Origin of the sequence: uncultured Sulfitobacter sp., assembly GCF_964021855.1 — a bacterium.
Lineage (GTDB): Bacteria > Pseudomonadota > Alphaproteobacteria > Rhodobacterales > Rhodobacteraceae > Sulfitobacter.
In genome coordinates this window covers 1-57,162 of record NZ_CAXHZD010000007.1, presented here as the reverse complement: position 1 = coordinate 57,162, position 57,162 = coordinate 1, and the positions used below count along the sequence as shown (strand labels likewise).

The following is a 57,162-nucleotide window of genomic DNA, read 5'->3' as shown; positions in this document are numbered from 1 at the left end:
GGGCGCGTGATGCGAAAGCGGAACAGGCTGTCCGTGTAATGTTCCACTTGGGTCACTGTTTGCGCAAAGACGCCCGTAGGTATCGGGAACGGGGTGTCGAGTGTTGCTGCTATCTGCATCGGGGCGTCCTTTTTGCGATTTCTCATATTGTTTGTATACATATGATTATCTGTCAAGCGTTTCATCTTGATCGGACTGATTTTTCTGTTAGCGTTCAAATGAAACCCAGCTGATTGAAAGGCGACCCCATGTCAGACACCCCCGCAAAGCTTGTGATCCGCAACATCGGCATGATCCTGTCTGGCAAGATGGAGGAACCCATTCTAGACGGGGATTGCCTGATCGCGATTGATGGCAAGATCACTGAATGGGGCAAGGAAAAGAATTTGGATTGCGAGGGGGCCACGACCGACGTCGACGCCCATGGTGCCACGCTTTCCCCCGGTTTGATCGACAGCCATGTGCATCCGGTCGTTGGTGACTACACCCCGCGCCAGCAGCAATTGGGCTGGATCGATTCGACCCTGCACGGCGGCGTGACGACGCTGATTTCAGCCGGCGAAGTCCACATGCCCGGGCGGCCCAACGACCCTGTTGGCACCGTTGCAATGGCGATTGCCGCGCAGCGCTGGTACGAAAATTTCCGCCCGTCCGGCGTCAAGGTGCACGCGGGGGCACCGTTGCTGCAACAGGGGCTGGAGGAGCATCATTTTAAACAAATGGGCGAGGCTGGCGTTACGCTGATTGGCGAGGTTGGCCTGGGGACCGTCAAGGACGGCAAGACCGCGAACGAAATGGTTGGCTGGGCGCGTAAATACGGGATGCAAAGCACGATCCACACCGGCGGTCCGTCGATCCCCGGATCGGGGTTGATCGATGCGGATATGGTGTTGGAAACCGGTACCGATGTCGTGGGTCACATCAATGGCGGGCATACTGCCCTGCCCGATGATCAGATCATTTGCATCTGCGAAGGCTGCCAAGCCGCGCTTGAGATTGTGCATAACGGCAACGAACGCGCGGCATTGTTGACGCTGAATACGGCGCGGGAATTGGGTAAGCTGGACCAGTTGATATTGGGCACGGACGGGCCTGCAGGCTCTGGCGTGCAGCCGTTGGGAATCATGCGGATGGTGGCGTTGTTGTCGTCACTGGGCGACGTTCCTGCCGAGATCGCGTTTTGCTTTGCCAACGGTAACACGGCGCGGCAGCGCAAGCTGGATACCGGCCTGATTGAGGTTGGCAAATGCGCCGATTTTGTGGTGATGGATCAGGCGCAACACGCACCGGGTAAGAACCTGCTGGAATCGGTGCAACTGGGTAACTTGCCCGGCGTTGGCATGACCGTGATTGACGGTGTCGTGCGCAGCTTGCGCAGCCGGAACACCCCGCCTGCGACACGTCTGCCGGAGTTGGTGAAAGGAACAGTAGGGGCGTAAGCGCCCCTAGCTGACCCCCAGCAACCGCATCGCGTTTTCTTTGAGGATCAGCGGGCGCACCTCGTCCTTAATCGCGATCTTCTCGAAATCATTCAGCCAGCGTTCGGGGGAGATCATTGGCCAGTCCGACCCGAACAGCATCTTTTTCTTGAGGATCGAATTGGCGTAGCGCACCAGAATGTCGGGGAAGTATTTCGGCGACCAACCGGACATATCGATATAGACGTTGGGTTTGTGCTGCGCGACCGAAAGCGCCTCTTCCTGCCAAGGAAAGCTGGGATGCGCGAGGATGATTTTTAGGTCGGGAAAATCAACCGCGACATCGTCCATATACATTGGGTTGGAATATTTCAGCCGCATACCGTTACCGCCCGGCATGCCTGACCCGACACCGGTTTGCCCGGTGTGAAACAGCGCGATGCCGCCCTCTTCGGCGATCGCTTCGTACAATGGGTATGCGATGCGGTCATTCGGGAAAAACCCTTGCATCGTGGGGTGGAACTTGAACCCTTTGATGCCGAAATCTTTGATCAGGCGCCGTGCCTCGCGCACGCCCATCTTGCCCTTCCACGGGTCGATTGACGCAAAGGGGATCAGCACGTCGTCGTTTTCGGCGGCTATCGCTGCGACCTCTTCGTTTTTATAACGGCGGTATCCGGTTTCACGCTCTGCATCGACGGGAAAGATCACAGCCGCGATGTTTTGTTCGCGGTAATGTGCAGCGGTTTCCTGAACCGTCGGGGGGTGCTGCCAAGGGGCACCGAAGTAACTGGCCATGGTGGACTGCAAATCGTCATAGCCGTCGTCAGAATGGCAACCGCAGGGTTCTTCGGCATGCGTGTGAAAATCGATGGCACGGATTTTGTCAAAGTCGATCATTAAGGTCGCTCCCCTGCTTAGGCTTTGTGCAACTTTGGTACAAAATATATTGCTATTCAATAGAACAATTGTTCTATTCACCTAAATTAAATGTCCCAAGGATGATGCCGCCATGACCCACGCCGTTGCCAACCCCGATGTTCTGAATGTTGATCTGCAAGGCAACATTGCGGTGCTGACCATGACGCGCCCGGACAAGCGTAATGCAATGAACGATGATTTGCTTGGTGCGCTTAAGGCATTTTTCATGGATCCACCCAAGGACGCGCGCGCCGTCGTGCTGACCGGAACCGCCGGGCATTATTGTTCCGGTCTGGACCTAAGCGAGCACGTCAAACGGTCAACCGAGGAAACGCTGTATCATTCGCGTAGCTGGCACGCAGTGATGGACATGATCCAGTTTGGCGGGCTGCCGGTTGTGTCAGCAATCTTTGGGGCGGCCATCGGCGGCGGGCTGGAACTGGCAACATCCACTCATGTCCGCATTGCAGAGCCTTCAACGATCTTTCAGCTTCCCGAGGGGCGTCGCGGGATTTTTGTGGGGGGCGGTGCCACCGTTCGTGTGGGCCGTATCCTTGGTGCCGACCGGATGACCGAAATGATGCTGACAGGCCGCAAGTTTAACTCGGAGGAAGGGGTGCAGCTGGCGCTGGCGCATTACGCGGTGGGCGACGGCGAAGCACTGGCGCTGGCCATGGAATTGGCCGGCAAGATCGCGCGTAACGCACCCATGTCCAACTACATGATGATCAACTCGATCAGCCGGATTGACGATATGTCAAAGGCGGATGGTCTGTATGTCGAAAGCCTGAGTGCGGCGGTGTCGCAATCGGGCCCCGATGCAGACGAAGGTTTGCGCGCATTTCTGGAAAAGCGGGCACCTAAGTTTCGCTAGGAAATCACCAAAATGTCGCGCACCATGCGGCAGTTCATAAGCAGCACAAAGCTGTATCATCAACTCTGGGAGGAAACGATGGATAGACGTTCTTTGATTAAAACCGTGGCGGCGGGGGTTTTCGCAAGCGGCATGTTTGCGGGTACGACTGCGTCGGCCGAAACAACAACACTGCGCCTGCACCAGTTCTTGCCCCCTGTGGCGACCGTGCCAAAACATATTCTAAAGCCATGGGCCGAACGCGTCGAAGCGGCGTCGAATGGAACCCTGAAAATCGAACATTTCGATGGCATGTCCCTTGGTGGCCGCCCGCCGGAGCTGATGGACCAAGCGATTGACGGCGTCGTTGATATGTCGATGACCGTTGTGGGCTATACCCCCGGCCGCTATCCCAAGACCGAAGTGTTCGAACTGCCGTTTATGATGACCGATCCCATCGCGACATCAGAGGCCTTTTGGCAGCTGGTCGAAGATGACCTGCAAGCCGGTGAATACAAAGACCTGAAAGTTCTTGGCGCATGGGTGCACGGCCCCGGTGTGATCCACACCAAGGAACCGGTGATCAAGTTGGAAGACCTTGCTGGCAAAAAACTGCGCGGCCCGACACGTGTGATCAACGACATGCTTTCCGAGCTGGGTGCGACGCCCGTGGGTCTGCCCCTGCCCGGCATCCCCGAGGCGTTGTCCAAAGGTGTGGTCGAGGGCACCGTGATCCCGTGGGAGGTGACCCCGTCGATCCGCCTGACCGAACTGGTGACCAACCACACTGAATTCACGGGTCCAGAAGCGCTTTATACGGCGACAATTGTATTGGTGATGAACAAGGATAAATACGAATCCCTGTCCGACGAACAGCGTGCGGCGATTGATCAGGAATCGGGTGCCGTGCTTAGCAAATTCGCGGCACAGGTGATGTTTGATTATGACGCGCCGGGTCGCGAGATTGCTGTGAAGAACGGCAATAACATCATCGAACTTGACGCCGCCGAAGTTGCCCGTTTCAAGGAAGCGGCCCAGCCCGTGATCCAGCGTTGGGTGGCAGAGGCTGAAGGCAAAGGCTTTGACGGTCAGGCACTGATTGATCAGGCCAAGGCGTTGATCAAAGACAAGTCAGACATGTGATATAGCAGAGGTGGCCCATATCGGGTCGCCTCTCATTCGCGTGGCGCGATCAGTCTTCGACCAGCTTTAACAGTATTGCATGCAGGTTTTCGCGTTCAGCTGCGCTGATGTTGGCAAAAACGCGATCTTCGTGGGCAATGATCGCCGCGCGCACCCGGTCATGAAGCTGATGCCCTTTCAACGTGGCCCGCAGCGCATAGGCACGACGATCCGTAGGCGCACGTTCGCGGCGGATCAAATCCAAGCCTTCCAATTCGTCGACGATTACCACCATGCCAGACCGTTCAATGGACAATGCTGCGGCGACGTCACTTTGGTTGATGTCCGGGTTCCCAATGACAACGGAGAGCACGGACATGCTGCGCTGACTTAGGCCAAAACCCAGCAGTAATTCACGCAAATCCCTTTGGATGGTGACCCAACTGCGTTTAATCAGGTAGCCGGTAAAATCAGGAAGGGCACTGTTACAGATGGGGGACAGTAATTCGCTGTTTTGGCGCGCGCCCGTCGAAGTGTCCGCTTGTTTGCTCATTACGTGCCCCAGTATGTTCTGATACCGAACAGTATTCCGAACCAATGATTTTTTGCAAGGCCGATGCGAGGGCTTGTTCGTGTCGGCCCCGTCATTGCATGATCGGATCAACCCATATGCCGCTTAGGAAATATATGTCTATTTTGCCTGCCCCTCCCCTTCGCCATGTGACCGACCTTACCGTCACCTTGGACCCGATCCGGCACATGAACCAAGGTCGTGCCGGGGTGCGCCGGATTATTCCCATCATTGGCGGCAGTGCAAAAGGGCCCGCGATCAACGGCAGAATCCTGAATGTCGGGGCGGATTGGCAAACCCAATTTGCCAGTGGGCTGACTGAGCTTGATACGCGCTACGCCATCGAAACCGATGATGGGGCAACCATTGAGATCAAGAATTATGGCTATAGGCACGGTCCAGCCGATGTGCTGGATGCGTTGGTACGTGGCGAAGATGTGCGGCCGGATGCGTATTACATGCGTACCCACGCCCGGCTCGAGACGGGCGATACCCGCTATGATTGGGTGAACCATACCTTGTTTGTCGGAAACGGCGCACGGCTAAACGGGTTGGTGCAAATGTCCCTGTTTGCGATTGACTGACATCGGGCACCGAAATTCCCCCGTGACGTAAAGAAGTGCTTTCTTTCTGGGGGCAGGCATGTTCAGTTTTCGCTAGTATTGCGCAGATCAAGCCATGGCATAGGGGTAAGACCCGCCAAATCCTGCCAAATGTCAGTTTGCGGAACTTCGTTCCGTTATGCGGTATTGGCAGATGGGATTTTACGGCTTAGGCTACGCAAATCAGAGTCGCGAACAATCGTGGAGGAGTGTTCGCAAAGGCTCGTTTAGGGAGGGGGATATATGGCCGAGAAATCGGAAGGACTGCCAATGCGGGGTGGCCGTGTATGACGGGCATGACGATGGAAGAAGCCATTCGCCACACCGTTGCCACCAACCCGACCTTTGAGGTTGTTGAGGCAGATGTACGCGGTGTTACGTATCGCACGTTTAAGAACATTCCCGGTACTGTTGCCGCATTGATGCTGGCCAGCCGCGAACAGCATGCCAACGGTGCCGCTGAATTTCTGGTCTATCAGGATGAACGTTGGACCTATGATGAATTTTGCGCGCAGGTGCACCGCATATCTCACGCGCTGCGCGATAGTTTGGGCGTCCAGAAAGGCGACCGTATCGGCATCGCCATGCGCAATTACCCAGAACTTTTGATGCTCACACTCGCCATTGCATCTGCGGGCGCTGTGGTGGTGTTCGTCAACGCGTGGTGGACGACAGAAGAGCTGGATTACGCCCTGCAAGACAGCGGCGCGAAAACGATCTTTGCCGATGGCCCGCGGTTGGAGCGTATGTTGCCGCTGCAAGGCAGCCTTGGCCTGCGTTTGATTGGTGTGCGCGATGGCGAGGGGATGACGGATCATTCGCTCACCGCACTTGCTGCTGACATGCCTGATACGCCGATTGCCGGTATCACGTTGGACACCGATGACGACTTTGCCGTCATGTATTCCTCCGGCAGTACCGGTAAACCCAAGGGCGTCGTACAGACGCATCGCAGCGCCGTAAGTGCCGTGTTTAGCTGGCTTATTCAGGCGGTCGCCGCCCCCTTGGTGAACCCGCCGCAGCCCGGCGATCCTGAACCGCCGCGCCCGTCCGGGCTGGTGGTGACCCCGCTATTCCACGTTACAGCAACGCACCCGTTGTTCCTGCTTAGCTTGCCAGCGGGGGCCAAGATATCGCTGTTGCATAAATGGGATGCAGAGGAAGCCGTGCGGGTGATCAACCGCGAAAAAGTCACGCGGTTTCTGGGGGTTCCCACACAGTCCGCCGATCTGCTGGAGGCGGCAAAACGGATGGGAGAGGAACTGCCCACGCTCACATGGCTGGGTGCCGGTGGTGCAAAACGCCCCGCCGCCCAAGTCGCACAATTGCAAGACCAGTTTCCCGCCGCCGAGATTGCCACCGGCTGGGGTATGACGGAAACCAACGCCCTTGGTATCGGCATGGTCGGCGAGGAATATAACAAACGCCCCAACGCCGCCGGTAAACTGCACCCACCGCTGCAAGACGTGCGGTTTCTGGATGATAACGGCAATGACGTGCCAGTTGGCCAATTGGGCGAAATCACCGTCAAAAGCCCCGCCAACATGCGCTGTTACCTCAACAAACCCGACGCCACCGCCGAGACGATGCAAGACGGCTGGCTGCGCACCGGGGATCTGGGTGTGATCGACGAAGAAGGGTTCATTACCATTCTGGATCGCAAGAAAAACATCATCATCCGGGGCGGCGAAAACATCGCCTGTCTGGATGTCGAAGGGGCGCTGCATACGCATCCCGACGTGATCGAGGCCTGTGCCTTTTCCGTACCAGATGAACGTCTGGGCGAAGTCGTCGGTGCCGCAGTGCAAACCCGCAGCGGCAAGGTGATGACCCCTGCCGAGATGGCCGCACATCTGGATGGCCATATTGCGAAATTCAAAATCCCCGAACAATTGTGGTGCCAAGACGGGCCTTTAATCCGTGGTGCCACCGACAAAATTGACCGCCGTGCGATCCGCGCCGCGTGTCTGGAACTTTAGGCCCTTGAGCCTTTGCTGAAAGGAAGACAGATGAACCACCCCACAGACGAAGAAATCGGTGCCTATATCGGCGCCGCCGGTAAAGCCGCGTGGGAGGTTCCTGACCTGCCCGCGGGTACCAAATTGCGCGATATCAAATCCGTCGGCATCATCGGTGCTGGCACCATGGGCGGCGGCATCGCGATGAACTTTGCCACGGCTGGCATTCCCGTGACCATCGTTGAGACCACGCAAGAGGCGCTGGATCGTGGTCTAAAAGTTGTGCGCGGCAACTATCAGCGCAGCAGTGATAAGGGTCGTTTCCCACAAGACGAAGTCGAAGCGCGGATGGACCGGTTTAACGGCCAGCTTGAGATTTCTGCCCTTGCTGATTGCGATTTGGTGATCGAAGCGGTGTTCGAAAACATGGAGCTGAAGCGCAAGATTTTCACCGAGCTTGACCGCGTGATGAAGCCGGGTGCCATTCTGGCCACCAACACATCGGCCCTGAACATCGACGAAATCGCGGCGATGACAAAACGCCCCGAAGACGTGATCGGGTTGCACTTCTTCTCTCCCGCCAACGTGATGAAGCTGCTGGAAATCGTGCGGGCGAAACACACGGCAAATGATGTGGTCGCGACGTCGATGGACCTTGCGAAAAAGATCAATAAGATCGCGGCACTGGTTGGTGTATGCCCCGGCTTCGTTGGCAACCGCATCCTGTTCGCCCGCCAAATTCAAGCGAACAAACTGTTGGCTAAGGGGCTGATGCCTTGGGATGTTGATGCTGCGCTGAACGCGTTCGGGTTTAAAATGGGCCCGTTTCAGATGTCCGACCTTGCGGGTTTGGATATCGGTTGGTCCAAAGGGGCCAAGACCGATAACCCGATCCGTGACGCGCTGTGCGAAATGGACCGTCGTGGCCAGAAAACAAAAGCTGGGTTCTATGACTATGACGAAGCACGCCGCCCGATCCCGTCGGATGTGGTTGCAGGCGTGATCAAAGACATCACAGGTGCTGAATCTTCGTCGATGTCAGCCGATGAAATCATCGAAATCTGCATCTATCCAATGATCAACGAGGCCGTCAAAATCCTTGAGGAAAATAAGGCGCAGCGCCCGTCGGACATCGATGTGGTCTGGCTGAACGGCTATGGCTGGCCCGCCGATAAGGGTGGTCCGATGTTCTATGGCGACATGGTTGGCGCGCAGGCCGTGCTGGATGTGATGGAACGTTTGGGCGCAGAAGACCCCGCCTTTGCCCCCGCGCAATTGCTGCGGGATCTGGCGAAAAACGGCGGAAAATTTACCGAGATTGATACCGGAGGGCTGAAAACATGAGCTATGAATTCATCAAGACGGAGAAAAAGGGTCACATCCTAATCGTCACCATGAACCGGCCCGAAGTGTACAATGCCGTTCATGCCGAAATGCATCAGGAAATGAGCGATTGTTGGGATGCATTTGCCGCCGATCAAGATCTTTGGGTCGCGGTGCTGACAGGTGCGGGCGACAAGGCGTTTACGGCGGGCAATGACCTCAAGGCCACCGCATCGGGCGGGTCCAAGAAAACGCTGGCACCCACGGGCTTTGCCGGTCTGTCGTCGCGCTTTGATCTGGAAAAACCGATCATCGCCGCCGTGAACGGGTTCGCCATGGGCGGCGGTTTTGAAACCGCGCTGTCCTGCGACATTATCCTTGCCGCTGATACCGCGAAATTCGCCCTGCCCGAAGTTAAAGTCGGGTTTTTCGCCTCGGCCTCGGGCGTGCAGCGTTTGTCACGCTACATCGGGCGCCTTGCCGCGCAGGAACTGATGCTGACAGGCCGTACGATTGATGCCGCCGAAGCGCTCAAACTTGGTTGCTGCAACGAAGTGATGCCAGCCGACCAGCTGATGGCGCGCGCGATGGAACTGGCGGAACAGCTGTGCTCTGTCTCGCCGTCGTCGGTCAAAGCGACCAAGCGGATTCTGAACAGCATGAACGTGGCCGAAGGCCTGCCCGAAAGCCTTGAATACAGCCGTGTTGTTCAGGGCGATCTGGCCCAAACGGAAGACTTTAAAGAAGGCGTGCAAGCCTTTGTCGAGAAACGCAAACCCAATTGGGTCAACAAATAATAGCCGAAATTAACAGCCGGGAGGCACCGAATGTCACATAACGAAGCAATGGCCGGAATGAACAATCTGGAAATGTCTGAAAAGGCCAAGCCGCTTTTGGCTGCCGTGATCAAACATATCCGCGAAAACGTCGATCCGATTACAGATGAATATTTCCGCCTTGGTGAAGGGCGCGCCGATCGTTGGTCCCATGCGCCGGGCCAGTTGGAACTGCTGGAAACCGCGAAAAAGAAGGCGCGCGAAAGCGGGCTGTGGAACTTCTTTTTGCCTAATGCAGAAACCGGCGAAGGCCTGTCGAACCTTGATTACGCCTACATCGCCGCCGAGCTTGGCAAAAGCCCGCTGGCGTCTGAATCGCTGAACTGTTCCGCGCCTGATACTGGCAACATGGAAGTGTTGGAACGGATCGGCACGCAGGAGCAAAAAGACACATGGCTCAAGCCGCTGCTGGCGGGTGAAATCCGGTCGGCGTTTGCGATGACCGAACCTGATATGGCGTCCTCGGATGCGAAAAACATCTCGACCTCGGCGGTGCTTGAAAATGGCGAATGGGTCATCAACGGCGAGAAATATTATATCTCGGGTGCCGGCGATCCACGTTGTAAGATCATGATTACAATGGTGAAAACATCGCCCGATGCTGAACCTTTCCGCCAGCAGTCGCAGATCCTCGTGCCCATCGACACCCCTGGTGTTGAAATCATTGGCCCCATGCATGTGTTTGGTCACGACGACGCGCCGCATGGCCATATGCACATCAAATTCACCAACGTGCGCGTACCAGAAAGCAACATCCTGTGGGGTGAGGGCAAAGGTTTTGAAATCTCTCAAGTGCGTCTTGGACCTGGCCGTATTCACCACTGCATGCGCTCCATTGGCGCGGCGGAAAAGGCGTTGGATCTGATGATCGAACGCGGTCTGAGCCGTGAAGCCTTTGGTAAAAAGATCATCGATCTGGGCAAAAACATGGAAACCATTTCTCGTGCCAAGATCGAGATTGAAGCCATGCGCTTGATGGTTCTTAAAGCAGCCAAGGCGATGGACGTTCTGGGCAACAAAGAGGCCCGCATCTGGGTCAGCATGATCAAAGCGATGGTGCCAGAAAAAGTCTGCAACATCATCGACCAAGCCATGCAGGTGCATGGCGCGACCGGTATTTCGCAATGGTCGCCGCTGTCCGGCATGTACACGTCGCAGCGCACCTTGCGCTATGCGGATGGCCCCGATGAAGTACACCACCACGTTATCGCCCGCGCCGAGGTCAAGGATTATCAAGAATCCAACCTGCGCACATCCCGGGCCCGCGAGGAAATCGCGACAGGTCGGACACGGGGGGGCGTATGACCCTTTTTGATCTCACCGGAAAGGTGGCGCTGTTAACCGGCGCCTCCAAAGGTATGGGGTTGGCGATGGCCACCGCCCTTGCCGAACATGGCGCAACCGTGGTGATCTCCGCACGCAAGCAGGATCAGCTTGATGCTGCTGCGGCTGAGATTAACGCGCTTGGCAAAGGCAAGGCATATGGCGTCGCCTGCAACGTCGGCTACAAGGATCAGCTGCAAGCGTTGGTCGATAAGACACATGAGCTGGCGGGTAAAATCGACATCGTGATCGGCAATGCGGGCGTAAACCCGTATTACGGCCCCACGTCAGAAATTCCCGACGATGCCTATCAAAAAACCATGAACGCCAATGTGCAGTCGAACCTGTGGTTGGCGCAGATGGTCGCCCCTGACATGGTCGAAAAGGGCGCAGGCTCCATGGCGTTCACGTCGTCTATCGGTGCGTTCAAACCATCGGTCATGCTGGGCACCTATGGCATGTCCAAGCTGGCGTTGATCGGCCTTGTGCGGAACCTCGCAGCGGAATTTGGCCCCAAAGGTATTCGTTTTAATGCGATCTGTCCGGGTTTGGTGAAAACCGAATTCGCACGCGAGCTCTGGGATAATCCCGAGGTCGAGAACCGCATCAAAAACGAGATCCCGCTGCGCCGCTTGGGCGAGGCCGAAGATTTCGCGGGTCTTGCTGTTTTTCTGGCCTCTGATGCCAGCCGCTACATGACCGGTCAGGCGCTGACCGTGTGTGGCGGATCAAACATGTGGACGTGAGGGGCTGATATGGAACTGAAGGATAAAATTGTCGTCGTCACCGGTGCCGCAAGCGGTATTGGCAAGGCGATGGCCATTCGTTTCGCCGCTGAAGGTGCCAAGAAAGTTGTCTGCGTCGATCTGAACAAGGACGGCGCGCAAGAGGTGGCAGACAGCATCGGTGGCGTCGCGTTTGGCGTGAACGTCGGTGTCGAGCAAGAGATCGCGGACATGATCGAAGCCGTCGAGGCTGATATCGGTCCGATCGATTTGTTCTGCTCGAACGCTGGCATTCTGACGGCGGGTGGCGTGGATGTCTCAAACGATGATTGGCAGCGTATTTGGGATATCAACGTGATGTCCCATGTCTGGGCTGCACGTCATCTGGTGCCACGTATGACCGAACGGGGCGGCGGCTATCTGCTGAACACCGCGTCGGCAGCGGGTCTGCTGAACCAGGTCGGCTGCGCACCATATGGCGTGACGAAACATGCAGCGGTTGCCTTGGCCGAATGGTTGGCGATGACCCATGGTGATGACGGGATCAAGGTTTCGGTCCTGTGCCCACAAGCCGTGCGCAGCGAAATGACCCGCGGTCACGAGGAATCTGTGGCGGCACTGGACGGCATGTTAGAGCCTGAACCCGTTGCAGAAGCCTGCGTCGAGACGATCAGGAATGAGACGTTCCTTGTTCTGCCGCACCCGCAGGTGTTGGATTACATGCGTAAGAAGACCGACAACTATGATCGTTGGATTGGCGGGATGCGCAAGCTGAACCGTCAGTTTGGCGACGTTCGCAACCCCAAGAAAGCATCGTCATGATTGGGTATACAACCGTCGGCACGACCGACATGGAGCGCGCCAAACAGTTTTATTGCGATCTGTTTGAGAGCAAGGGTGCCAAGGTACTGGTAGATGTCGGGCGCCTTGCGATGATCGGGACGGGTCGTGGCACGCCGATGATCGCGGTCTGCGAGCCCTATAACAAAGAGGCCCCTACCCCCGGCAACGGTGTGATGGTGGCCTTTACCGCAGAGACCAAGCCGGAAGTGGATGAAATATATGCCCGCGCGATCGAGTTGGGGGCAACCTGTGATGGCCCTCCGGGGCAGCGGGTTCCGGACCGTTTTTACGGTGCCTATGTCCGCGACCATGACGGCAATAAAATCTGCTTTTTCAAATTTGCCTAAGGCGAACCAACTGCCGTCCGCATCACGCGGGCGGCAGATTATAGACCCTGCGCGCTGTACCAGAAAACAGTGCTGTCTTCTCGGCCTCGGTTAGATGGGCCGACATCTTCTTGAACGCGTTCCAGATCACCGGATAGCTGACCGCCGTGCGGTCCACGGGAAAATTGCTTTCAAACATGCAGCGGCTTGGGCCGAAAACCTCTAACATATGCGCGTACCATTTTCCCTGCACCTCGACGATCTCGTCTGACGAGGGCGGCAAATCGCGGTGCATAAATCCATAGCCGTTGTCCGGCATGCACAGGCCGCCCAGCTTGGCCATCACGTTGGGGCATTCGGCCAGCTCGGCCATATGGTCTTTCCACGCCTCGAAAATCTCGTCGCGCTTACCCTCAAAACGGCCAACGCCCAAGGGCGTGCCAAAGTGGTCAAGGATCAGCATCGTGCCGGGAACCGCGCGGGCCAGATCAAGGAATTCCTGATGCTGGTGGTGATAATGCCAACTGTCCAGCGTCAGCCCGCGTTCACCCAAGATCGCTGCACCGCGTCTGAAATCAGGGTCGCCATATTGGTTCGGCACACCCCGCCCCGGAATGGCAAGGCTGGCCGGTTCCGGATCACGCGCACCGGAGTTGCGGATGCCTTTGAACAACCCGCCGCCCGCTTCGGCATGGGCATCCAGTGCTTCGTGCAATAACGCGGGGTCCAACACGAGTTCGGTCTGCCCGATGATACCTGCAATCTTGGCCTGTCCCGCGCCGGCGGTCGCCGCCATCTGCGCCACCGCGCGGGTTTCGGCGACGGATTGCAGATGTGCAGGCGCGTCCAAATCCCAATAAGACCGGCATTCGATATACATGGTTTGCACCACGTTATGCCCCGATCCTGTATCACGCCATAACGCGTCCATCTCGTACACGGCCGGGTTTTCATCGGTGCCGTGCCGCCACAAATGATGGTGCGGGTCCACGATCTCGCGGGCCGGATCGATGATTTCCTCAGTCACCAAACCCAACCAATCATCGCGAAGTTCAATACCGGGGCGCCATCCCGGATAGCGGCCACCGGTCTCGGTCATGCGGAAGGGTCTCTCTTTTTATAGGGGCGCATCAGGCCTTCTTGGGCCGTGGTGGCGGCCAGCTGGCCATTTTGATTGTAGATCAGCCCGCGGTTAAATCCGCGCGCGCCACCTGTGAAAGGCGCGTCCAGCTCGTACAGATGCCAGTCGGAAAAATCGATGGGGGCGTGAAACCACATGGCGTGGTCAAGGCTGGCGGTCATCACCTTGCCCTGAAACCACGTCAGCCCATGCGGGCGCAGTGACGACCCCAGCAGGTTCATATCCGACGCATAGGCCAGCAGACATTGCTGCATGATCGGCGATTGGCCTTTGGCCGCTTCCATGCGAAACCAAAGATAGTTTTTGTCCGAGGTTTTCTCAGGCTCGAACAAATCTCGCGGATCGACCTCGCGGATTTCGATGGGGCGCTCACGCAGGAAATCATCGCGGTGCTTTTCGGGGATTTTCTGAATGTAAGGTTCGCGCAGGTCGGGCCGGTCCAGCCAATGTTCGGGGCCTTTCACATCGGGCATGGCGTGCTGGTAGTCCCAGCCTTCTTCCTCCACATGGAAAGAAGCAGACAGGTTGAAAATCTGTTTACCATGCTGGATCGCAACGACCCTACGGGTGGTAAAGCTGCCCCCATCACGGGCGCGGTCGACCTGATAGATCACCGGAATAGACGGATCACCCGGACGGATGAAATAGGCGTGCAGCGAATGGCACATCCGGTCGGGTACCGTGCGATAGGCGGCCATAAGCGCCTGCGCGATAACATGCCCGCCAAAGATACGTGTGGTGGTTTCCCCGCCCGACCCGATGCCACGAAACAGATCGACCTCAAGCTGTTCAATGTCGAGCAGTTCAAGCAATTGGCGGGCGACGTCTGTCATGGGTTAGTCCTTTTGGGTCGCCCGTTTTGCGGCATAGGCGATATAGAAATCAAAGCTGTCCGGATTGGCCATTGAATCGCGGTTCACAACCTTTTCGGGGTCTTGCCCAAGCAACAGTTTTTTCACGGGAACCTCAAGCTTTTTGCCAGAAAGCGTGCGGGGTACTTCTGCGACTTCGATAATCTCGTTCGGGATAAAACGGGCGGAAACGTTCTTGCGAATTGCTGCGTTGATCTTGTCCTTAAGCGCATCATCGACGGCCACGCCTTGGGCAGGCACAACGAACAACGGCATAAAGCTTTCGCGGCCCAGAAATTCCAGATCGACAACAAGGCTATCCATCACCTCGTCCAGGCCTTCGACGGCTTGATAGATTTCAGCACTGCCAAGACGCAGACCTTTTCGATTAATCGTAGCATCAGACCGGCCATAGATCACCGATCCGCCTGCGGCGTTAATCTCGATCCAGTCGCCGTGGCGCCAGATGCCGGGATAGGTGTCAAAATAGCTGTCATGCAAGCGGCTGCCATCGTCGTCACCCCAGAAAAACAGCGGCATAGACGGCAACGGTTCGGTACAAACCAATTCGCCGACAATACCGGTCAGTTCATTGCCGTCTTCGTCATAGGCGCGCACCGCATTGCCAAGGGCGCGACACTGCATTTCACCTGCCCGCACCGGCATCCCCGGATGGCCCAGCACAAACGCGCCTGCCAAATCGGTCCCGCCCGAGATTGGCGCGAGCCAGACGTCCTTTTTGACGTCTTTATATATCCAGTCATAAGCGTCAGAGCTAAGCGGCGATCCCGTGGCCCCCAGCGATTTCAACGCGCTTAGATCCACCTCTTCCCTCGGGGTGATCCCGGCCTTCATGCAGCCGCTAAAAAACGCCGCTCCGGCGCCAAAAAAATCCAGTTTTTCATCTGCAACGAACCGCCAGATCACGCCCATATTGGGGTGGTTCGGGGCCCCGTCAAACATCGCGACAGTGGTGCCTTGGCCAAGGGCCGTAAACTGCGAATTCCACATGATCCAACCGGATGAGGTCAGCCAGCAATAGCGCCCGCCGGGTTTGAAATCATGGTGCAGCGATTGTTTGGCCGATTCCAGAATGATGCCACCATGGCCGTGAACAATCGGTTTAGGGTTACCCGTGGTGCCCGACGAATAGACGATCCACAGTGGATGATCGAAGGGCACTTGGGTCGAGGTATAATCGACCTTGTCATGCAGCAGATCATCCCACGCGATATGACCCGCGGGCAGGTCGCCGACAAAAGGCACGGTCACGCATTGGATAAGGCTGGGCAGTTCTGCTTCGATCCCTGCAAGAACCTCGCGACGGTCGATGGTTTTTCCGGCATGGACATAGCCATCTTGTGCGATCAGCACTTTGGGTTCGATCTGTTTAAACCGGTCCAGAATGGCAACGTGACCCATATCCGGCGCGCACAGCGACCAGATTGCACCAATGCTGGCCGTCGCCAGAAAAGCGATCATCGCGGTTTCGGTATTGGGCAGAACGGCGACCACGCGGTCACCTTTTTCAACGCCCATGCCGCGCAGACGGGCGGCCACACTAGCCACCTGCGCGCGCAGCTGGGACCACGACAGTACCTTGCGACCAAAGGTTTCCGACTGCACGATCAGCGCATCGCCATCCGGCTGGCTGTCGACATGCTTCATGATCTGATCGGTAAAGTTCAGCATCGCGCCGGGGCACCATTCGGTACCCGGCATCTGACGGTTTGCAATCACTTTGGTGTAGGGGGCGCTGGCCTGAACGTCGAAAAATTCCCAAATCGCGCCCCAGAACGCCGCCAGATCATCGACGCTCCACCGCCACATGGCATTGTAGTCGTCAAAGCTCAGCCCCTTGGTGTCCTTCAAGAACCTCTCGAACCCCGCCATGGTTGATGCGTCGTATCGGTCAAGCGCCGGTTCCCACAGAATTTCGTTCATGTCATTGCTCCATGGATCAGCGCCTTGAGCTCGGGGCGCGCAGGATAAGAACTGGACGGTGCCAGTTGCGTGAAAAAGACGACAGATAAATCCAGCACCGGATCGACCCAAAAGAAGGTGGACGCCATACCGCCCCAACTAAAATCGCCGACGCTGGACGGCACACGCACACGGCCGGGGTTCAGCACAACCGCCCCGCCAAGGCCAAAGCCCATCCCCTCCATCGGTTGCTCGGCAAAGCTGGCCGGACCCATTGATGCGATATCACCGGGCAAGTGATTGCGCATCATAAAGTCGAGCGTTTTGGGCGAAATCAGCCCTGCCCCCCCGGTGCGCAGCATTTCGGTGAACTTGAGATAATCATCAATTGTCCCAACCAGCCCACCGCCACCGGAATGCATTTGCGCATTCAAGAACGGCGATTTTTCAGGCCGATCAACGCAGCGCAGCGTGGGTTCTGCCGGTTTCGCTTCGTTCATGGCATAAGCACTGCCCGCAAGCGGTGTGTAGAGCGCGGCAAACCGTTCCTGCGTGCCTTCTGGCACAGAAAACCGTGTCTCATCCATGCCCAATGGCCCAAGGATTTCATCGACCAGAAATTGTTCAAGCGTCTTGCCCGATACCACCTCGACCACGCGGCCCAGCACATCAATGCTGACCGAATATTCCCAGCGGCTGCCGGGTTGGAAGGCCAGCGGTAATTCGGCCAAGCGGTCAGTCATCTCGGCCAATGATCCCTGATCTGCGCGGAATAGAATGTCGTGATCGTCCATCGCTTGGGGCAGTACGCCGGGATTAAACGGATAGCTTAGGCCCGATGTATGCGTCAGAAGATGATGCAGGGTCGGCGTTTGACAGGCTTCGGTCTGATCGATGCTGGTTGCCCCCGGAACAAGGCAGCGCATATCGGCAAAGGCAGGGATGAAATCGGACAATGGCGCATCAAGGTGAAACAACCCGCGTTCCGCCAGCATCATAATCGCGACCGACGTGATCGGCTTGGTCATTGAATAGATGCGCGCAATGGTGTCGCGTTCAAACGGTTTGCCGGTTTCGACGTCACGCAGACCTGTCGCGTTAAAATAGACCTCCTTGCCCGCTTGCGCGACCAAGACGGAACACCCGGCAAAGCGGTTGCGATCCACATAGCTGTCCATCCAGCTGCCAATACGGTCTAATCTACTGCTATCAAAACCCATAAAAAATCCTCCTGTGACGCATCAGCGCCTCAGGAGGATGAGGCCGCCAATAGCGACGTTTTTAACCTGCCTAAACGGCCCCGAGGATCAGACCTCGAGCCATTCCTTGCGCACATCATCCCGGGCTTTGAGATCAGCTGGCGTACCTTCGAACACGACCTGACCGTGGCCCATGACATAGACACGATCCGCGATATCCATGGCAATCGAAAGCTTTTGTTCGACCAGCAATGTGGAAATACCGCGGTTTGCGATCTCTTTCAGCACCTCGGCGACCTTTTGAACCATCTGTGGGGAAAGCCCCTCGGTCGGTTCGTCAATCATCACCAGATCAGGGTCGCCCATCAGCGTGCGACACATGGTCAACATCTGCTGTTCGCCCCCCGACAGAACCGACGCTTCGACGTCAGCGCGACGGTCAAGGTTTTCAAACATCTCGAACATGGCCTGCATCGACCAACGTCCCGCGCCATCCTTTTGGCCGGGTTTCAGGCCCAGCGTCAGGTTTTGTCGCGTGGTCAGACCGGGAAAGATATCGCGGTTTTCGGGCACATAACCAATGCCCATATTCGCGATCTGAAATGCCTTCTTGCCGGCGATTTCCTTACCCTGAAACTTGACCGAACCGTGGGGTTCGACCTCGCCCATGATGGCCTTGCAGGTGGTGGAACGACCAACGCCGTTACGACCCAAAAGCGCGACGATTTCGCCCTCTTTTACGTTCAGGTTCACACCCTGAAGAATGTGAGATTTGCCATAATAGGCGTGCATATCGGTGACTTCGAGCATCATTAGTGTTCTGCCTCCAATGCGGCGCCTAAGTAGGCTTCTTGAACGCGTGCGTCTGCGCGCACGTCTGCGGGTGCCCCGGTGGCGATGATTTCGCCATACACCAGCACCGAGATACGGTCAGCCAGGCCAAAGACCACGCTCATGTCATGTTCAACCATGATCAGCGTTTTACCTGCCGTGACCTTGAGGATCAGATCAGTGATGTAATCCGTCTCGGTGTTGCTCATCCCCGCTGTGGGTTCATCAAGCATGATCACATCGGCACCGCCTGCGATGGTAATCCCGATCTCTAGCGCGCGCTGTTCGGCATAGGACAACGTGCCAGCCGGCAAGTTCCGCCGTCCCAACAGGTTGATCTGGTCCAAAATGGCCTCGGCCCCTTCTGTCAGGTCGCGCTTGCTGTTGACCAGATGCCAAAAGCTGTACTTGTACCCCTGCGCCCAAAGCAAAGCGCAGCGCACGTTTTCAAACACGGTCATCGCCGGAAAGATATTGGTGATCTGGAAAGACCGGCTTAGGCCTTTGCGGTTGATCTGGAACGGCTCTAGCCCCGCCAGATTTTCGCCGTGCAGTTTCACCGTACCTGCCGTCGGTGCAAACCGCGCGGTGATCAGGTTGAACAGTGTCGATTTCCCGGCACCGTTCGGGCCGATAATGGCGTGACGTTCGGCCTTGCCGATGCTTAGATCAATGCCGCGAATAATCTCGGCTTTGCCAAAGCTTTTCTTGAGGCCGGTCAGTTCAAGGGCTGGTGTGCTCATGATGCGCCTCCTGCTGTGTTTGCTTCGTTCCACGCTTCTTTCAGGGATGGCGCTGTAACTTTGGCGATGCCAAGCCCGATCACCGTAATGGCCCCTGCTATGATCCATGGAAGGATCTCGTGGCTGTTAAAGGTTGTCCAGAACAGCGTCATTTCGACGTCTCCGGTGGCTGCGTGCCTGTAATGGAACGTCATTTCGACCAATGCGGCCAGTCCCAACAGCCCGATCGCCGCCGGTAGCAACGTCTTGATATAGGGCATTACAAGGCCGCTGGCCTTGCCCAATTTGAACGCCGGTACATGCATCATGATAAGTCCGGCCAAACCGCCCGGAAAGAACATCACCGTCGCCACGAAAAGCGTCCCTGCGTAAAACGCCCACAGTTCGGTCGACAGGCTGAGAACCGTTTGCAGCAAGGTAAAGGCAATCGCCCCGATGATCGGCCCAAAGAAGAAACCAACGCCGCCCAAGAAGGTCACCAGCAAGATCACACCTGAGGATGCGGTATTGAGGTTCTCTTCGGTCAGGATCTCGTAGTTGATGGCAAAAAGACCACCCGCAACGCCCGCGAAAAAGCCCGACGCGATAAAGCTGTAGTAGCGAACCCAACGTGCGGAATAGCCCAAGAACTGTGCGCGTTCCGGGTTGTCGCGGACCGCGTTTGCCATGCGGCCAACGGGTGTACGGCTCCACAGGTACATAAGTGCTGCGGAAATTACGAGCCATGCAATCGTCAGGTAGTAGACCTCGATCTGCTGAAGGAATTCGACACCAAAGAACGGTTGCGCATATGTACGGTCGCCGCTGATCCCTTCTTCGCCGCCAAAAAAGGCCACGATGATAACAGAACACGCGGCGATCAATTCACCCACGCCGAGCGAGATCATGGCAAATACAGTGCCAGCCGACCGTGTTGAAAACGATCCGACAATCATCGCAAGGCCCATGCCGAACAGGCCGCCAAAGACAGGCAGGATAACCAGCGGAATTGACTCAAAGAAATCCGACATGTTCATGATATGCATACAGGCGAACCCGCCCACACCCGCATAAACCGCGTGGCCAAAGGACAGCATGCCCCCCTGCCCCAACAGCATGTTATAGGCCAGCGCGAACACGATGGTGATCGACATCTGGTTCATGATTGTCAGCGCCGAGTTGTTCGTGAAAAACATTGGCAAAAACACCAAGACAACAGTCGCAATCACCCAAGGGGCCAGCGTCAGTGTCATGGAACCTGCGCGCATTCTCTCGGACGCTTTTGCAGGATCAGTCGTAATTTGATCTTGCTCGCGCGCGCCTTCTGGAACGTCGTGTTTAGGGTCTGAAACTGTCATGACTGGCGCTTTCCGAAAAGACCTGCTGGGCGGAAGATGAGGATCAGCACCATCAGGATATAAGGTAGAATGTCAGCGATCTGCGGGCTTGTCAGGCTCCAGAAGTCGCGAAAGACGCTTTCGCTTAGGTTTTCAGGTGTTGAGATACCTATCGCGTTCAGCAAGTCCTCCATTTCGATATTGTACGATTTGGCAAAGGTAGTGATCCAACCGATCAACAGGGATGCCACCAGTGCCCCCCAAAGGGACCCAAGCCCGCCAATCACGATTGTCACAAACACGATAGAGCCAAGCACGAAGGCCATACCCGGGAAGGTACCCAGAACGGGGCCGGCGATCACGCCCGCCAGACCGGCAAGCGCCGTCCCGACACCAAACACACCCATAAAGATCAACGGCACGTTGTGGCCCAATGCCTCGACCGTGCGGGGATAGCTAAGGGCGGCCTGAATAATCATGCCAACGCGGGTCTTGGTCAGAACATATAGCAGACCAATAAAGATCGCGATCGAAATAAAGATCATAAAGATTTTATACGCGGGGATAGAGTTGCCCGAGATCGCGAATGCGGTGAAGTTCAGCACATCTGGCACCGAATAGGGCATCTGGTTCTTACCCCAGATGAACTGCACCAGCTCTTCGATCAGCAGGGCCAAACCAAAGGTAAAGATCAGCTCGGGCACGTGTCCGTATTGGTGAACGCGGCGCAGGCCATAGCGTTCGACCCCTGCCCCTAAAACACCGACAATCAGCGGTGCGATCAAAAGTCCCATCCAGAAGCCGACGGCAATACTGATCTGATAGGCAAAATAGGCACCAAGCATGTAAAAGCTGGCGTGGGCAAAGTTTAGAACACCCATCATCGAGAAAATTAGGGTCAGACCGGCGGAAAGCATGAACAACAGCAATCCAGTTACCAGCCCGTCGATCAGATTGACGAGAATGAGGTCCATTGGGCCCCTCCAGGTGAGTGGTGGCAAAAACGAGAGAAAATTGGCCCGTCAGGATATACCAGACGGGCCGGGGAAACGCTGATTATGGGCGCTTCATTTCACAAGTGGTTGGGCTGTCCATCGACGCCATGACAACTGTGGATTCGGTGACAACACCGTAGTCCGAGTTATCATAGGTAAATGTCACGCCTTCGTTGGTATGCGCGTTGATGTGCATATCCTGGATCGCTTGGTGATCTTGCGGACGCATAAACACTTTGCCGCCCCACATGGTTTCGTATTCCATGCCTTCCAGCGCATTGGCGATCGCTACGACGTCATCAGCAGTACCTGCTTCTGAAATCGCCTTGGCCAGCATTCCGATTGTGTTCGAGATACGCGCCTGGTCAATGTTGCCGTCTGGATATTTCGCTTTGTACGCGTTGTAGTAGTCAGACGCTTCTTGGCTGGCTGGCGGGTTGATTTGGCCTTCGCCCACCAAACGGATGATGCCCTTACCGGATTCACCAAATGCCGCTGTGATACCGGACCCTGCCGCATAATAGGTGTAGATCGGGCCGGTAAAGCCGTTTTCGATGATGGACTTACCAAGGCCAAGCATGTCTGCGCCCCAGTTACCGGTGATGACCGCATCCGCACCCGAAGCAACGATCTTGCGGGCATATGGGGTAAAGTCTTTTACCTTGCCGATTGGGTGCAGCTCGTCACCAACGATCTCGATGTCAGCGCGTTTTTCGCCAAGCATTTTGTTCGCGGCGGCGGAAACCGACTTACCAAAGGAATAGTCCTGGCCGATGATGTAGACCTTGTTGATGCTGTCGTTTTCGGCGATCACATCGGTCAGCGCGTCCATTTTGATGTCTGCGTTGGCATCAAAACGGAAGTGCCAGAAGTTACACTTGTCGTTGGTCAATGCAGGGTCAACAGCGGCGTAGTTCAAGAACAGAACGCGGCTGTCAGGGTTCCGGCGGTTGTGCTTGTCAACGGCTTCGGTCAGCGCGTTTGCAACGCCCGAGGAGTTACCCTGAACGATGAAACGAACACCTTGGTCGATGGCGACCTGAAGCTGAATGAGCGATTCCTTGGGGCTGATTTTGTTGTCATAGCCGATGACTTCCATCATCTGGCCATCCAGCAAGCCGCCCTTTTCGTTGACCATATAATCAGCAGCGAATTCAAACTGATGCAGGCCGTTCGTACCGGTGCTGGCAAACGGGCCAGACAGTGGGTCAATGAATGCAACTTTGATATTTTCGGCAAAGGCAGCGCTTGCGCCCAAGACCAAAGAAAGCGCAGATACAGCGCCCAGTTTAGTGATATTTTTCATTTTAATCCTCCCAAGGACGGCCCGGCGCTTTGATGCGTTTTTTATGGAATGCCAAGCCTTGGTCGAAGCCTTGCACAATGGCTTACATTGTCAAGCGCCTCTGTTCAAAAGTTGCGGCAATATGGGGCATGTTATGTCATATATTGCGCCATCAAATATTTGCGCAATATATGATCAAATTTTCCTCTGTCGCCGATATTTTGGGCAGAGAGGTTGTTAAGCGTTTGTTATTTATATCGTTTCCCAAACCAGCGAAATTTGAGCCGTTGCAAACAAATTGAACAGCTTCCTGACAAACGTCCGCCAGACAATGGAGCGAAATTTTTTTCCCTTACGTCACTTTTTTTTGACGATGCAAATTGGCGCATTCCGAAACCGCTATCATATTCGCAACATGACAGAATTTTCGCGGAGCACGCGAATTTGAGCAGGGTTTTTCACTTGATTCTGGAGGACAAACGGCACGGCCAGGCAAGCAGTTAAATCCGGATGCTGATTGCCTCTGCCGCCTTGATCAAACGTTTTGCATAGACCGTTTCAAGCTGCTTCTTTTTAACGTGAAACGCGGGGCCGCCAATGTTCAAGCCATAGACCAAAGACCCGTTGGGGGAAAACACTGGCACCGCAATCCCGTTCACGTCTGGCCGCCAGTCCCCATAGCTTGAGCAGAACCCTTTTTCGGCGAATTCGGTGACCGCAGCAGCATAGCTTTCGCGACCGCGCTTTTCTAATGCAGCATCGGTTTGCGCAGCGATGCCAAAGGCCCGTTCGCGCATCGCCTCGTCCATGCCCACCATAATGGCGCGGCCAATCGCGGAATCGAACAGCGGCAAACGTGACCCGACGCGCATTTGCAGCGCGACATCTTCGCGGGACCGTTTCGTACAAACATAAACGACGTCCAAGCGATACGGTTCACCAATCGCGACGGTGATATAAGAGTTCGGACCGTCCCGCAGCGCCTTCATCTCTTCGGCAGCGCGGTCGCCAATCTCCATGCTCGTCAGCACGCCGAAGCCCAGTTGCAATACGCCCGCGCCCAACCGGTAAGTGCCCGTGCGCGGATCAGCGATCAGATAGTCCAGTTCGCACAAGGTGTGGGTCAACCGTGAAACCGTCGCCTTGGGCAATCCGGTGCGTTCTGAAAAGTCGGTATTCGTCAGCGCGGATTCATTCTGGCGAAAACAGCGCAAAACATCGAGCCCACGCGCCAGGGCCGTGACAAAGTTTCTATCCTTTGCCTCTGACGGATCGGTTGCGAACTCGTGGTTTGCCATCTTATTATCTTTCCAACGCTTTCAAGCCATTAGCGGCAAAAACCGGCACATAGGCACCGACCTTCATTGCGCGTTCCGGGTTTGACGCGTTGCCATCCAGCGCACGTTTCAACACGCCCTGAATGATCCCGGCCATGCGGAAAAAGCAAAAGGCGACGTAAAAGCCAAAGTTGTCGATCCCGTCCAAACCCCGACGTTCGCAATATTTAGCGATAAATTCCTCGTCCGTTGGCAGGCCAAGCGCGCCGCGATCAGCGCCCCCAAATCCACGTCCTTCGGTGCCGGCAGGCATCTGCCATTGCATGATCACTGCGGCCAAATCGGCATAGGGGTGGCCAATGGTGGACAGTTCCCAATCCAATACCGCCAGACATTTTGTGCCGTCTTTCTCGAACATCATATTGTCGATGCGATAATCGCCATGCACCAACGTGCGTTGCCCGTCATCGGCTGGAATGCTAGCTGTCAGGCGCTCAATCAGCTCGTTCATCGCGGGCTGATCTTCGGTCTCCGAGGCGCGGTATTGCTTGGTCCATCGGGCGATCTGGCGCTCGTAATAGTTTCCAGGGGGGCCGTAATCCGCCAGCCCGACAGCATCGATATCGACATCATGCAGCGCCGCCAGAACGCGGTTCATTTCATCCATGATCCCGGCGCGCACTTCATTGGTCTCGTCCAGCATCCGCGGATCCATGAAATTACGCCCGTTGACGTGGTCCATGATGTAGAATGCCGACCCGATAACATCATCATCTTCGCACAACAGATGCATTTTTGACACCGGTACGTCCGTGTCTTGCAACGCCTTTTGCACACGAAATTCGCGGTCAACCGCATGGGCAGATTTCAGCAGAACACCGGGGGGCTTGCGGCGCAGCACAAAATTGCGGCTGGGTGTCTTCAAAAGGAACGTCGGGTTGGACTGGCCAGCCTGAAATTTCGACACTTCAAGCGGGCCTTCAAAGCCTTCAAGATGCTTTTCCAGATAGGCAGTGACCTTTGGAATATCGAGCGTTTGCGTATCGGTACTCATGGGTTCATTCCTTAGCTATAGGTCAGCATGCCAGCGGCGTCGCCAGACATCATATGCGGTGTCGCGTTGAATTCATGCAGAAAAAACGCGGAGTTGGTGAAAACAAATTTGGTGATCGACGTATTCTTGATCTGTAGGTTCAGGGTCATCATCATCTTATCCGGTGCGCCCAGTGACGCCGCCGTCAATTGCCCGATCACCCCGCCCGAGCTGACGGCCAACACGCGGTCTGCCCCGGTGGCACAGGCGGCAAGACGCGCCGCTTCGACGCGGCCGGTAAATGTGCCCCAGCTTTCGGCAGGGTTTTCGATTTCATTGGCCTGCCATTGAAATACCGTCTCGCGCAGGGTGCGGAAATGAACCTTGCGGTCGCCTTTGACCAGATCCGGCACATCGCCGTTATAGCGTGCGCTTAACAGATCCTGAAAATCATATTCGTTGAACCCTGCGTGTTCATCGCCCGCCTCAAACCCCATCGAGGCAAGCGTTTCTTTTTGGCGGGTCAGGGTGCCGGTAATCGTCCGATCCGGCACCCATCCCATCTCTCGAAGGGCCTGACCAACCGCCGCAGATTGCTGGTGTCCGAGGTCCGACAGCTTGTCATAGTTGTCAGCCCCGAATGACGCCTGTCCGTGGCGGATGACCAAAAGCTCTCCCATTTTGGTTTACAGAACCTCAAACAGGCCAGCAGCACCCATGCCGCCGCCAACACACATGGTGCAGACAACGTATTTGGCACCGCGACGCTTGCCTTCGATCAGCGCGTGGCCGACCATGCGTGCGCCCGACATGCCATAAGGGTGACCGATAGAAATCGCGCCGCCGTTTACGTTCAGCAATTCGTCAGGGATGCCCAGCTTGTCACGGCAGTACAGAACCTGCGATGCAAAGGCTTCGTTCAGTTCCCACAGGCCGATGTCGCTCATCTTGAGGCCATGCGCTTCAAGCAGCTTTGGCACAGCGAAAACCGGACCAATGCCCATTTCGTCAGGTTCACAGCCAGCAGCCATCACGCCAACATAACGACCCAACGGGTTCAGACCCTGCTGTTCGGCTAGCTTGGCTTCCATGATAACCGAGGCAGAGGAGCCATCGGACAGCTGCGATGCGTTACCGGCGGTGATGAATTTGCCTTCTTTAACGACCAAGCCATCTTTGAACACGGGCTGCAAACCACCAAGGCTTTCCTTGGATGTGCCGGGGCGGTTGCCCTCATCCTTGTCCAACGTGACCTCGTGCGACGAGATTTCTTTGGTCTCGCGATCTTGGGTCATCATTGTGGTGGTCATGGCAACGATTTCATCGTCGAACTTGCCAGCTTGTTGCGCTTGATGGGTCAGCTCTTGGCTGCGCGCGGCGTATTCGTCTTGTGCTTCGCGGCTGATGCCATAGCGCGATGCAACATTTTCTGCTGTCTCAAGCATGGTAACGTACAGGTCTGGCATGTTTTCCTTAAGGTAAGGGTCTGCCTTGACGCGCATTTCAGGGGTTTGCACCATCGAAATGCTTTCAACGCCGCCACCGATCACGATGTCCATGCCGTCCATCACGACCTGCTTGGCCGCTGTGGCGATTGCCATCATGCCCGACGCACATTGACGGTCCAACGACATGCCACCAACGGTGACAGGCAGACCGGCGCGCATGGCAACCTGACGGGCGATGTTGCCGGCAGAATGCCCTTGCTGCAACGCCGCGCCAAATACGCAATCGCTGATTTGGTCAGGGTCAACACCCGCGCGTTCGACCGCATGTTTGATGGCATGGCCGCCAAGGGCCTGAGGTGTGGTGGCATTGAACGCACCGCGATAGGCTTTGCCAATCGGGGTACGGGCTGTGGATACGATTACTGCGTCACGCATGGTGATCTCCCTTTAAAATATAGTCTGTTAGCCCCAATCCAGATCAAGGCCTTGGGCCTTGGCTGCATTGAGAGCGTATTTCTTGGTCTGGCTAAAGGCGTCGGTCAGCTCTTGCTGGCCTGCCTCGTTCGTAATTTTGTCGAATGCAGCTGCGACGCCCTCAGGGGTATTGTCCTGACCGGTCAACGTCACGCCTTCCGTTTCGTAAACGCGGGTCTGGGCAAAGCTGCCTGCCCCTGCGCCAAGGATCACCCGGCTGGGGCCGTCTTCGCTCACAAGGTATAGCAGGCCGGGGGTAATGGTTTCGGGTGCCAGCAATTCCTGAGCCTGTTCGGGCAGCAAATCGGCGGTCATCCGCGTCGCGGCCGTGGGGGCCAGCGTGTTGACGCGAATGTTGTCACGCGCGCCTTCCAGATGCAGCACATTCATCAGCCCCATCATCGCCGCCTTGGCCGCCCCATAGTTGGACTGACCAAAGTTGCCATACAGGCCCGATGCCGACGACGTCAGCACGATGCGCCCGTATTTCTGTTGGCGCATGATCGGCCAGCAGGCGTGAGTCACATTGGCAGAGCCGATCAGATGCACGTCTACGACTTTGCGAAAATCAGACATCTCCATCTTGGAAAACGTTTTGTCGCGCAGGATACCGGCGTTGTTCACCAAGATATCGATGCGGCCCCATGTCTCCATCACCTGTGCGACCATATCGGCCACACCAACCTCGTCCGACACATCGCAGCCGTGCGACATCGCCTCGCCACCCGCATCGCGGATTTCCTGTGCGACGGCTTCGGCAGCGGTCGATGATGCGCCCTGCCCGTCTGTTGTCACGCCAAGGTCATTAACCATAACGCGCGCACCCCGTGCGGCCAGCCCCAAGGCGTGACTGCGGCCAAGACCAGTACCGGCACCTGTGACGATCGCCACACGGTTATCAAATCGGATGTCCATCATCGCCCCTTAATGCAGTGCTTGTTCAAAGATGTTCGGGCCGCTCATCACGTTGATGCCGCCACTCACGGGAATAACAGCGCCGGTGATATAGGCACCGCCGGTCCCGCATAGAAACAGCATACAGCCGGCAATATCCGTGTCCGTCCCGACGCGGCGCAGCGGCACGTCTTGGCCCACTTTGCTGCGCATATCTTTGTCGTGGGTGGCAAACGCTGTCATGCGCGACACGAACGGCCCCGGTGCCAAAGCGTTCACAGTGATCGCATCCCCCGCCAGTTCCTTGGCCAGAATTTTGCTAAGGTGGATCACAGCGGCCTTGGACGCGGAATAGCTATAGGCCCCATCGCCCATCTCGCGTTCGCCCATGACCGACCCGACATTCACAACCCGCGCAGGGTCTTCGATGGTCGCGTGCTTTTTCAGCATCGGCAGCAGTTTTTGTGTCAGATCGAACAGACCGGCCACATTGACGTTCATCACCTTTTCCCATGCCTTGAACGGGAATTCACCCAAGGGTGCGCCCCATGTGATCCCCGCGTTGTTCATCAGGATATCAAGGCGGTCTGTGTGGGCTTTCACGGCTTCCACCATCGCATCGACACCTTCTTCGGTGCCGACATCGCCCGCAAACCCGATGGCCTTGCCGCTGGCGCCCATTGCGTTCAGCTCTTTCGCGACGGCCTCGCAGGCATCACCCTTCCGGCTTGCGATCAGCACGGTCGCGCCTGCACGCACCAAACCTTCGGCGGCCATACGCCCAATGCCTGTCGCACCACCTGTAACGAGGGCGATTTTACCCTCCAGTCCGAAAAGTGTATTGATATCCATGGTTTAAAATCCTCTGTGCTTGGCGACTTGGTTCGCGTGATAACCGTAATCGCCCAGCCATTCAGCGCCCACACGGGCGCGTTTCATATAAAATCCGATGTCATAAGCGTCGGTCATACCGATGCCGCCATGCATCTGAACACCCTCTTGCACCGCCAGTTGCGCGGTCGACGTGGCGCGGGCTTTGGCAAGGGATACGGCCATAGTGGCGTTGTCGGGATCTTCGTCCAACAGACGCCCCGCGTTCACGATTGCAGATGCCGTTACTTCAATCTCGCACCACAGATGCGCGGCGCGGTGTTGCAACGCCTGAAAGTTGCCGATGACCGTGCCGAATTGCTTGCGCTCTTTCAGGTAGGCGACCGTCATGCCAAAGGCACCGGCCGACAGCCCGGCCATTTCAGCGGCCAGCGCTGCCTGACCCGCTTCAATCGCGGGTTTCAGCACACTCATCGCGCTGTCCACTTGACCCAAGACATCTTCGCCCGTCGCCTCGACATTGTCGAAATCGATCCGCGCGGAATCCCGTGCGTCGATCATGTTTTGTGCGTTGCGCGTGATACCCGCACGGTCTGCCGGGATATCGAACAGGGTCAGACCGTCATCGGTTTTCGCCAGCACCAGCAAACGGTCGGCCAACGCGCCATCGACGACGAATGTTTTCTTACCGCTTAGGCGGAAACCGTTCCCCTCGCGCGTCGCCACCATAGAAGTTGCTTCGGGGTTGAACTTTGATGTCTCGTCAACAGCAAGCGCATAGGTCACATCGCCCGTGGCAATTGCGGCAAGCGCCTTTTCGGCCCGCGCATCGCTGACATTGCGCAGCGCCGTCGCGGCGATCACAGCGGTCGACAAAAACGGGCTGACGACCAATGTCTTGCCCATTTCATGCGCCAGAACGCCCGCAGCGGCGTGGCCCATGTCGGACCCACCGGCGGATTCAGGGACCAGCACGCCGGCCCAGCCCATGTCAGCCATTTCTTTCCACATTTTCGCGTCGTGGGTTTTGCCCGCATCCCGCAGATCGCGGAACGCTTTGACGGGGGCGGATTTATCAAGGAAGCCGCGTGCGGCATCGGCCAGCATGGTTTCGTCTTCGGTCATTACCAGATTTGCCATGATTTATGCCCCCAACCCAAGAACGCGGCGCGATACGATGCTTAGCATCACCTCGGATGTGCCGCCTTCGATAGAGTTCGCTTTGGTACGCAACCAATCCGCAGGGCGGTTGCCCAAAGGCCCGTCCCATTCCAACGCATCAGACCCACCCGCAGCCATCAGCAATTCGTGACGCTGTTTGTTCAATTCTGTGCCCATGTATTTCAGCATCGCGGACGCATCACCTGCGCCCGTTCCGGCTTCGGCTTGGTCTTTGTAACGCTCCAGCGTCAACCCGATGGACAGTGCATCCACCTCGCAGCGCATCGCGTCGGCGCGCAGGGTGGTTTCCATTTCCTGACCTTCGCCAAGGGATTCATTCAGCACCGCGCCCAAAGCACGCCCACCAGAAAGCCCCTGACCGCCCCCCGAGATCATCTCGCGTTCATGGGTCAGCAGGTATTTCGCCACGTCCCAGCCACGGTTTTCGGTGCCAACGATCTGGTGCTTCGGCACCTTCACATCGGTAAAGAAGGTTTCGCAAAACACCGACGCGCCCGAGATCAGTTTGATCGGCCGGGTTTCAACGCCTGCGTCTTCCATATTGATCAGCAGGAACGAGATGCCCTTGTGCTTCGGCGCTTCGCGGTCGGTTCGGATCAGCGCGAAAATCCAATCGGCTTTGTCAGCATAAGAGGTCCAGATTTTCTGGCCATTCACCAGCCAGTGGTCGCCCTTGTCTTCGCCTTTGGTCTGAACGCTGGCCAAATCGGACCCGGCGCCCGGCTCGGAATAGCCTTGGCACCAGCGGATTTCACCGCGTGCAATCGGGGGCAAATAGTGCAGTTTTTGTTCGTGCGACCCAAAGTGCAGCAAGGCTGGCCCCAGCATCCAGATGCCAAAGCTGTCCAGCGGACTGCGGGCACCGATACGGTCCATTTCTTCTTTGAGAATCTTTTCCTGGGCACGGGTTAGCCCGGCACCGCCATATTCGACCGGCCATGTGGGCACGGTGTACCCTTTGGATGCAGCGCGTTCCATCCAGTCGCGTTGCGCGTCTGATGCAAACTCAAAATTCTTGCCACCCCAACAAATGGATGCTTCACTGGCTTCGCCACCGCGCATTTCGGCCGGGCAATTTGCCTCCAGCCAATCGCGCAGTTCAACTCGGAAACCCTCCAGTTCCTGATTGGACTGCATCGTATTCTCCCCCCTCGATTTTGCGGATAACAATTCCGCACTGCAAAATTGCATTTCGAAATTCGATTGACAAGACAGTTTCTGAACGCGCCTATTGCTTTGCAAATTCTTGAGGAGGAATGTCGAAATGAAAGCCATGCTAAGCACCGCCCCCGGTGGCCCTGAAACCCTGGAACTGACAGAGCTACCGCAGCCCGAACCCAAAAAGGGCGAGGTCCGTATTCGCGTCCGTGCTGCTGGCCTGAATTTCCCTGACACATTGATTATTCAGGATCTTTACCAGATGAAGCCCCCCCGCCCCTTTGCCCCCGGTGGCGAAGTTGCAGGCGATATTGATGCGGTTGGTGAAGGTGTCACAAACGTTGCTGTTGGCGACCGTGTTCTGGCGATGACCGGCTTTGGCGGCTTTGCGACCGACATGTGTATTGACGCCGGTCGGGTCATGAAAATCCCCGACGCGATGCCATATGACGAAGCGTCATGTTTGGTGCTGACCTACGGCACCTCGCATCACGCGCTGAAAAACCGCGCTGAAATCAAGGCGGGCGAATCCTTGTTGATCCTTGGTGCTGCGGGCGGCGTGGGTGCTGCCGCGATTGAGCTGGGCAAAGCTGCCGGCGCCAAAGTAATCGCCGCCGTGTCGTCTGAGGAAAAAGCGCAGTTCTGTCGTGATTTGGGCGCGGACGAAACAATCGTCTACAGCCGCGATATGGACGACCGCGCCACGCAAAAAGAGTTCTCGAACCAGATCAAAAAACTTGCAGGCGGTGACGGTGTTGATGTCGTCTATGACGCGGTTGGCGGTGCATACGCTGAACCCGCCGTGCGCGCGCTGGCGTGGAAAGGCCGCTATCTGGTCGTTGGCTTTCCTGCCGGCATTCCGAAAATCCCGTTAAACCTGACATTGCTTAAGGGGTGCCAAATCGTTGGCGTGTTTTGGGGCGCGCACACCGCCCGCGAACCGCAAGCCCATGCCGAAAACATGGCCGATCTGTTCCGGATGTACGCAAACGGTCAAATCAAACCGCGCATCTCTGCCCGCTTTCCGTTGGAAAAGGCCGCTGATGCGTTGACCCTGATGCAGGATCGCAAGGTTCTGGGCAAAGTCGTGCTCGACGTTGCGTGAGCCTGAAAGGAAAGTAACATGACAAACCGACAAATCGTTATTGCGGAACTGCCCACCGATGCGCTGACGCCCGCACATTTCAAAGAAACCACAACGGATATGCCCACGGCGGGCGACGGTCAGGTGGTTCTCAAGGTCATTTTGATGTCCATCGACGCGGCCAACCGGTCTTGGATGAAAGGCGCAACATACCGCGCCGCCGTGAATGCCGGTGACCCCATGCCGACATATGCAATCTGCGAAGTCATCGAAACCAAGTCAGACCGTCTGGCCGTTGGTGATATCGTCGCGGCCGAGGCAACTTGGTCAGATTACATCGTCGCCGAGGCGCGCAAATGCGAAAAGCTGCCCAAGGTGCCGGAACTGTCCAACCTGATGTCGGTCTATGGCATCGCAGGCAAAACCGCGTTTCACGGGCTGATTTCCGTTGGCCAACCCATTGCAGGTGAAACCGTGCTGGTATCGGCAGCGGCGGGATCGGTCGGCGGCTATGTCGGCCAGATCGCCAAGGCGCTTGGGTGCCGCGTTGTTGGCATCGCGGGTGGTGCCGAAAAATGCAAATGGGTGAAAGACGAGCTCGGCTTTGATGAATGCATTGATTACCGCGCACCGGGTCTGTCCAAGGCGTTGCGTGCAACCTGCCCTGATGGGGTCGATGTGTATTTCGACAATGTCGGCGGCACCGTGTTGGAAACCGCGTTGTTCAGCATGAACGAAAAGGGTCGTATCGTTTGCTGCGGCGCGATCAGCCAATACGACACCGAAACACCGACCGGTCCGCGCAACTTGCCCGGTCTGGTCGTGGTCAAGCGTTTGCGCATGGAAGGCTTCATCGTGATGGACTGGGCCCATGACGATGCCAAAGCCCTGCGCGCGTTGCAGACTTGGGTCGCAAACGGCCAGATCAAGGTAACCGAAGACATTGTCGAAGGTCTGGAGAACGCCCCGCAAGCTTTGATTGGCCTGCTAGCGGGCGAAAACAAAGGCAAGCGTATGGTGCGCGTTGCCGCTGATCCAGCATAGGAGGAAGCCACCATGTCTGCACTGAAAAAGGCGGTTGAGCACAGCGAAACCCTGATCGGCACCGAAGTTGGGGTGTCCGATTGGATCACTGTGGATCAGGAAATGATCGACCAATTCGCGAAGACTACCCATGACATGCAATGGATTCACATTGATCCCGAACGCGCCGCTGCAGAAACCCCGTTTGGCGGCACCATTGCTCATGGTTTTCTGACATTGTCGCTGGCCAGCCGCTTTGCCTATGATTGCTTTAACATGATGCCGGGTCAGGTGATGGGCATCAATTATGGGATGAACAAGCTGCGGTTTTTACGGCCCGTCCCTGCCGGATCGCGCCTGCGTGGGCGGTTTACCCTGCAAAAGGTCACTGCGCGCAACGCAACCGACATGCTGCGGGAAAACCTGCTCACGGTCGAGATTGAGGGCGAGGAAACCCCTGCCCTGATCTGCGAATGGCTGGGGCTAGCCGTTTTCAAAGACTAGATCGTTTCGCATTTCGCAACAAAGGCCGCCTTGTTTGGGGCGGCCTTTTGCATTTCTGACGCCTAGGCTATTTACCTATTTGTCGGGGGCCGTCACCGCGGTGGATTGGGCAGTCAACGGCCCACATTGACCGCGCGCCTGATCGGGCAAAGGTTCCGCAACAGCGGGGCCAAGCTTGCGATACCACGCAAACGATAGACAGGCCGTCAGGCCCATGATCGGAATTAACGTGCCCATCGCAATCACGGCATTACCCATCAACGCACCCAGCGACCCCATAAGCAGGCCAGACCCCATCTGTATGAACCCCAGCAAAGATGCTGCAGACCCCGCGGCACGCCCGAACGGCGCAAGGGCGGCTGTCGACATGGCCGGCATCACAAATGCAATCCCAAAGGAATAAACCCCCACCGGAATCATCACATGCAGAAAGCTGGGCGGCCACATCAGCAGCGTCAAAGTCCCAACGCTGCCCAAGGCAACGAACATTAGGCCAGGGGCCACCAATGCGTTCGCGCCATATCGTCTCATCAGCTTGCGGCAGATCAGCGACGCCGCGAAAAAGCTGCCCGATTGCGCCAACATAGACGCCCCGAATTGCGCGGGGGACAGGCCGACCTCGTTCATCAAGATGAACGGTAGAAACGTCGCCTGCGCATAAATCGCACCCAACGCGCCCCCCATAACCAGTGACGCAGAAATGAAGTGCTTGTTCGTCAAAAGCATCTTGTAAGTGCGCCCAAGTGCTGGAAAATTTAGGCGCGATCGGTCGGGAACGACGGTTTCTTTCAGCGCAAAAATAACCACCGCAATGATACCAATGCCGAACAGCGTCATTAACAAAAAGATCGAACGCCAACCAAACAACGGCAGCATCAGACCGCCGATTGTGGGGGCCAACGCAGGCCCAAGCGCCAGAATAATACCGATCAAATTCATGATGCGCGACGACTGATCATCGGTGAACAGATCGCGCACCAACGCCCGTGAAATCGCGACCCCCACCGACGCGCCAAGACCTTGGACAAAACGCGCAGCCATCAAAACCTCGACCGAGGGGGACAACATCGCCGCCAGACTTGCAACGCAGTACAAACCCATGAAAGCAATGGTAACCGGACGCCGGCCCAATGCATCTGATAGCGGCCCCGCCACCAGTTGCGCACAGGCGAACCCCCCGAAATACAAGGTCAGGGTCAGCTTGATTACGGATTCAGTTGACCCGAAATGGCGCACCAGTTCGGTCATGGCGGGGGTGTATAGGGCCATGGAAACAGGCCCAATCGCCACCAGCATCGCGCCAATAATACTGACCCTGCGTTCTGTCATTATGGGGGCGGTCATGCCCTGTTATCCGGTTTCGAAACAGCAACGCGCGGGCCGTCAATATTGGCGCGCAGCTTGCGTGCTGTCTCAAGGAAAGCCTTCCAATCGTTGGGGCAAAGCCCGCTGGAAATCAGCTGCTCCGTCCGCTCCCCCGCCTGCGCGATTTGCGATAAAGTGTCTGCCGCTTTTGGTGTGAGCGTCACGATCTTCGCACGGCGGTCTTTCGGATCTGCCTCCCGCGCGACCAGCCCCTCCCCCTCGAGCCGGTCAAGAAAACCAGTCAAGCTCATCGGGGTCATGCCTAGGCTTTCAGCCAACAAATGCTGGCGCGTCGGGCCACAGCGGGCCATATGCGCCAGAACGCGGGCCTCGGCTGCCGTAACTGATAGCTGGCTCGCTTCGATTTCTCGGGCAAAAACGCCACGGGTGATCCGCGCAATATCATTAAACAAAAAGCCAAAACTATCGGTATCAATCGTCTTACGCATTAGGGGTCCACTATTCTGTTTGTAAGTTTGCCTTACTATATATCAGAATTAGCATCGGTGCCTTCCCTGTCAAATTTTATCGTTAACAATTAGAAAACAACGCAGCGTTCAACACCGCGCGGCCTATCCCATTAGCGTAAATCCGAAATTTCAAACCGGGACCGGCTGACAAAACGCTCCCCTGCTTTCAGCAGGCTTGAGGGAAAACTGGGTTGATTGGGCGTATCCGGCCAGAACTGCGGCTCAATCGCCAGCCCTGCGCAAGGTCCATATGGTTTGCCAAGATGCCCGTTGAAAGGCGCTGTATCGATATGACATCCGTTATAAATCTGCACGCCCGGCTGATCGGTTTGAACTTCTAATACAATACCTGATGCCTCTACCCGACAAGCGGTCTGCAGCGGCATGTCAGAAGACCCAAGACAAAAGTTATGATCCAGCACCGGGCCAATGTGACGTGGTTTGCGATAATCAAATGCGGTGCCCTCCACCGGCGCGGGGTCGCCAATAGGGATCTGCTCATCATCCACGGGTAAATATGTATCTGCGGGCACGGTCAGCAGATGATCCGACAGGTCGTTCCCGCCGGACAAATTCCAATATCCGTGAAAAGCTGGGCTAAAGAAAATATCCGCATCCGCCTGCCCAGAAATCTCAACCTCCAACGCCCCCGAAGCGGTCAAACTATAGATAACAGTCGCGCGGATATTGCCCGGAAAACCGCCCAAGCCATCAGGATGTTGCAGCGTTAATTCGCAAGCGGCGTCAGACACTTGGCTAAGGGACCAGTACCGATCGCTAAAGCCCGCGCAACCGCTATGCAGTGTCGTCTGACCGTTTTCATTCTTGTCCAAGTCAAAAGACTGGCCGTTAATCTGCATGCGGCCACCCGCAATACGGTTGGCCACAGGCCCGACAATGGCGCCGAAATAGTGCATTTGATCAAAATACGAATCAATCGTTTCGCCACCCAAGATCAGGCTGTGATCAATGCCCGCCACCCTGTAATCCTGAACTGTGGCACCCCAGGATAAAACCCGTGCGACAGCGCCGCCTAAGCGTAATTCACACGCTTTTACCTTTTTTCCATAGGGGTTTAAGCCGAAATTATAGACCATTAAGTCGCCCGTCTTTCTGCCGCAGCCTGCCAAAAATTATGCGCATACACATAGATTCCCTGATAAAGTATAAATATTGCCCATATTTTGACACGTTTCCCTTACAGGTTGTTAACACGTTTGGCGGGGCAGTGTTGCTTTGCTTGTTATATTTAGTGGGGCTAGTTAAATGAAAATTCTTGCGGTTGATGACGATCCAATCATCCTTGAACTGCTTGCGCATTTCATCGAGACAATGACGGAACACAAGCTGGTTATGGCCTCTTGTGCCGATGAAGCTATTGAAGTGATCAAAGCAAATGCACGCGCGCCTTTCGATTGCTTCTTGCTGGATATCCAAATGCCCGGAACAGATGGCATCGCCCTTGCTGGCAAAATTCGTGCGCTTGATAATTATGTCGATACGCCCATTCTGATGCTCACCGCGATGTCGGAAAAAGATTATATTGATGCGGCCTTTGCTGCAGGTGCCACCGACTATGTGACCAAACCATTTGAGATGTTCGAACTCAAGGCGCGGTTGGCACTTGTTGAACGTGCCTTTGCCGAGCGCGAAGCGCGCACAACCAAAATTTTCGCCGCTCAAAAAGTGAACCCGAACCAGGGTAAGGGCACACCGCCAATCGATCTTTTTGAACCGGTCGCAATCTATGAAATCGACAACATGATCGATTTCATGGCATTCGAAAATTATATCCGTCAGCTCAGCCGGAACGACCTGTTCGGTTCGACCGCCTTTGCGTTTACAATTCGCGGGATCGCCCAGTATCACGCGACGATGTCGCCGTTTGAATTCTATTCGGTTTTGACAGATGTTGCCGAAATCATTTCGGACACCCTTGGCGACGGCCAGTTCCTGATGTCCTACGCAGGAAACGGCACTTTCGTTTGCATCACAGAAAGCGGCTGGCAGCCTGATATGAAGGCGCTGGCCCTAAGTGTTAACCTCACCCTCGCCAAGACAGAACTGTTTGACAATCAAGGTCAGCGGATCGAACCGCGGGTTTGCGCCGGTGAGGCGATTAGGTTAATGTGGAAAACAAGCGCGACCGTTATGGACGCGATTTCCGCAGCGCATGCCTCGTCGGAAGAGTCTGTTGCTGCCCATGAGGATGCGCATAAAAATGCGTGGCAAATTGGTCTGACTGCATGATGCATCAAAAGCTTAAACTCCCAGGGATCGATCGTATCCGAAGTCGGTTTCTTGAGATGCTGAAGACGCGACAGATTTCAATTGCCGAATACACGTTGGTTGCTTGGGAAAGCCATGAGCTAGAAGAAGTTAACGGTGCGTTGGTAAGCGCACGCACATTGCTGCATCAGATCGCCGGCACTGCCGGTTCTCTTGGTTTTGAGGACCTAGGGAACGAAGCGCGAAGCATTGAGACCGAGATTGATGAGCATCTGAACGGACCCGATGCGGACCTTGCCATTTGTCCCGGTCCTTTGTTCTTTCACTTGGACGGCTTTGTACAGCTTTGCCAGACTGTTCTTGATGCCCAACCGGAAACAACGGTTGAGCCTTCTTAATCTACCCCTTTAATCAAGCACTGCTTTAATCTGGTCGCCCAATGTGATCGGGTCAAACGGCTTGCTGATCACGTCGACTGCACCAATCTGCCGTAACTCGTCCATCTCGTTTGGCTGTGCCCGCGCCGTCATAAAGATCGCAGGAATTTCGGCAAACTCTGGCCGTTCGCGCAACAGCTCCAATGTCTGACGGCCGGTCAATCCGGGCATCATCATGTCAAGCAGTAGAACATCAGGAATATAGTCGTTTGCCCGCGCCAGAGCGGCTTCACCGCTGTCACATTGGACAACTTCAAAACCGCCCGCCATTTCTAGCGCGAGATCCACGATTTCGCGGATCGACTCGTCATCCTCAACGTGAAGAATTTTTATCACCATTACCCTCCCAAGTAAAAAATCATCTGTTCTCTAGGGTTGGACCCGGCCACCTGGCAAAGTCTAAGCCCAAGGTTTCATTGAATTATGCCCCGTTTTCGGCAAAATTAATAACGCAATCGATAATGCGGTCCATATCAGCATGAGATTTCACAATGTGCTCACAAACGCGCTCATCTTTTGCGCGTATGCCGTCTGACGTCAGCACAACAATACGCGCATTTGGTTGTTTCTCGATAATTTCATCCAGCAAAATTGACGCGTCCCCATCCGGTACGGTCCAATCCAGAATGATCACATCCCACGTCTCGCCGGTTAGCAAGCTGCGGGTATTCCTGATCCGAGTCACGTTATGCACGTCAGCATAGGCGCCGATCCCGGCGCGGATGACTTCGGCGAAATCTTCGTCATCCTCGAGATGCAAAACCTTTAGCCGTTTGCCGGGCTCGGGGCGCGACGACCGCTGCAGCGCGGGCGTTTGTACCTCGGACGCCTGTGCAATCGGGCAGGTGAACCAGAACACAGTCGGGCCGTCAGGTTTGCTTTCAAAGCCGATTTCGCCGCCTTGCCGCCAGACAATCTCTCGGGTGATGTTCAGGCCCAGACCGGTACCACCTTTGGCACGTGTGTCCGATCCGTCTGCTTGCGAGAACCGTTGGAAAATGCGCCCTTTGAACGATTCAGGCACCCCTGCCCCGATATTCTGAACATAGACGATGGCAACATCATCCAGCTTTTCGACCGTCACCGTCACATCAGTATCGTCGTAAGAATACTTGCACGCATTCGAAATCAGGTTGGCCATGACCTGCATCATCCGTCCTGAATCCGCGACGACATACAGTTCTTCATCAGGCAAGATCAGTTCGAGCTTGGTCTTATGCGTGACGGCAAAGGGCATCATTTCGCTTTGGGCAGACCGGACCAACTCGCACAGCTCAACCTCGACCATGTTAAAGCTGATCTCGCCCGAGGAAATCTTTTCAAGGTCCAGAATATCATTCACGATATCGGTCAACCTGTCCGAATTCGATTGCGCGATCTGTACCAACCGCAGGGCCGATGCAGGCAGCTTGTCACGCGCGGCCATTTCAATCAGGCCCAATGCACCCTTGATGGATGTAAGCGGCGTGCGCAGTTCGTGGCTGACGGTTGAAACGAATTCGCTTTTGATCTGCTCGATCTTCTTTTTGTCGGTGATATCGACGACCTGGGCGATATACACATAGGATCCTATGTTTTTGTCATAGTTCCATGTGATGTTGAACAAGCCCCACCGGTGTCCACCGTTTTTGTGAAGGATTCTGAACTCCTCGCGATACACATCCTGGGTGCCCGCGTGCACGGTGCTTAGTACCGCGGCGATCATCCGGTCCATATCATCTTTGGGGATAATCCGGTCCAAATTGAAATCCTTGAGCATCTCAATATCAGAGTAGCCCGTCAGCTCGGTCAGCGCGGGGTTCACACCAATGAAAAAGCCACCGCTGTTAAGCGTCGCCATACCCACCGGTGCCGCCTCAAGCACAACGCGGAACCGCTTCTCGCTCGCCTCAAGCGCATTGCGGGAATGACGCAGTTCGGTCACGTCAGTTTGTGTGCCGACCATGCGCAGCGCTTTGCCGTCCTCGTCGCGCTGAACCACGACGGCATCCGATCTCATCCAGCGCCAGTTGTCGCCAAATGCCACGCGGTATTCAGCGATCGACCGGATTGTTTCACCTCGGATACACCTGCGATCGGCCTCTAGCAGCAGCGTCATATCATCCGGGTGGATCCGCTCCATGAACACTTCTTGAGGGTTGTCGATCTCTTGGTCGATATCCATGATGTCGCGCCACGTATGCGAGACGACCGACGTGCCGGTCTTAAGGTCAATCTCAAACACGCCGATTTGCGAGCCGGACAAGGCCGCGTCGAAGCGCTGTTTGGTGACCACCAACTCATCCGCTATTTCGACATCCGTGGTGACATCGCGCAAGATCACGGTGGTCCGGCGTTTGCCAGATGACGTGACCCAGCCGTTTGTATGCAAATCAAGAAACAATTCCCGCCCGGTCAGCGTGTGACCCAAGGCGTTATAACTTTGATGCGCGTCATCTTCCGAAAGCTCGGTCACAAAATCGGAAAAAGACAGGCCGTTCAGCCCATCGCGCTTGCCATCAAAGCAGTTTGTCGCCGCATGGTTGGCAAATACGATATTGCTGTCCTCGTCCAAAATCATCACGGCGACGACCGTATTCTCGACCAAAGACCGGTTTTCTTCCTCGCGGGCGTTGATCTTTTTCGCCCGCAAACTGGCGACCTCGGCTAGGCTTTCGTTTCGCAGTCGCAATGCACGCATCGCGAACGCCAACATCATAGAAAGCAGCAAACCGCCAAACAGCAAGAAATACGGCGCGCGCGTGGCGTGAACGCCGTTGAATAGGGCCGTGCTGTGATAGTGAAGCGTCCATTGGCGGCCGAACATATCCACGGTATAACTGGCAGTATAAAGCCTATCCATGTGCTCATGTTCATGGGTGCTATAAATCAACGCATCGTCGTCAATTGCGCTTCCATCATAAACTTGGAATTCAAACAGCCGCCCCTGCTGGGGATTCAATCCCTCCAACAGGTTACGCCCGACAAAAGGCGCATAGACCCAACCTTTAAAATCGTCAGCGTCAAAATATGGCCGCAACAAAAGAAAACCCGGTTGCGCCGTGTCATCCTGCACCAAAAGAATGCGCGGCGTTAACTGGGGCAGTCCTGTTTCGCGGGCACGGTTCGCGGCGTCGCGGCGTCCTTGCTCAAAACTAATATCTAGGCCGACCGCCGCCGCGTTGATGTCGGTTGGCGCAATATACTTGATGATATATTTTACGTCGCTGTCCGTTTCCGGATGTACGGTAAAATTCTCGACACCCGCTGCGCGCATACCGGCGACAAATTCCGGCACCTCGCCGGCGAGTACAGGTTCGATAAAGCCAATTCCGTTTATCCCCGGCAGGGTTTCTTTCAAGTTCAGACTGCTGGCAAATATCTCGAAATCATCGACTTCGATGCTTTCTGATGCCCGCATCATGCCCGCCGCGCCATTAAGACTTTGGAGATAGATATCCAAGCGCGTTCTTAGCGCCTGAAGAGCGATATCAGTAATGCGTTGAAACTCTGCATTGGCTGCCGCTTTGCCCATTCGTGAACTCTCGGCGAAGACCCCGAAGGTTATCAAAACACACAAGACCACCAAAATTATATCGAGACGTTTAAACAACCACTTAACCCATTTAATCTTGTGCCAGCACCCACAGCCCGGTGAAGCAAGGCGGACGTTATGCAGTTATAGGTTGTGCTAGACTCTCAAACAACCCAAAAGCCCCTGAATCGCAAGATATTGTTGCAAATGATGAAACAATGAGAGCCATAAAGATACCCCGCAAGCTTAAGAAGCCTCAGGATACACCAAAATCGCTCTAAAATCGTTAACGTTTGTCAGGGTCGGACCCGTCACAATCTGGCTGCCAACTTGTTTGAAAAAAGCATGTGCATCGTTGTTTTTCAATGCGTTAACAGGGTCGACGGGAACATTTTTGGCCTTGCTAAGGGTGCTCGGCCCAATACATGCGCCCGCAACCTCGTCCGCGCCGTCAACACCGTCCGTATCACAGGACAGCGCCCAGATATTTGGCGCACCGTCCAAAGCCAATGCCAATGCGAGGCAATACTCGGCGTTCGGGCCGCCGATACCATCGCCGCGCCGCGTCACGGTAAGCTCACCACCCGACAGCATCACGACAGGCGGATCACCTGCCTTCAGCTTGGCCTGTGTTGCACGTGCAAGTTGTGCGTGCTCGTGGGCGACATCGCGCGCCTCGCCTTCCAGATCATTGCCAAGCCGGACAACATCCAATCCCATCGAACGGGCGTGCTTCTCGGCGGCATCCAGCGACTGCTTGGGGGCTGCGTAAATCTGGTTCGTCACACGGGACAGTCGCGTGTCCCCGGGCGTGACCACCTGCGATCCCTGCGCAAGTGCGGCGCTGACAGAAGGCGGCACCGCGATATCCCACTTGTCCAAGATGGCCAGCGCATCCGTGACCGTGCTGGCGTCACCCACCGTCGGCCCCGATCCGATCATCGCCATATCGTCACCCGGCACGTCGGAAATCATCAATGCCAACATTTGCGCGGGGTACGCCGCCGCAGCAAGCTGCCCGCCTTTGACGCGGGACAAATGCTTGCGCACCACGTTCATCTTTTGGATCGGCGCGCCAGACGCCAGCAGACTTTGGTTGACCTCCTGTTTCTCGGCGAGCGTTATTTCACCCGAAGGTACCACCAACAAAGCCGACGCGCCGCCTGAGATCAACGCCAAAACAAAATCACCCTCGCCCAAGCCCTCTAGCAACGCAATCATACGCTGTGTGGCTGTGACCCCCGCCTGATCCGGTACAGGATGCGCCGCCTCGACGATCTCGATCCCCTGACAGGGCCGCGCATATCCATAGCGGGTGATCACCAGCCCCTCGCAGGGGCCCCATTCGGCCTCGACCGCCTCGGCCATGCGCGCGCTGGCTTTGCCTGCGCCGATCACCACAACCCGCCCCGCAGGGCGCGACGGCAAAAACCGCGCCAGACTTTGCATCGGGTCGGCCACTTCGACGGCAACATCGAACAAGTCGCGCAAAAGCGTTTCTGGGGTGATCGTTGCCATCGCTTTACCTAAAACCCCACCGCGCAGCCGTCTTTGCGGTGGTCAGACCCGGCGACATACCCGTCACCCTGCCGCGCAATCAGCTGCGCACCGCCAAAGCCAAAGGCGTTATCAGGTGCTTCACGAGTGATCTTGTGGCCCATGCTTTCCAGCGCGGCGACGGTCTCATCCGGCATGGTACTTTCCACCGCCACCTCAACCCCCGCGACAAAGCGCCAGCGCGGCGCATCACTGGCAGCTTGGGGCGATTGCCCATGCACCATCATCCGCGTCACCATTTGCACATGCCCCTGCGCCTGCATCGGCCCACCCATGACGCCAAAGCTCATCAGCGGGGCACCATCTTGCATGACAAAGCCGGGGATAATCGTTTGGAACGGCAGTTTGCTTGGCCCGATCTGGTTTGCGTGACCGGGGGTTTCTACAAACCCTGCCCCGCGATTTTGCAGGCTGATCCCTGTATCAGGCACAACAACGCCCGACCCAAAACCCATGTAGTTCGATTGGATCAACGACACCATTTTGCCCGACGCATCCGCCGCCGTGATATAAACCGTGCCGCCATGCTTTGGCGCGCCTTCAACAGCGGTTTTCGCCTTGTCAGGGTCAATCTCTGCCGCCCGCCGTGCCAAATACGCAGGGTTCAACATCTCGCTGGGGGTCACATCCATATGGGCGGGATCCGCTACAAACGCTTCGGCGTCGGCAAGGCCCAGTTTGATCGCTTCGATCTGCAAATGCAGCGCTTGCGGGCTGTCGGGGGCGTGGCTTGCAAGATCGAAATGACCCAGAATACCAAGCGCGCTAAGCGCGGCAATGCCCTGCCCGTTTGGTGGAATTTCATGCAAGGCCACGCCAGCATAGTCTTGGCTCAAGGTGCCGCACCAATCGGGGCTATGATCAGCCAAATCAGACATCGCCAAGGCCGACCCGTGGCGCGCTGCATCCGCAACGATCTGTTCAGCCAGAACACCGGTATAGAAAGCAGCACCTTTGGTTTCGGCAATCAGCTTTAGCGATTTCGCCTGCGCGGGGTTGCGAAATATCTCGCCTGCTTTCGGCGCGCGGCCATTGGGCAAAAAGCATTCTGCGAACCCCGGTTGCTGGCCCAAAGCCTTGCCCGCAATCTCCCAAAGCCGCGCGATAATCGGCGACACGGGGAACCCGTTTTCGGCATAGTCTATTGCAGGGCCAAACAGGGTTTCAAACGGCAACGCCCCGAACCGATCGGACAGCGCAACCCAGCCTGATACCGCCCCCGGCACCGTCACGCTGCCCCACCCGCGTTCTGTCACTTGGGTCGCCGTCAACCCCGCTGGCGATCTGCCCGACGCGTTTAACCCGTGCAGCGCGTCGCCATCCCACAAAATCGCGAATGCGTCACTGCCAAGGCCATTGCCCGACGGTTCAACAACCGTCAGCGCAATCGCGGCAGCAAGGGCCGCATCAATGGCGTTTCCGCCCTTGTACAGCATCGAAAGCCCGGCTTGTGCGGCCAAAGGTTGCGATGTTGCGACCACATTACGGGCCAGCAAAGGACCGCGGCGAATATCATAGGGTGTATCAAATTTCATACCCCATCCTGCGACCGGAATTATGCCGGACGCAAGCAGATAAATCGCATATTATGGCAGTTCAGAAATGATGCGGTTTCCCGCACCCAACTTATGCAGTCTGATCAATCAACCGCTGGCGCGCCGCTGCATATTCAGTCGCAAAGCGTTGAACCAATTCGGCTGCGGGCACCACTGACTTAACAGCGCCAATGCCCTGACCTGCGCCCCAAATCTCTTTCCAGCTTTTGGGTTTTTCACGGTCGGTCCCGAAATTCATATTCGACGGATCTGACCGCTCAAGGTTGTTGGGGTCCATGCCTTGCGCCTCGATCGACGGCTTGAGGTAGTTGCCCCAGACACCGGTAAACAGGTCGGAATAGACAATATCCGATGCGCCTGAATCCGCGATCATCTGTTTGTAGCGTTCATCTGCATTGGCTTCCTTGGTCGCGATAAATGCAGACCCGGCATAGCCGCCATCAGCACCCATCGCCTGCGCCGCCAGCAAGCTGGCACCACTTGCGATGGCACCGGACAAGAACAACGGCCCATCAAACCATTCGCGAATTTCCTGGATCAAGGCCAGCGGCGACAACGCGCCCGCATGCCCCCCTGCCCCGGCCGCCACTGCGATCAGGCCATCGGCCCCTTTTTCAATCGCCTTATGCGCAAAGCGGTTGTTGATCACATCATGCAACACCACGCCGCCCGCACCATGGGCCGCATCGTTCAGCCAGTTTTGCGCACCCAGCGACGTGATCCACAACGGCACCTCGTGCTTCACGCAAATTTCGACATCGCGTTCCAGCCGCGCGTTCGATTTATGCACGATCTGGTTCACCGCATAGGGTGCCGCCGGATTGTCGGGGTTTGCTTGGTTGTGACGGTCCAGCTCTTCTTTGATGCGGGTCAGCCAGCGGTCCAGCTCGATCGGTTCGCCTTCGGCCTCGCGGGCGTTTAGCGCCGGAAAACTGCCGACGATCCCGGCCTTACATTGGGCGATTACCAAGTCTGGGTTCGAGATGATAAACAGCGGGCTGCCAATCAGCGGAATGCGCAGAGTGTCGAAAATTGCGGGTAGCGTCATGGGGGTTCCTCCGGGAAGCGTTCTTTTGCCTGCAACTTGTCAGGGCTTGGCTGCTTAGGGAATGACAAACGTTGCGTCCGCTATCCCCCAAGCGCATCATTTCGTCTAAACGGCCTCGATGATCGTGACGTTGGCGATGCCGCCGCCCTCGCACATGGTTTGCAACCCGTATTTCTTGCCCCGCGCATGCAGGCTGTGCACCAGCGTCGTCATCAACCGCGCCCCCGACGCCCCCAACGGATGGCCAAGCGCAATCGCACCACCGTTTACGTTCAGCTTTTCAGGATCGGCACCGGTGTGTTTGAGCCACGCCATCGGGATCGGCGCAAAGGCTTCGTTCACCTCAAACAGATCAATATCGTCGATCTTCATCCCTGCGCGTTCCAACGCACGGTCCGTGGCGGGCAATGGTTCTTCTAGCATGATCACAGGATCACCCGCCGTCACCGTCAGGTTCACAATCCGCGCCTTGGGGGTCAGGTTGTATTTTTTCAACGCCGCTTCGGACACGACCAACACGCCTGCAGCACCATCGCAAATCTGCGACGCATTCGCGGCCGAGATCATGCCGTTCGGGTCCAGCAGCTTTACGTTTGAAATAGTCTCTAATGTGGCATCATCGCGAATGCCCTCGTCGCGGGTATGCATGCCGCCTTCGACGGCCAGCGGCACGATTTCAGCATCAAACGCGCCCGCATTACTGGCCTCCGTTGCCCGGCGGTGGCTTTTCAATGCAAAGCTGTCCAGTTCCTCGCGGTTAAACCCGTGCTTTTGCGCGACCATCTCGGCCCCGATAAACTGGCTAAAGTTCTTGGTGCCATAGCGTTCCGCGATACGGTCACTAAACGGCCCCTCGCCCAAACCCGCCTTGGCGTGCAAGGTCACGTTCGACATCATCGGCACGCGGGTCATGCTTTCGACACCCATGGCCACCACCACATCTTGCGTACCGGACATGACCGCTTGGGCCGCGAATTGCACCGCTTGTTGCGAACTGCCGCATTGCCGGTCGATCGTCACGGCGGGCACCGATTGGGGCAGCTTGGACGCCAGCACACAGTTGCGCCCAAAGGCGAATGATTGCTCCCCCGCTTGGGTCACACAGCCCACGATCACATCGTCGATGATTGCCCCATCAATGCCACTGCGCGCAACCAGTGCGTTCAACACTTCGGCCCCCAGATTTGCCGGATGCCAGTCCCGCAAAGCACCCCCGCGCCGCCCACCAGCCGTGCGAACTGTTTCAACGATATATGCGTCAGCCATGGTTTTCCCCTCCCGGAAAGATCGTTACTTCGGTGCCATACGGATCGCGCCATCAAGGCGGATCGTTTCCCCGTTCAGCATCGGATTGTCGATGATTGCGCCAACCATTTTGGCGTATTCCGATGGGTCACCCAAACGGCTGGGGAACGGCACTTGTGCGCCCAGCGACGTTTGCGCCTCTTCGGGCAGGCTGGCCAGCAGCGGCGTCAGGAACAGACCCGGCGCGATTGTCATCACGCGGATACCATAGCGCGCCAGCTCGCGGGCAATCGGCAGGGTCATGCCCACAATACCGCCCTTGGACGCGGCATAGGCGGCTTGCCCGATTTGTCCGTCAAACGCGGCAACCGACGCGGTGTTGATGATCACGCCGCGTTCTTCCCCGATGGGGTCAGCCTTGTGCAGCGCCGCCGCGAATTTCGACAAGACGTTGAACGACCCCAAAAGGTTGACGTTGATTACACTGGCAAAGCTCTCCAGCGGCAGCGCGTCGCCTTCGCGGCTGACAACCTTGGCCGGTGGTCCGATGCCCGCACAGTTCACCAAGATACGCGCCTTGCCATGCACACCTTCGGCATCCGCAATCGCGGTCGCCACGGCGTTTTCATCTGTCACATTGACCTTGAAAAAGGTGCCGCCAATCTCGGCGGCTTTGGCCTCGCCCATCTCGGCGTTCATGTCAAAGATCGCGACCTTGGCACCGGCCTTGGCCAGCATTTCAGCTGTAGCGCCGCCCAAACCAGATGCGCCGCCTGTTACAATTGCCGCTTGCCCTTGAAGTTCCATAGTCTGTCTTCCCCCTGGCAGCCTGCGCCGCCCCCGATATTGAATTTGACGGGAATGTTGCGCGGGGCGCGGGGGAATTCAATCGAAAAGCCGGAAAGATGCAGAATAATACGCAGCCCGCTACTGGACTACCTTGGCCCCTTGGGCAATCGTCGGCGGCGCATTATTCAGCTGCTCAATCGCAAAACCGGCAGCCGCTTTATACCGCGCCATAAAGGCGTTGCGTTCTTCCTCGGGGACCACATCATTGATGTCGGTAAACTCACCTCCGCAGCGATCATTCACCATGTTCAACAGGCCAAACGGCCCTGCCCCACGGTTGCGCAGGATCAGCTCTGACACAGGGCCGCACAGCGCGTCATCATATGCTTTCAACGCGGCGGGTGTTACACCATGCTCCAGCATAAACGCCCCGATTGTGCGGGCATCTATGATCGCCTGGCTGGCCCCGTTTGACCCGGTCGGGTACATCGCATGGGCGGCATCCCCCATCAACGCCACAGACCCATCGACCCAAGTCTCAACTGGATCACGGTCGATCATCGGGTTTTCATAGGCAATCTCGGCACCGTTCAACAACGCAGGCACATCAAGCCAATCATAGGTCCAGCCCTCGAAATGATGGATGAAATCCGAAACCTTGGCGGGCTTGTACCAGCCGCTTTTACGGTCTTCGGTTTCGTCAAACGTGACTTCGGCGATCCAGTTGATATCGGCATAGCCCTGATCATCCACCTGCGAAATCGGATAGATCACCATCCGTTGCAGATGCGTGCCCAGCCCGATAAAAGACGATCCCGTCCGGCTGGGTTTCGCCCGCGTCGTACCGCGCCACATCAATGCACCACCCCAATGGATCGGCGGCTGATCGGGGTGCATCTGCGCGCGGATCGCCGAATGAATACCATCCGCACCAATCAGCAACGTGCCTGTTTCAACGCTCTCGCGGCCATCGGCGTGGGCGATCTGTGCGCTGACTGTTCCGTCGTCATTTTGCGTGTAACCAGTGACCTTTGCCCCCAATTGCACGGCATCGCGGCCAGCGCGTTCAATCAGCGCGTCATACATCAGCATATGCAGCTTGCCCCGGTGTGCCGCGTATTGCGGCCAGTTATAACCCGCTTCGGTCCCGCGCGGTTCGGCGTATATTTCCTGCCCCTGCTGCCCGACCAAAGCCCATTCACGCGCGGGCAATCCGACCTGATCCAGATCGGCGGCGGTGATGCCCATATCAAACAACTCGCGCACGGCGTTTGGCTGGATATTGATCCCGACGCCCAAGGGCTTCAGTTCGCGCACCGATTCAAACACCGTGCAGCGCACGCCAATCTGATCAAGCGTCAAGGCAAGGGCCAGCCCACCAATGCCACCACCAGCGATCAGGACATGGGGTTGGGACATAATACTTACCACCTTTGAAAAAATTTAGGATGTGTTAGCAGATCACCGCGACGGGTCAAACCCGCCCTCGACGCCCACCGCCTTGTTCGCCAATGCGATAAACTGCGCACGCTCGGCATCCGATAGCCCGCTCAGGATGTCGCTTTGCAGGTCACTGATAATCGGCGCGGCCTTTCGCAAAATCGCCCTCCCCCGCCCCGTCAACGCGACCTGCCGCGCGCGTTTATCCTCGGGGTTGATACTGCGGGTGACCCAGCCTTTACGCTCCAGCCGGTCAACCACACCGCCGATGGTCGCCCGATCATAGGCGATGTGATGCGCAAGGCGGGCCTGATCGATGCCGGGCGTGTCGTGAATCGTCTGCAGGGCCGCAAACTGCACCGACGTCATATCGATACCCGCCGCCTTCATCCCTTCAGAAAACGTGGCGGTCGAAAGCTGGTGCAGCCGCCGGATCAGATGGCCGGGCATCGCGGTTAAGGGCATGTGTCACCTCTAATTGATATGTATACTTATCATATTGACGCGGTCATGAAAGACCTCTTATAGTAAGTGTACTTATTAATCTGGAGGGGCAAGATGCAGTATCACCTGAATGGCTTTCGCACCGGCAGCCCCGACATCGCGCGCCCCATCGGCACCGGCCATCCCACCACGCCCCCGGCACAGGTCGACGTGTTGATCGTTGGCTGCGGCCCCGCCGGGCTGACCCTTGCGGCGCAGCTGTCCGCTTTTGGCGATATATCGACCTGCATCATCGACCAGAAATCCGGCCCGTTACAAATGGGTCAGGCCGATGGCATCGCCTGCCGCTCGGTCGAGATGTTCGAGGCCTTTGGCTTTTCCGAACGGGTCCTGCGCGAGGCCTATTGGGTGAACGAAACAACGTTCTGGAAACCTGACCCTACGCAGCCCGACCATATCGCCCGCAGTGGCCGTATCCAAGACACCGAAGACGGGCTGTCGGAAATGCCCCATGTGATCCTAAGCCAAGCGCGGGTGCATGATTTCTACCTTGATGTGATACGCCAAGGCCCGCGGCGGTTGGAACCGCATTATGATCGCAAATTTATCAGTCTGACCCGCGACGACAGCGCCGATTATCCCGTCACCGTGACCATTGAACACAAGCCCGACGGCCCGGACCCTGTTATCGAGACGATCCATGCCCGCTATGTCATCGGTTGCGATGGCGCGCGCAGTGGTGTGCGCCGCGCGATTGGGCGCGATCTGTCTGGCGATGCCGCCAATCAGGCATGGGGCGTTATGGATGTGCTGGTCGAAACCGACTTTCCGGATATCCGGCTGAAATCCGTGATCCATTCCGCCACTGAGGGCTCCGTTCTGATCATCCCGCGCGAAGGCGGATATCTGGTGCGGCTTTATATCGAGCTGGACAAGCTGAACCCGGATGAGCGCGTCTCGCAGAAAAACATCACTGCACCGCAACTGATCGCCGCCGCCCAGCGGATCATGGCCCCCTATACGTTAGAGGTGAAAGAAATTGCGTGGTGGTCGGTGTACGAGATCGGCCAACGCCTGTGCGACCAGTTTGATGACGCTGAAAACGATACCGACCCACGGGTGTTTATCGCAGGCGATGCCGGTCACACCCACAGCCCCAAAGCCGGGCAAGGCATGAATGTCTCCATGGGCGATGCGTTTAATCTGGGCTGGAAACTGGCGGCGGTCCTGCGCGGGCAATCTGCCCCCGCACTCTTGCACAGCTATTCCTCTGAACGTCAGGCCATCGCGCAGGAGCTGATCGACTTCGATCGCGCCTTTGCCAAGATGTTCAGCGCACGGCCTAAGACAGCGCAGGATGCCGGGCAAGACACGGTCGATCCCGCAGAGTTTCAGCGCTATTTCCAAAAGCAGGGCCGCTTTACCGCCGGAACCTCCCTGCATTACGGCCCCTCCGCACTGATCAGCGATGCGCGGCACCAACATCTGGCAAAAGGGCTGGTTGTGGGTATGCGTTTTCACTCAGCGCCCGTGATCCGCGTTGCAGATGCAAAACCGGTGCATCTGGGGCATATGTTAAAGGCGGATGGCCGCTGGCGTATTCTGGCATTCGCTGGGCAAGACGACGATTTGCAGGCGCTATGCGGCTATTTAGGGTCGAAATCCTCGCCCATCGTCAAAATGACACCCGATGGTGCTGACATCGATTCCGTCATTGATCTGCGGGCCATTTATCAAACCCAGCACCGCGATATCGACCTGCGCAGTCTGACACCGCTGCTGCTGCCCCAAAAGGGGGAACATCGCCTGACGGATTATGAAAAGATATTCAGCGCTGATCCGTCATCCGATATTTTCGACATGCGTGAAATCGACAGGGCAAAGGGCTGCATCGTGATCGTGCGACCCGATCAATATATCGCCGAAATTCTACCCTTGGACGCATATGGTGAATTGTCGGAATTTTTTGAAAGGGTCCTGACGCCTTAGGCCCCTCACCCCGGTTTTTGCGCCAATTGCCATTTGATCCGCACAAACCCCATTTGCAGCGCGAGCCCCACGAAAACGAACCCCATGTCAAAGATCCACGGATCGTAAATCAACGCCGCTTTGATCGACTGACCCAGTATGGACAACACCGTCCCAAGCGCGAAACAGGCCAGCCCAAACCGCCCCATCAGCTCAACGGGCCAGACCCAACGGCTGGCCGACAGGCGCAGAACCCACGTTTGCGTCGACAGGAAATAGACCAGCGCCAAAAGATGCAGCAACCGCGGCGCAGCAAGGAAGGTTTTGTCGAAACTTGTGATGTAGAAGGGAAAGCCGTGGTCGCGCAGGAACGAAAGACCGGCCCGACCATAGAACTGAACGATATCAATTTTCATCCACGCCAGAACAAAGACCAAAAACGCCAGCGACATCCATTTCGCCCACGCTGCATTCGGCACAAGCCGCCTGCCGGATTTCAACCGCATCCCGGTGGCCAGACCAATCGCAAATAGAAACTGCCACGCAAACGGGTTAAAAAACCACCCGCCCGGGTTGGGAAACGCAGGGATATTCAGCCGGGTTTCGCCAGTAACAACCCACAACAACAACGACCCACCCAGCATGACCCACATATTGCGTTGCGCGACCAAGATCATGACCGGCGTCATTAGCAGCAAAGCCGCATACATCGGCAGGATATTCAGATACCCGAACTGATGCCCCAAAGTGGCAATGCCGATGGTAGCCTGAACAGGTGCCTCGATCCACGGGGCGACATTGTTGATACCCCACATCTTTTCAGCACCAAACCAATACGCGGACCCCATCATAATCGCCAAGCTGATCATCGTAATGACCAAATGCACCGAATACAGCGTCCACGCGCGACCCCAGCATTTCACCACCGCCCGCCAAAGCGGCAAGCGCACAAATGCCATCGGATAGGCCAAGCCTGCCGCCATGCCGGACATAAACACGAACCCCTCGGCCGCGTCAGAAAAGCCGAAGTTGCGGTTTGTAAAGACCTCAAGCGGATTGCCCGGCACGTGGTTGATGAAAATCATCACCAGCGCCAAGCCGCGAAAGAAATCAAGACGCGGGTCGCGCGCGGACACAGGGTGGCTGGCTAGGGGCATGGGTGCAGACATTTCAGGCTGGAACAGGCGCGGAATGCGCAGCGGGCGAGGCGAATGAAACCGGGGTTTGCGCCCATTGGCCCATGATCCGATGATGATCCGCAATGACACGCGGCAAGGACAGTTCTTCTGGTGTGGCAAAAACCACCCCGTCCGAGGGCTGCGATGTGAACCAGATCACCACAGGTGCCAGCAGCAGCGGAATACCAATCGGCAACACCCAAAGCAGCAGGTTAGCGGCGAAACTATAGGTCAGGAAAATAACCCCAATCCCCCAAAGCTGTATCCACCACCCCGCGGCAAAGGCCTCGGTCAGGGTCAACCGACCATCGCCGCGGGTTTGCGCGGGCCAACCGCCGTCACGCCCGCTAAGCACCTGAAGCACGGCGCGGGTTTGCCACATCAGCATGATCGGCGCATTGATCGACGACATCACCAATTCCCGCAGCATCCCCCGTAGGGCGGTCAGCGCCCCGCCAAATTGCGACACCCGCCCACGCAGGGCAGCATCCAAAAGGATCAGCACCTTGGGAAGGACCAGCAAACCAAACACCCCAACCGCAACACCGACCGCTTTTGAGGTTTGATCAGACGGGAAAACCGGAAACAGTTGAAAGGGTTCTGGGAAAAAATCAGGTTCGGGCGCGGTTGCCGTGGCGTATAGATTTGACGCTAAGAACATCATCCAGAACAGCGGCGCAATATAGCTGAGGATCCCTTGGAACAGCGCAAACCGCGACCAGGCTTTCAACCCCGGCGCGGAAATCACGCGGACATGTTGCAGGTTTCCCTGACACCAACGCCGGTCACGCTTGGCAAAGTCGATCATGTTTTCCGGCCCTTCTTCAAAGGAACCTTCAAGATCGGGATCGACACGCACCACCCAGCCAGCACGCGCCAGAAGGGCGGCCTCGACATAATCATGGCTTAGGATATGGCCGCCGAAGGGGGGTGGGCCAGACAGTTCGGGCAATGCGCAGCTTTCGGCAAAGGCGCGCACACGGACCAAGGCGTTGTGCCCCCAAAACGCCCCCGTGGCCCCCTGCATCGCGGCCTGCCCTTGGGCAAATACGGGCGAATAAAACCCGGCCGCAAACTGCATCGCACGGCCAAACCGGGACCGCGCGCCAATAATCCGTGGCAAGGTCTGCAGCAGCCCCAGTTCTGGCGCGGCCTGCATCCGGCGCACCATCTCCGCTATGGTCGCCCCTTCCATCAAACTGTCCGCATCCAGGATCAGCGCAAAATCGTAATTCGCCCCAGAGGTTTCAAAGAATTCCTGAATATTGCCAGCTTTGCGCCCAGTATTGCGATGGCGACGGCGATAGAAGAACCGTCGTGCTTTGCCGTTAGCCTTGCGGGCATCCTGCTGGCGGTCCTCCCACAGATGAACAAACCAGCGTTCCTCCTCGGCCGCCACAGCGGCATCTTGGGTGTCTGACAGGATCGCGAAATCAAAATGATCCGTCAGCCCAAGGCGTGCGATGGCATCATCCATCGCGGCCACGCGGGCGAAAACAGCGCCGGGGTCTTCGTTATAGACGGGCATAAGGATTGCCGTGCGGCTAGTAATCGGCGTTGTCATCGGGGCAGCAGCGCGACGCATGGCGATCAGCCCCTCGACCGATTGCATCGCACCCCAAGCCAGCCAAAACGTCGTGATAAACACCAACGCGGCGCGCACCCCGTCGACCAGCTGATAGCCATCCGCCGAACCGAACTGCAAAAACAGCGCAGCCGCACCGGTGCCAAGGCCAATGCTCATCACCAATGCAAAGACACGCGCCGAAAGCACGCTGCCCGAAAAGGATTTAGCGTTCATTTACGAGCGGCCACGCGCCACAAAGCCAAAGCTGTGCGCGATGACAGACATCACCCGCCGCAACCCGCGTTCCGCGCTATCGACAACGGTGACGCGCGGCAGTTCAATCACCTGCCGTGGCATCGCCAAGGGGGCATCGGGCAAGGCACCATCGCGCAAGATTGCCGCTTTGCGGAGTTCAAACGCAGAGAGGTCGGATCGTGAATTCATAGCACTCTGGGTACTCATGCGCGCATCCATTGATAAATCCATGTTTCGGTCAGCTTCCGACCAAAACCCGCGACATGGGCAACCAGTTCCACAAGACGTTCATTTCCGCCATCAACATCGATCACAAGCCGCCATTTGGTGGTGTTTTCGATCTTGGACAGGGCAATGTGCTGGATTTTACCGTGCGACAGGGTCACCACAGGCTCCATCTCGGCATCTGGCGGCAGATCGGCCATCAGGCCACCGTCAAAATCGATCACAAACTTGCGCAGCGATGCTTTGGCACCAGAGACACCCGACGTCCCCCCCTGCCCCGCCAGCGTGTTCACAATCCACGCGCGGTCGCCGTCACGGTTGGTGCCAAGTGTCCCCCACCGCAAACGATATGAATATTCGCGGCTTTCGCCAGCGCGCGGTTTTTCCGACGGCACCCAAAAGCTGACGATGTTGTCATTGCCTTCAAGGTCGGACGGGATTTCAACCAACCGTATCGCACCCGCACCCCACTCGCCCTTTGGTTCGACCAAAACCGACGGGCGATCTTGGTATTGCGCGCCTGCATCTTGGTAATCAGTGAAATCACGGTCGCGCTGGATCAGGCCAAAGGACTTGAGGTTCGGTTCGTTCAGATAGGTGCTGGCCAGACGCGGCGGATTATTCAGGGGCCGCCACAAGACGTCACCATCGGTGCGCACCACCATCAACGCATTGCTGTCATGGACCTGAGGGCGATAATCATCGAATGTATCGCTGTTCTTTTCATCGAACAGGAACATCGATGTCAGCGCGGCCACGCCCAACTGTTCCACATCCTTGCGGAAATGCAGCTTGGCCGTGACGTCGATGGTTGTTTCAGCGCCCGGCCGGATCACAAAACGGTAGGCCCCCGTGCAGGACGGGCTGTCGAGTGCGGCATACACCACGACGTTTTCCTGCCCCGCCTTCGGGCGTTCCAGCCAGAATTCGGTGAACCGTGGGAATTCCTCTTCGCGGCCAAGGCCTGTGTTGATCGCAAGCCCCCGCGCCGACAGGCCATAGCTGCTATCCCGCGCCAAGGCGCGGAAATACGACGCGCCGACAAAGGCGATCAGCTCATCAAACATATCGGCCCGGTTCAGGGGCGTGTTCAGGCGAAACCCGGCGACGCCCGGCAATTGCGCATGCTGCGGCACCCGTGGGGCAAGGTCTTCGTAATACAGAAAATCATCCGTGGAAAAGCCCATCGGCGTTTGCACCCCGTCCACGACCTCGTGAATGGCGACGGTTTGCTTGTACAGCCACCCCGGGTGAAAGGCGTGCAAACGGAACAACCCACCATCATCCTGCCACCGCGACCGTTTCGGATCGAACTGGATTTTGCGGTAATCATCATAATCAAGGTTTTCGATGACCTCTGGCGCGTCACCGCTTGGCACATACTCAGCCTCAGACGCCCGTTTCATCTGCGCGTCGAGCCATTCAAACGAGAACGGTTGCGGCACCGCGGGCGCTGTTGGTTCAACAGCGGCCTCACTCTCGGTCGCCACGATATCCTGCGCCATTGCACCGCGCGACAACGCAATGACAGCGACAGAACTGCCAAGCGCGCCCAAGAGGCTGCGGCGGGTCAGAGGGAACAGATCCTGCTTAGGGGATCCAGGTTTATTTAACATTGAAACCCAATAACTTAGTTAAAGAAAGATGGCCCAAGCCCAAACGACTCAGTCGCAGGACAAATCCATGTTAGATGATCCATTATGTCCGGTTTCGATGCGCCGCCACAGAAATATGCAGAACCGATTGAGAACAAGCGAGTTTTCGCAAATCCGCCCCGTCTGAACAGGCGAGTTTCGGCACGTATGGGCAAGTATCCACACCACCGGGGTTATAATCGCGGGGAAACGTGCCACGTTATCCGT

The 57,162-nt window shown here is 56.7% G+C and carries 53 protein-coding genes (1 of these 53 only partly in view); 17 read left to right on the top strand and 36 right to left on the bottom strand.

Features of this window, described 5'->3' with window-relative positions; genetic code table 11:
• Positions 1-119, bottom strand: the beginning of a protein-coding gene (locus AADJ11_RS17780) for a ferredoxin--NADP reductase (RefSeq protein WP_341235781.1). The gene continues 688 nt to the left of window position 1, outside the view; 119 of the gene's 807 nt are visible here — the first part of the coding sequence; it begins with the start codon at positions 117-119; the stop codon falls past the left edge of the window.
• A gap of 129 nt (positions 120-248) precedes the next feature.
• Here AADJ11_RS17780 and AADJ11_RS17775 point away from each other — a divergent pair, with 129 nt between their 5' ends.
• Positions 249-1,439: an amidohydrolase family protein gene (locus tag AADJ11_RS17775; RefSeq protein WP_341235780.1), complete on the top strand. Its 1,191-nt coding sequence runs from the start codon at positions 249-251 to the stop codon at positions 1,437-1,439.
• Between the two features lie 6 nt (positions 1,440-1,445).
• Here the strand turns inward: AADJ11_RS17775 and AADJ11_RS17770 are convergent, their stop codons facing one another.
• Entirely contained in the window at positions 1,446-2,318 is an 873-nt protein-coding gene (locus AADJ11_RS17770; protein ID WP_341235779.1) for an amidohydrolase family protein, read from the bottom strand.
• Positions 2,319-2,430: 112 nt separating this feature from the next.
• Between AADJ11_RS17770 and AADJ11_RS17765 the strand changes: the two genes are divergently transcribed.
• Positions 2,431-3,213, top strand: coding sequence for a crotonase/enoyl-CoA hydratase family protein (locus tag AADJ11_RS17765; protein ID WP_341235778.1), 783 nt, complete (start codon positions 2,431-2,433; stop codon positions 3,211-3,213).
• A 78-nt stretch (positions 3,214-3,291) separates the two neighbouring features.
• Positions 3,292-4,335 carry a TRAP transporter substrate-binding protein gene (locus AADJ11_RS17760; RefSeq protein ID WP_341235777.1) on the top strand — a complete coding sequence of 348 codons (1,044 nt, stop codon included), beginning with the start codon at positions 3,292-3,294 and terminating at the stop codon, positions 4,333-4,335.
• Positions 4,336-4,384: 49 nt separating this feature from the next.
• Here AADJ11_RS17760 and AADJ11_RS17755 read toward each other — a convergent pair whose 3' ends face one another.
• A complete protein-coding gene (locus tag AADJ11_RS17755) occupies positions 4,385-4,867 on the bottom strand; it encodes a MarR family transcriptional regulator (RefSeq protein WP_341235776.1) in 483 nt (160 codons plus the stop codon).
• A 134-nt stretch (positions 4,868-5,001) separates the two neighbouring features.
• On the opposite strand from AADJ11_RS17755, the gene AADJ11_RS17750 reads away from it, so the two are divergent.
• The 8 genes from AADJ11_RS17750 to AADJ11_RS17715 all read left to right on the top strand — a co-directional run bounded on the left by AADJ11_RS17750 (position 5,002) and on the right by AADJ11_RS17715 (position 12,842).
• Positions 5,002-5,469, top strand: a complete 468-nt coding sequence (locus AADJ11_RS17750; RefSeq protein ID WP_341235775.1) for a DUF3237 domain-containing protein — start codon at positions 5,002-5,004, stop codon at positions 5,467-5,469.
• A gap of 305 nt (positions 5,470-5,774) precedes the next feature.
• Positions 5,775-7,466 (top strand): class I adenylate-forming enzyme family protein, encoded by a 1,692-nt coding sequence (locus AADJ11_RS17745; protein ID WP_341235774.1) that lies wholly within the window; start codon positions 5,775-5,777, stop codon positions 7,464-7,466.
• Between the two features lie 30 nt (positions 7,467-7,496).
• Positions 7,497-8,789, top strand: a complete 1,293-nt coding sequence (locus AADJ11_RS17740) for a 3-hydroxyacyl-CoA dehydrogenase NAD-binding domain-containing protein (RefSeq protein WP_341235773.1) — start codon at positions 7,497-7,499, stop codon at positions 8,787-8,789.
• Positions 8,786-9,565: an enoyl-CoA hydratase-related protein gene (locus AADJ11_RS17735; protein ID WP_341235772.1), complete on the top strand. Its 780-nt coding sequence runs from the start codon at positions 8,786-8,788 to the stop codon at positions 9,563-9,565. The genes AADJ11_RS17740 and AADJ11_RS17735 overlap by 4 nt, the downstream gene beginning before the upstream one ends.
• Positions 9,566-9,622: 57 nt before the next feature.
• Positions 9,623-10,909, top strand: coding sequence for an acyl-CoA dehydrogenase family protein (locus AADJ11_RS17730; protein ID WP_341235833.1), 1,287 nt, complete (start codon positions 9,623-9,625; stop codon positions 10,907-10,909).
• Entirely contained in the window at positions 10,906-11,673 is a 768-nt protein-coding gene (locus tag AADJ11_RS17725; RefSeq protein ID WP_341235771.1) for an SDR family oxidoreductase, read from the top strand. The genes AADJ11_RS17730 and AADJ11_RS17725 overlap by 4 nt, the downstream gene beginning before the upstream one ends.
• Before the next feature lie 9 nt (positions 11,674-11,682).
• Entirely contained in the window at positions 11,683-12,474 is a 792-nt protein-coding gene (locus tag AADJ11_RS17720) for an SDR family oxidoreductase (protein WP_341235770.1), read from the top strand.
• Positions 12,471-12,842, top strand: coding sequence for a VOC family protein (locus AADJ11_RS17715; RefSeq protein ID WP_341235769.1), 372 nt, complete (start codon positions 12,471-12,473; stop codon positions 12,840-12,842). The genes AADJ11_RS17720 and AADJ11_RS17715 overlap by 4 nt, the downstream gene beginning before the upstream one ends.
• Before the next feature lie 22 nt (positions 12,843-12,864).
• On the opposite strand, the gene AADJ11_RS17710 is transcribed toward AADJ11_RS17715, so the two are convergent.
• The 17 genes from AADJ11_RS17710 to AADJ11_RS17630 form a co-directional block, all read right to left on the bottom strand.
• Positions 12,865-13,920 (bottom strand): amidohydrolase family protein, encoded by a 1,056-nt coding sequence (locus AADJ11_RS17710; RefSeq protein ID WP_341235768.1) that lies wholly within the window; start codon positions 13,918-13,920, stop codon positions 12,865-12,867.
• Positions 13,917-14,795, bottom strand: a complete 879-nt coding sequence (locus AADJ11_RS17705; protein ID WP_093917456.1) for an acyl-CoA thioesterase II — start codon at positions 14,793-14,795, stop codon at positions 13,917-13,919. Before AADJ11_RS17705 ends, AADJ11_RS17710 begins: the two co-directional genes overlap by 4 nt.
• A gap of 3 nt (positions 14,796-14,798) precedes the next feature.
• The gene (locus AADJ11_RS17700; protein WP_341235767.1) at positions 14,799-16,757 is read right to left on the bottom strand and encodes an acetoacetate--CoA ligase; all 1,959 of its coding nucleotides are present in this window, start codon (positions 16,755-16,757) and stop codon (positions 14,799-14,801) included.
• Positions 16,754-17,956 carry a serine hydrolase domain-containing protein gene (locus AADJ11_RS17695; RefSeq protein WP_341235766.1) on the bottom strand — a complete coding sequence of 401 codons (1,203 nt, stop codon included), beginning with the start codon at positions 17,954-17,956 and terminating at the stop codon, positions 16,754-16,756. Before AADJ11_RS17695 ends, AADJ11_RS17700 begins: the two co-directional genes overlap by 4 nt.
• 87 nt (positions 17,957-18,043) lie before the next feature.
• Positions 18,044-18,748, bottom strand: a complete 705-nt coding sequence (locus AADJ11_RS17690; protein WP_341235765.1) for an ABC transporter ATP-binding protein — start codon at positions 18,746-18,748, stop codon at positions 18,044-18,046.
• Positions 18,748-19,509 (bottom strand): ABC transporter ATP-binding protein, encoded by a 762-nt coding sequence (locus AADJ11_RS17685; RefSeq protein WP_341235764.1) that lies wholly within the window; start codon positions 19,507-19,509, stop codon positions 18,748-18,750. The genes AADJ11_RS17690 and AADJ11_RS17685 overlap by 1 nt, the downstream gene beginning before the upstream one ends.
• Positions 19,506-20,846: a branched-chain amino acid ABC transporter permease gene (locus AADJ11_RS17680; protein WP_341235763.1), complete on the bottom strand. Its 1,341-nt coding sequence runs from the start codon at positions 20,844-20,846 to the stop codon at positions 19,506-19,508. The genes AADJ11_RS17685 and AADJ11_RS17680 overlap by 4 nt, the downstream gene beginning before the upstream one ends.
• A complete protein-coding gene (locus tag AADJ11_RS17675) occupies positions 20,843-21,799 on the bottom strand; it encodes a branched-chain amino acid ABC transporter permease (RefSeq protein ID WP_341235762.1) in 957 nt (318 codons plus the stop codon). The genes AADJ11_RS17680 and AADJ11_RS17675 overlap by 4 nt, the downstream gene beginning before the upstream one ends.
• Before the next feature lie 82 nt (positions 21,800-21,881).
• The gene (locus AADJ11_RS17670) at positions 21,882-23,126 is read right to left on the bottom strand and encodes a branched-chain amino acid ABC transporter substrate-binding protein (RefSeq protein WP_341235761.1); all 1,245 of its coding nucleotides are present in this window, start codon (positions 23,124-23,126) and stop codon (positions 21,882-21,884) included.
• 479 nt (positions 23,127-23,605) lie between these two features.
• Positions 23,606-24,403 carry an IclR family transcriptional regulator gene (locus AADJ11_RS17665; RefSeq protein ID WP_341235760.1) on the bottom strand — a complete coding sequence of 266 codons (798 nt, stop codon included), beginning with the start codon at positions 24,401-24,403 and terminating at the stop codon, positions 23,606-23,608.
• Between the two features lie 4 nt (positions 24,404-24,407).
• Positions 24,408-25,436 (bottom strand): phosphotransferase family protein, encoded by a 1,029-nt coding sequence (locus AADJ11_RS17660; RefSeq protein WP_341235759.1) that lies wholly within the window; start codon positions 25,434-25,436, stop codon positions 24,408-24,410.
• Between the two features lie 11 nt (positions 25,437-25,447).
• Positions 25,448-26,095 (bottom strand): histidine phosphatase family protein, encoded by a 648-nt coding sequence (locus tag AADJ11_RS17655; RefSeq protein ID WP_341235758.1) that lies wholly within the window; start codon positions 26,093-26,095, stop codon positions 25,448-25,450.
• Positions 26,096-26,101: 6 nt separating this feature from the next.
• Positions 26,102-27,298: an acetyl-CoA C-acyltransferase gene (locus AADJ11_RS17650; RefSeq protein ID WP_341235757.1), complete on the bottom strand. Its 1,197-nt coding sequence runs from the start codon at positions 27,296-27,298 to the stop codon at positions 26,102-26,104.
• A gap of 27 nt (positions 27,299-27,325) precedes the next feature.
• Positions 27,326-28,252, bottom strand: a complete 927-nt coding sequence (locus AADJ11_RS17645; RefSeq protein ID WP_341235756.1) for an SDR family NAD(P)-dependent oxidoreductase — start codon at positions 28,250-28,252, stop codon at positions 27,326-27,328.
• A 9-nt stretch (positions 28,253-28,261) separates the two neighbouring features.
• Positions 28,262-29,083, bottom strand: coding sequence for an SDR family NAD(P)-dependent oxidoreductase (locus AADJ11_RS17640; RefSeq protein WP_341235755.1), 822 nt, complete (start codon positions 29,081-29,083; stop codon positions 28,262-28,264).
• 3 nt (positions 29,084-29,086) lie between these two features.
• Positions 29,087-30,202: an acyl-CoA dehydrogenase family protein gene (locus AADJ11_RS17635; protein ID WP_341235754.1), complete on the bottom strand. Its 1,116-nt coding sequence runs from the start codon at positions 30,200-30,202 to the stop codon at positions 29,087-29,089.
• 3 nt (positions 30,203-30,205) lie between these two features.
• Positions 30,206-31,381 (bottom strand): acyl-CoA dehydrogenase family protein, encoded by a 1,176-nt coding sequence (locus AADJ11_RS17630; RefSeq protein WP_341235753.1) that lies wholly within the window; start codon positions 31,379-31,381, stop codon positions 30,206-30,208.
• Positions 31,382-31,508: 127 nt separating this feature from the next.
• On the opposite strand from AADJ11_RS17630, the gene AADJ11_RS17625 reads away from it, so the two are divergent.
• From AADJ11_RS17625 to AADJ11_RS17615, 3 genes are read left to right on the top strand one after another with little or no spacing between them, the layout of a single operon-like run.
• Complete coding sequence (locus tag AADJ11_RS17625; protein WP_341235752.1) at positions 31,509-32,507, top strand: NADPH:quinone oxidoreductase family protein; 999 nt, start codon at positions 31,509-31,511, stop codon at positions 32,505-32,507.
• A gap of 18 nt (positions 32,508-32,525) precedes the next feature.
• The gene (locus tag AADJ11_RS17620; RefSeq protein WP_341235751.1) at positions 32,526-33,530 is read left to right on the top strand and encodes an NADP-dependent oxidoreductase; all 1,005 of its coding nucleotides are present in this window, start codon (positions 32,526-32,528) and stop codon (positions 33,528-33,530) included.
• A gap of 12 nt (positions 33,531-33,542) precedes the next feature.
• Complete coding sequence (locus AADJ11_RS17615; RefSeq protein ID WP_341235750.1) at positions 33,543-34,013, top strand: MaoC family dehydratase; 471 nt, start codon at positions 33,543-33,545, stop codon at positions 34,011-34,013.
• Between the two features lie 75 nt (positions 34,014-34,088).
• Here AADJ11_RS17615 and AADJ11_RS17610 read toward each other — a convergent pair whose 3' ends face one another.
• The 3 genes from AADJ11_RS17610 to AADJ11_RS17600 all read right to left on the bottom strand — a co-directional run bounded on the left by AADJ11_RS17610 (position 34,089) and on the right by AADJ11_RS17600 (position 36,945).
• The gene (locus AADJ11_RS17610; RefSeq protein WP_341235749.1) at positions 34,089-35,357 is read right to left on the bottom strand and encodes a multidrug effflux MFS transporter; all 1,269 of its coding nucleotides are present in this window, start codon (positions 35,355-35,357) and stop codon (positions 34,089-34,091) included.
• Positions 35,354-35,827 (bottom strand): MarR family transcriptional regulator, encoded by a 474-nt coding sequence (locus AADJ11_RS17605; protein ID WP_341235748.1) that lies wholly within the window; start codon positions 35,825-35,827, stop codon positions 35,354-35,356. The genes AADJ11_RS17610 and AADJ11_RS17605 overlap by 4 nt, the downstream gene beginning before the upstream one ends.
• A gap of 131 nt (positions 35,828-35,958) precedes the next feature.
• Complete coding sequence (locus AADJ11_RS17600) at positions 35,959-36,945, bottom strand: aldose epimerase family protein (RefSeq protein ID WP_341235747.1); 987 nt, start codon at positions 36,943-36,945, stop codon at positions 35,959-35,961.
• Between the two features lie 169 nt (positions 36,946-37,114).
• On the opposite strand from AADJ11_RS17600, the gene AADJ11_RS17595 reads away from it, so the two are divergent.
• Positions 37,115-38,098 (top strand): response regulator, encoded by a 984-nt coding sequence (locus AADJ11_RS17595; RefSeq protein WP_341235746.1) that lies wholly within the window; start codon positions 37,115-37,117, stop codon positions 38,096-38,098.
• Positions 38,095-38,475, top strand: coding sequence for a phosphorelay protein (locus AADJ11_RS17590; protein WP_341235745.1), 381 nt, complete (start codon positions 38,095-38,097; stop codon positions 38,473-38,475). The genes AADJ11_RS17595 and AADJ11_RS17590 overlap by 4 nt, the downstream gene beginning before the upstream one ends.
• A 9-nt stretch (positions 38,476-38,484) precedes the next feature.
• On the opposite strand, the gene AADJ11_RS17585 is transcribed toward AADJ11_RS17590, so the two are convergent.
• The 9 genes from AADJ11_RS17585 to AADJ11_RS17545 form a co-directional block, all read right to left on the bottom strand.
• Positions 38,485-38,850: a response regulator gene (locus tag AADJ11_RS17585; RefSeq protein ID WP_341235832.1), complete on the bottom strand. Its 366-nt coding sequence runs from the start codon at positions 38,848-38,850 to the stop codon at positions 38,485-38,487.
• Positions 38,851-38,935: 85 nt separating this feature from the next.
• A complete protein-coding gene (locus AADJ11_RS17580; protein WP_341235744.1) occupies positions 38,936-42,028 on the bottom strand; it encodes a CHASE domain-containing protein in 3,093 nt (1,030 codons plus the stop codon).
• 246 nt (positions 42,029-42,274) lie between these two features.
• Entirely contained in the window at positions 42,275-43,546 is a 1,272-nt protein-coding gene (locus tag AADJ11_RS17575) for a glycerate kinase (protein WP_341235743.1), read from the bottom strand.
• An 8-nt stretch (positions 43,547-43,554) separates the two neighbouring features.
• The gene (locus tag AADJ11_RS17570; RefSeq protein WP_341235742.1) at positions 43,555-45,120 is read right to left on the bottom strand and encodes a gamma-glutamyltransferase family protein; all 1,566 of its coding nucleotides are present in this window, start codon (positions 45,118-45,120) and stop codon (positions 43,555-43,557) included.
• A gap of 91 nt (positions 45,121-45,211) precedes the next feature.
• Positions 45,212-46,189, bottom strand: a complete 978-nt coding sequence (locus AADJ11_RS17565; protein ID WP_341235741.1) for a nitronate monooxygenase family protein — start codon at positions 46,187-46,189, stop codon at positions 45,212-45,214.
• A 105-nt stretch (positions 46,190-46,294) separates the two neighbouring features.
• The gene (locus AADJ11_RS17560; RefSeq protein WP_341235740.1) at positions 46,295-47,455 is read right to left on the bottom strand and encodes an acetyl-CoA C-acetyltransferase; all 1,161 of its coding nucleotides are present in this window, start codon (positions 47,453-47,455) and stop codon (positions 46,295-46,297) included.
• Positions 47,456-47,479: 24 nt separating this feature from the next.
• Positions 47,480-48,241 carry an SDR family NAD(P)-dependent oxidoreductase gene (locus AADJ11_RS17555; RefSeq protein WP_341235739.1) on the bottom strand — a complete coding sequence of 254 codons (762 nt, stop codon included), beginning with the start codon at positions 48,239-48,241 and terminating at the stop codon, positions 47,480-47,482.
• A gap of 120 nt (positions 48,242-48,361) precedes the next feature.
• Positions 48,362-49,642 carry a flavin-dependent oxidoreductase gene (locus AADJ11_RS17550; protein WP_341235738.1) on the bottom strand — a complete coding sequence of 427 codons (1,281 nt, stop codon included), beginning with the start codon at positions 49,640-49,642 and terminating at the stop codon, positions 48,362-48,364.
• Between the two features lie 42 nt (positions 49,643-49,684).
• Complete coding sequence (locus AADJ11_RS17545; RefSeq protein WP_341235737.1) at positions 49,685-50,128, bottom strand: MarR family transcriptional regulator; 444 nt, start codon at positions 50,126-50,128, stop codon at positions 49,685-49,687.
• Positions 50,129-50,221: 93 nt separating this feature from the next.
• On the opposite strand from AADJ11_RS17545, the gene AADJ11_RS17540 reads away from it, so the two are divergent.
• Positions 50,222-52,096, top strand: a complete 1,875-nt coding sequence (locus AADJ11_RS17540) for an FAD-binding monooxygenase (protein ID WP_341235736.1) — start codon at positions 50,222-50,224, stop codon at positions 52,094-52,096.
• A gap of 5 nt (positions 52,097-52,101) precedes the next feature.
• On the opposite strand, the gene AADJ11_RS17535 is transcribed toward AADJ11_RS17540, so the two are convergent.
• Genes AADJ11_RS17535 through AADJ11_RS17520 form a run of 4 tightly spaced genes read right to left on the bottom strand, consistent with a single transcriptional unit; the run spans position 52,102 to position 56,916 of the window.
• Positions 52,102-53,232, bottom strand: coding sequence for an OpgC domain-containing protein (locus AADJ11_RS17535; RefSeq protein ID WP_341235735.1), 1,131 nt, complete (start codon positions 53,230-53,232; stop codon positions 52,102-52,104).
• Positions 53,233-53,245: 13 nt separating this feature from the next.
• A complete protein-coding gene (gene mdoH / locus AADJ11_RS17530) occupies positions 53,246-55,054 on the bottom strand; it encodes a glucans biosynthesis glucosyltransferase MdoH (protein WP_341235734.1) in 1,809 nt (602 codons plus the stop codon).
• On the bottom strand, positions 55,055-55,282 hold the full coding sequence (locus AADJ11_RS17525) for a hypothetical protein (RefSeq protein ID WP_341235733.1): 228 nt from the start codon (positions 55,280-55,282) through the stop codon (positions 55,055-55,057).
• Positions 55,279-56,916: a glucan biosynthesis protein G gene (locus tag AADJ11_RS17520; RefSeq protein WP_341235732.1), complete on the bottom strand. Its 1,638-nt coding sequence runs from the start codon at positions 56,914-56,916 to the stop codon at positions 55,279-55,281. Before AADJ11_RS17520 ends, AADJ11_RS17525 begins: the two co-directional genes overlap by 4 nt.
• Positions 56,917-57,162: the final 246 nt, after the last annotated feature.

What these genes read in the sequence shown, in the direction of transcription:
- AADJ11_RS17775 (WP_341235780.1), top strand. Translation starts at nt 249, where the DNA reads ATGTCAGACACCCCCGCAAAGCTTGTGATCCGCAACATCGGCATGATC.
- AADJ11_RS17770 (WP_341235779.1), bottom strand. Translation starts at nt 2,318, where the DNA reads ATGATCGACTTTGACAAAATCCGTGCCATCGATTTTCACACGCATGCC.
- AADJ11_RS17765 (WP_341235778.1), top strand. Translation starts at nt 2,431, where the DNA reads ATGACCCACGCCGTTGCCAACCCCGATGTTCTGAATGTTGATCTGCAA.
- AADJ11_RS17760 (WP_341235777.1), top strand. Translation starts at nt 3,292, where the DNA reads ATGGATAGACGTTCTTTGATTAAAACCGTGGCGGCGGGGGTTTTCGCA.
- AADJ11_RS17755 (WP_341235776.1), bottom strand. Translation starts at nt 4,867, where the DNA reads ATGAGCAAACAAGCGGACACTTCGACGGGCGCGCGCCAAAACAGCGAA.
- AADJ11_RS17750 (WP_341235775.1), top strand. Translation starts at nt 5,002, where the DNA reads ATGTCTATTTTGCCTGCCCCTCCCCTTCGCCATGTGACCGACCTTACC.
- AADJ11_RS17745 (WP_341235774.1), top strand. Translation starts at nt 5,775, where the DNA reads ATGACGGGCATGACGATGGAAGAAGCCATTCGCCACACCGTTGCCACC.
- AADJ11_RS17740 (WP_341235773.1), top strand. Translation starts at nt 7,497, where the DNA reads ATGAACCACCCCACAGACGAAGAAATCGGTGCCTATATCGGCGCCGCC.
- AADJ11_RS17735 (WP_341235772.1), top strand. Translation starts at nt 8,786, where the DNA reads ATGAGCTATGAATTCATCAAGACGGAGAAAAAGGGTCACATCCTAATC.
- AADJ11_RS17730 (WP_341235833.1), top strand. Translation starts at nt 9,623, where the DNA reads ATGAACAATCTGGAAATGTCTGAAAAGGCCAAGCCGCTTTTGGCTGCC.
- AADJ11_RS17725 (WP_341235771.1), top strand. Translation starts at nt 10,906, where the DNA reads ATGACCCTTTTTGATCTCACCGGAAAGGTGGCGCTGTTAACCGGCGCC.
- AADJ11_RS17720 (WP_341235770.1), top strand. Translation starts at nt 11,683, where the DNA reads ATGGAACTGAAGGATAAAATTGTCGTCGTCACCGGTGCCGCAAGCGGT.
- AADJ11_RS17715 (WP_341235769.1), top strand. Translation starts at nt 12,471, where the DNA reads ATGATTGGGTATACAACCGTCGGCACGACCGACATGGAGCGCGCCAAA.
- AADJ11_RS17710 (WP_341235768.1), bottom strand. Translation starts at nt 13,920, where the DNA reads ATGACCGAGACCGGTGGCCGCTATCCGGGATGGCGCCCCGGTATTGAA.
- AADJ11_RS17705 (WP_093917456.1), bottom strand. Translation starts at nt 14,795, where the DNA reads ATGACAGACGTCGCCCGCCAATTGCTTGAACTGCTCGACATTGAACAG.
- AADJ11_RS17700 (WP_341235767.1), bottom strand. Translation starts at nt 16,757, where the DNA reads ATGAACGAAATTCTGTGGGAACCGGCGCTTGACCGATACGACGCATCA.
- AADJ11_RS17695 (WP_341235766.1), bottom strand. Translation starts at nt 17,956, where the DNA reads ATGGGTTTTGATAGCAGTAGATTAGACCGTATTGGCAGCTGGATGGAC.
- AADJ11_RS17690 (WP_341235765.1), bottom strand. Translation starts at nt 18,748, where the DNA reads ATGATGCTCGAAGTCACCGATATGCACGCCTATTATGGCAAATCTCAC.
- AADJ11_RS17685 (WP_341235764.1), bottom strand. Translation starts at nt 19,509, where the DNA reads ATGAGCACACCAGCCCTTGAACTGACCGGCCTCAAGAAAAGCTTTGGC.
- AADJ11_RS17680 (WP_341235763.1), bottom strand. Translation starts at nt 20,846, where the DNA reads ATGACAGTTTCAGACCCTAAACACGACGTTCCAGAAGGCGCGCGCGAG.
- AADJ11_RS17675 (WP_341235762.1), bottom strand. Translation starts at nt 21,799, where the DNA reads ATGGACCTCATTCTCGTCAATCTGATCGACGGGCTGGTAACTGGATTG.
- AADJ11_RS17670 (WP_341235761.1), bottom strand. Translation starts at nt 23,126, where the DNA reads ATGAAAAATATCACTAAACTGGGCGCTGTATCTGCGCTTTCTTTGGTC.
- AADJ11_RS17665 (WP_341235760.1), bottom strand. Translation starts at nt 24,403, where the DNA reads ATGGCAAACCACGAGTTCGCAACCGATCCGTCAGAGGCAAAGGATAGA.
- AADJ11_RS17660 (WP_341235759.1), bottom strand. Translation starts at nt 25,436, where the DNA reads ATGAGTACCGATACGCAAACGCTCGATATTCCAAAGGTCACTGCCTAT.
- AADJ11_RS17655 (WP_341235758.1), bottom strand. Translation starts at nt 26,095, where the DNA reads ATGGGAGAGCTTTTGGTCATCCGCCACGGACAGGCGTCATTCGGGGCT.
- AADJ11_RS17650 (WP_341235757.1), bottom strand. Translation starts at nt 27,298, where the DNA reads ATGCGTGACGCAGTAATCGTATCCACAGCCCGTACCCCGATTGGCAAA.
- AADJ11_RS17645 (WP_341235756.1), bottom strand. Translation starts at nt 28,252, where the DNA reads ATGGACATCCGATTTGATAACCGTGTGGCGATCGTCACAGGTGCCGGT.
- AADJ11_RS17640 (WP_341235755.1), bottom strand. Translation starts at nt 29,083, where the DNA reads ATGGATATCAATACACTTTTCGGACTGGAGGGTAAAATCGCCCTCGTT.
- AADJ11_RS17635 (WP_341235754.1), bottom strand. Translation starts at nt 30,202, where the DNA reads ATGGCAAATCTGGTAATGACCGAAGACGAAACCATGCTGGCCGATGCC.
- AADJ11_RS17630 (WP_341235753.1), bottom strand. Translation starts at nt 31,381, where the DNA reads ATGCAGTCCAATCAGGAACTGGAGGGTTTCCGAGTTGAACTGCGCGAT.
- AADJ11_RS17625 (WP_341235752.1), top strand. Translation starts at nt 31,509, where the DNA reads ATGAAAGCCATGCTAAGCACCGCCCCCGGTGGCCCTGAAACCCTGGAA.
- AADJ11_RS17620 (WP_341235751.1), top strand. Translation starts at nt 32,526, where the DNA reads ATGACAAACCGACAAATCGTTATTGCGGAACTGCCCACCGATGCGCTG.
- AADJ11_RS17615 (WP_341235750.1), top strand. Translation starts at nt 33,543, where the DNA reads ATGTCTGCACTGAAAAAGGCGGTTGAGCACAGCGAAACCCTGATCGGC.
- AADJ11_RS17610 (WP_341235749.1), bottom strand. Translation starts at nt 35,357, where the DNA reads ATGACCGCCCCCATAATGACAGAACGCAGGGTCAGTATTATTGGCGCG.
- AADJ11_RS17605 (WP_341235748.1), bottom strand. Translation starts at nt 35,827, where the DNA reads ATGCGTAAGACGATTGATACCGATAGTTTTGGCTTTTTGTTTAATGAT.
- AADJ11_RS17600 (WP_341235747.1), bottom strand. Translation starts at nt 36,945, where the DNA reads ATGGTCTATAATTTCGGCTTAAACCCCTATGGAAAAAAGGTAAAAGCG.
- AADJ11_RS17595 (WP_341235746.1), top strand. Translation starts at nt 37,115, where the DNA reads ATGAAAATTCTTGCGGTTGATGACGATCCAATCATCCTTGAACTGCTT.
- AADJ11_RS17590 (WP_341235745.1), top strand. Translation starts at nt 38,095, where the DNA reads ATGATGCATCAAAAGCTTAAACTCCCAGGGATCGATCGTATCCGAAGT.
- AADJ11_RS17580 (WP_341235744.1), bottom strand. Translation starts at nt 42,028, where the DNA reads ATGGGCAAAGCGGCAGCCAATGCAGAGTTTCAACGCATTACTGATATC.
- AADJ11_RS17575 (WP_341235743.1), bottom strand. Translation starts at nt 43,546, where the DNA reads ATGGCAACGATCACCCCAGAAACGCTTTTGCGCGACTTGTTCGATGTT.
- AADJ11_RS17570 (WP_341235742.1), bottom strand. Translation starts at nt 45,120, where the DNA reads ATGAAATTTGATACACCCTATGATATTCGCCGCGGTCCTTTGCTGGCC.
- AADJ11_RS17565 (WP_341235741.1), bottom strand. Translation starts at nt 46,189, where the DNA reads ATGACGCTACCCGCAATTTTCGACACTCTGCGCATTCCGCTGATTGGC.
- AADJ11_RS17560 (WP_341235740.1), bottom strand. Translation starts at nt 47,455, where the DNA reads ATGGCTGACGCATATATCGTTGAAACAGTTCGCACGGCTGGTGGGCGG.
- AADJ11_RS17555 (WP_341235739.1), bottom strand. Translation starts at nt 48,241, where the DNA reads ATGGAACTTCAAGGGCAAGCGGCAATTGTAACAGGCGGCGCATCTGGT.
- AADJ11_RS17550 (WP_341235738.1), bottom strand. Translation starts at nt 49,642, where the DNA reads ATGTCCCAACCCCATGTCCTGATCGCTGGTGGTGGCATTGGTGGGCTG.
- AADJ11_RS17545 (WP_341235737.1), bottom strand. Translation starts at nt 50,128, where the DNA reads ATGCCCTTAACCGCGATGCCCGGCCATCTGATCCGGCGGCTGCACCAG.
- AADJ11_RS17540 (WP_341235736.1), top strand. Translation starts at nt 50,222, where the DNA reads ATGCAGTATCACCTGAATGGCTTTCGCACCGGCAGCCCCGACATCGCG.
- AADJ11_RS17535 (WP_341235735.1), bottom strand. Translation starts at nt 53,232, where the DNA reads ATGCCCCTAGCCAGCCACCCTGTGTCCGCGCGCGACCCGCGTCTTGAT.
- mdoH (WP_341235734.1), bottom strand. Translation starts at nt 55,054, where the DNA reads ATGAACGCTAAATCCTTTTCGGGCAGCGTGCTTTCGGCGCGTGTCTTT.
- AADJ11_RS17525 (WP_341235733.1), bottom strand. Translation starts at nt 55,282, where the DNA reads ATGAGTACCCAGAGTGCTATGAATTCACGATCCGACCTCTCTGCGTTT.
- AADJ11_RS17520 (WP_341235732.1), bottom strand. Translation starts at nt 56,916, where the DNA reads ATGTTAAATAAACCTGGATCCCCTAAGCAGGATCTGTTCCCTCTGACC.